46 protein-coding genes and 1 tRNA gene (1 of these 47 only partly in view) are annotated in these 57671 nt (G+C 60.9%); 28 read left to right on the forward strand and 19 right to left on the reverse strand.

The features are described 5' to 3' along the window. The 4 genes from N3J91_01755 to N3J91_01770 all read right to left on the reverse strand — a co-directional run. Window positions 1-725, reverse strand: partial view of a DUF1559 domain-containing protein gene (locus N3J91_01755; protein MCX8155171.1) — the 5' portion only. Its footprint begins 7 nt before the window's first position; 725 of the gene's 732 nt are visible here — the first part of the coding sequence; its start codon is at window positions 723-725; its stop codon lies off the left edge, out of view. A 78-nt stretch (window positions 726-803) separates the two neighbouring features. Continuing rightward, entirely contained in the window at window positions 804-1622 is an 819-nt protein-coding gene (locus N3J91_01760) for a DUF1559 domain-containing protein (protein MCX8155172.1), read from the reverse strand. Window positions 1623-1737: 115 nt separating this feature from the next. After that, the gene (locus N3J91_01765) at window positions 1738-2919 is read right to left on the reverse strand and encodes a 3-dehydroquinate synthase (GenBank protein ID MCX8155173.1); all 1182 of its coding nucleotides are present in this window, start codon (window positions 2917-2919) and stop codon (window positions 1738-1740) included. Further along, window positions 2916-3233, reverse strand: coding sequence for a DUF971 domain-containing protein (locus N3J91_01770; protein MCX8155174.1), 318 nt, complete (start codon window positions 3231-3233; stop codon window positions 2916-2918). The genes N3J91_01765 and N3J91_01770 overlap by 4 nt, the downstream gene beginning before the upstream one ends. Window positions 3234-3689: 456 nt before the next feature. Between N3J91_01770 and N3J91_01775 the strand changes: the two genes are divergently transcribed. The 3 genes from N3J91_01775 (at window position 3690) to N3J91_01785 (ending at window position 13097) form a co-directional block, all read left to right on the forward strand. Continuing rightward, complete coding sequence (locus N3J91_01775; protein MCX8155175.1) at window positions 3690-6587, forward strand: autotransporter-associated beta strand repeat-containing protein; 2898 nt, start codon at window positions 3690-3692, stop codon at window positions 6585-6587. A gap of 471 nt (window positions 6588-7058) precedes the next feature. Further along, window positions 7059-11603 (forward strand): immunoglobulin domain-containing protein, encoded by a 4545-nt coding sequence (locus N3J91_01780; protein MCX8155176.1) that lies wholly within the window; start codon window positions 7059-7061, stop codon window positions 11601-11603. A gap of 102 nt (window positions 11604-11705) precedes the next feature. Continuing rightward, entirely contained in the window at window positions 11706-13097 is a 1392-nt protein-coding gene (locus tag N3J91_01785) for a sugar porter family MFS transporter (protein MCX8155177.1), read from the forward strand. Between the two features lie 8 nt (window positions 13098-13105). On the opposite strand, the gene N3J91_01790 is transcribed toward N3J91_01785, so the two are convergent. Further along, window positions 13106-13729 carry a LysE family translocator gene (locus N3J91_01790; protein MCX8155178.1) on the reverse strand — a complete coding sequence of 208 codons (624 nt, stop codon included), beginning with the start codon at window positions 13727-13729 and terminating at the stop codon, window positions 13106-13108. A gap of 158 nt (window positions 13730-13887) precedes the next feature. Between N3J91_01790 and atpB the strand changes: the two genes are divergently transcribed. The 12 genes from atpB (at window position 13888) to N3J91_01850 (ending at window position 22993) form a co-directional block, all read left to right on the forward strand. Then, window positions 13888-14790, forward strand: a complete 903-nt coding sequence (gene atpB, locus N3J91_01795; GenBank protein MCX8155179.1) for a F0F1 ATP synthase subunit A — start codon at window positions 13888-13890, stop codon at window positions 14788-14790. Between the two features lie 83 nt (window positions 14791-14873). Further along, on the forward strand, window positions 14874-15122 hold the full coding sequence (locus N3J91_01800) for an ATP synthase F0 subunit C (protein MCX8155180.1): 249 nt from the start codon (window positions 14874-14876) through the stop codon (window positions 15120-15122). A 59-nt stretch (window positions 15123-15181) separates the two neighbouring features. Beyond that, window positions 15182-15727, forward strand: a complete 546-nt coding sequence (gene atpF, locus N3J91_01805; protein MCX8155181.1) for a F0F1 ATP synthase subunit B — start codon at window positions 15182-15184, stop codon at window positions 15725-15727. Window positions 15728-15767: 40 nt separating this feature from the next. After that, complete coding sequence (locus tag N3J91_01810) at window positions 15768-16166, forward strand: F0F1 ATP synthase subunit delta (protein MCX8155182.1); 399 nt, start codon at window positions 15768-15770, stop codon at window positions 16164-16166. Between the two features lie 21 nt (window positions 16167-16187). Further along, the gene (gene atpA, locus N3J91_01815; GenBank protein MCX8155183.1) at window positions 16188-17717 is read left to right on the forward strand and encodes a F0F1 ATP synthase subunit alpha; all 1530 of its coding nucleotides are present in this window, start codon (window positions 16188-16190) and stop codon (window positions 17715-17717) included. Window positions 17718-17734: 17 nt separating this feature from the next. After that, window positions 17735-18616 carry an ATP synthase F1 subunit gamma gene (gene atpG / locus N3J91_01820; protein MCX8155184.1) on the forward strand — a complete coding sequence of 294 codons (882 nt, stop codon included), beginning with the start codon at window positions 17735-17737 and terminating at the stop codon, window positions 18614-18616. Window positions 18617-18654: 38 nt separating this feature from the next. Continuing rightward, complete coding sequence (gene atpD / locus N3J91_01825) at window positions 18655-20055, forward strand: F0F1 ATP synthase subunit beta (GenBank protein ID MCX8155185.1); 1401 nt, start codon at window positions 18655-18657, stop codon at window positions 20053-20055. A 33-nt stretch (window positions 20056-20088) separates the two neighbouring features. After that, complete coding sequence (locus tag N3J91_01830) at window positions 20089-20502, forward strand: F0F1 ATP synthase subunit epsilon (protein ID MCX8155186.1); 414 nt, start codon at window positions 20089-20091, stop codon at window positions 20500-20502. Between the two features lie 129 nt (window positions 20503-20631). Continuing rightward, a tRNA-Arg gene (locus N3J91_01835) sits at window positions 20632-20708 on the forward strand. Between the two features lie 49 nt (window positions 20709-20757). Beyond that, window positions 20758-21222 (forward strand): response regulator, encoded by a 465-nt coding sequence (locus N3J91_01840; protein ID MCX8155187.1) that lies wholly within the window; start codon window positions 20758-20760, stop codon window positions 21220-21222. A 3-nt stretch (window positions 21223-21225) separates the two neighbouring features. Then, window positions 21226-21798, forward strand: coding sequence for a hypothetical protein (locus N3J91_01845; GenBank protein MCX8155188.1), 573 nt, complete (start codon window positions 21226-21228; stop codon window positions 21796-21798). 127 nt (window positions 21799-21925) lie between these two features. Beyond that, window positions 21926-22993 carry a GAF domain-containing protein gene (locus N3J91_01850; GenBank protein ID MCX8155189.1) on the forward strand — a complete coding sequence of 356 codons (1068 nt, stop codon included), beginning with the start codon at window positions 21926-21928 and terminating at the stop codon, window positions 22991-22993. Window positions 22994-23050: 57 nt separating this feature from the next. Here the strand turns inward: N3J91_01850 and N3J91_01855 are convergent, their stop codons facing one another. The 3 genes from N3J91_01855 to N3J91_01865 form a co-directional block, all read right to left on the reverse strand. After that, window positions 23051-23329, reverse strand: a complete 279-nt coding sequence (locus N3J91_01855) for a glycogen-binding domain-containing protein (protein ID MCX8155190.1) — start codon at window positions 23327-23329, stop codon at window positions 23051-23053. Window positions 23330-23449: 120 nt separating this feature from the next. Next, window positions 23450-24175, reverse strand: coding sequence for an NUDIX hydrolase (locus tag N3J91_01860; protein ID MCX8155191.1), 726 nt, complete (start codon window positions 24173-24175; stop codon window positions 23450-23452). A 6-nt stretch (window positions 24176-24181) separates the two neighbouring features. Next, window positions 24182-25684: a nicotinate phosphoribosyltransferase gene (locus tag N3J91_01865; GenBank protein ID MCX8155192.1), complete on the reverse strand. Its 1503-nt coding sequence runs from the start codon at window positions 25682-25684 to the stop codon at window positions 24182-24184. Window positions 25685-25884: 200 nt separating this feature from the next. Between N3J91_01865 and N3J91_01870 the strand changes: the two genes are divergently transcribed. Beyond that, complete coding sequence (locus N3J91_01870) at window positions 25885-26169, forward strand: hypothetical protein (protein MCX8155193.1); 285 nt, start codon at window positions 25885-25887, stop codon at window positions 26167-26169. On the opposite strand, the gene N3J91_01875 is transcribed toward N3J91_01870, so the two are convergent. Continuing rightward, a complete protein-coding gene (locus N3J91_01875; protein MCX8155194.1) occupies window positions 26120-27091 on the reverse strand; it encodes a sugar phosphate isomerase/epimerase in 972 nt (323 codons plus the stop codon). The two genes, N3J91_01870 and N3J91_01875, sit on opposite strands and share 50 nt — an antisense overlap. A 44-nt stretch (window positions 27092-27135) precedes the next feature. After that, entirely contained in the window at window positions 27136-28464 is a 1329-nt protein-coding gene (locus N3J91_01880; GenBank protein MCX8155195.1) for a Gfo/Idh/MocA family oxidoreductase, read from the reverse strand. 160 nt (window positions 28465-28624) lie between these two features. On the opposite strand from N3J91_01880, the gene N3J91_01885 reads away from it, so the two are divergent. After that, window positions 28625-29638, forward strand: coding sequence for an aldo/keto reductase (locus N3J91_01885; protein ID MCX8155196.1), 1014 nt, complete (start codon window positions 28625-28627; stop codon window positions 29636-29638). A gap of 96 nt (window positions 29639-29734) precedes the next feature. Here the strand turns inward: N3J91_01885 and N3J91_01890 are convergent, their stop codons facing one another. Next, complete coding sequence (locus N3J91_01890; GenBank protein MCX8155197.1) at window positions 29735-30289, reverse strand: hypothetical protein; 555 nt, start codon at window positions 30287-30289, stop codon at window positions 29735-29737. Window positions 30290-30404: 115 nt separating this feature from the next. Here N3J91_01890 and gcvP point away from each other — a divergent pair, with 115 nt between their 5' ends. The 6 genes from gcvP to N3J91_01920 all read left to right on the forward strand — a co-directional run bounded on the left by gcvP (window position 30405) and on the right by N3J91_01920 (window position 39438). After that, entirely contained in the window at window positions 30405-33323 is a 2919-nt protein-coding gene (gcvP, locus tag N3J91_01895) for an aminomethyl-transferring glycine dehydrogenase (protein ID MCX8155198.1), read from the forward strand. 194 nt (window positions 33324-33517) lie between these two features. Further along, the gene (locus tag N3J91_01900) at window positions 33518-34786 is read left to right on the forward strand and encodes an outer membrane beta-barrel protein (protein ID MCX8155199.1); all 1269 of its coding nucleotides are present in this window, start codon (window positions 33518-33520) and stop codon (window positions 34784-34786) included. Between the two features lie 91 nt (window positions 34787-34877). Beyond that, window positions 34878-37070 (forward strand): polysaccharide biosynthesis tyrosine autokinase, encoded by a 2193-nt coding sequence (locus N3J91_01905; GenBank protein ID MCX8155200.1) that lies wholly within the window; start codon window positions 34878-34880, stop codon window positions 37068-37070. 16 nt (window positions 37071-37086) lie between these two features. Continuing rightward, on the forward strand, window positions 37087-37704 hold the full coding sequence (locus N3J91_01910) for a polysaccharide export protein (protein MCX8155201.1): 618 nt from the start codon (window positions 37087-37089) through the stop codon (window positions 37702-37704). 6 nt (window positions 37705-37710) lie between these two features. Further along, window positions 37711-38097, forward strand: coding sequence for an FHA domain-containing protein (locus N3J91_01915; GenBank protein MCX8155202.1), 387 nt, complete (start codon window positions 37711-37713; stop codon window positions 38095-38097). Window positions 38098-38196: 99 nt separating this feature from the next. Beyond that, window positions 38197-39438, forward strand: a complete 1242-nt coding sequence (locus N3J91_01920) for an argininosuccinate synthase (protein ID MCX8155203.1) — start codon at window positions 38197-38199, stop codon at window positions 39436-39438. 93 nt (window positions 39439-39531) lie between these two features. On the opposite strand, the gene N3J91_01925 is transcribed toward N3J91_01920, so the two are convergent. Then, the gene (locus N3J91_01925) at window positions 39532-40974 is read right to left on the reverse strand and encodes a cytosine permease (protein ID MCX8155204.1); all 1443 of its coding nucleotides are present in this window, start codon (window positions 40972-40974) and stop codon (window positions 39532-39534) included. Window positions 40975-41087: 113 nt separating this feature from the next. Here N3J91_01925 and N3J91_01930 point away from each other — a divergent pair, with 113 nt between their 5' ends. The 3 genes from N3J91_01930 (at window position 41088) to tsf (ending at window position 44572) form a co-directional block, all read left to right on the forward strand. Next, window positions 41088-42458 carry a 3-deoxy-D-manno-octulosonic acid transferase gene (locus tag N3J91_01930; protein ID MCX8155205.1) on the forward strand — a complete coding sequence of 457 codons (1371 nt, stop codon included), beginning with the start codon at window positions 41088-41090 and terminating at the stop codon, window positions 42456-42458. Between the two features lie 433 nt (window positions 42459-42891). Further along, on the forward strand, window positions 42892-43692 hold the full coding sequence (gene rpsB / locus N3J91_01935; protein MCX8155206.1) for a 30S ribosomal protein S2: 801 nt from the start codon (window positions 42892-42894) through the stop codon (window positions 43690-43692). A 40-nt stretch (window positions 43693-43732) separates the two neighbouring features. Next, the gene (gene tsf / locus N3J91_01940; protein MCX8155207.1) at window positions 43733-44572 is read left to right on the forward strand and encodes a translation elongation factor Ts; all 840 of its coding nucleotides are present in this window, start codon (window positions 43733-43735) and stop codon (window positions 44570-44572) included. An 88-nt stretch (window positions 44573-44660) separates the two neighbouring features. Here the strand turns inward: tsf and N3J91_01945 are convergent, their stop codons facing one another. The 6 genes from N3J91_01945 to N3J91_01970 form a co-directional block, all read right to left on the reverse strand. Then, complete coding sequence (locus tag N3J91_01945) at window positions 44661-45215, reverse strand: 3-isopropylmalate dehydratase (protein ID MCX8155208.1); 555 nt, start codon at window positions 45213-45215, stop codon at window positions 44661-44663. 133 nt (window positions 45216-45348) lie between these two features. Next, on the reverse strand, window positions 45349-46143 hold the full coding sequence (locus tag N3J91_01950) for a slipin family protein (protein ID MCX8155209.1): 795 nt from the start codon (window positions 46141-46143) through the stop codon (window positions 45349-45351). After that, window positions 46140-47435, reverse strand: coding sequence for a nodulation protein NfeD (locus N3J91_01955; protein MCX8155210.1), 1296 nt, complete (start codon window positions 47433-47435; stop codon window positions 46140-46142). Before N3J91_01955 ends, N3J91_01950 begins: the two co-directional genes overlap by 4 nt. Window positions 47436-47618: 183 nt before the next feature. Continuing rightward, entirely contained in the window at window positions 47619-48695 is a 1077-nt protein-coding gene (gene argC / locus N3J91_01960) for an N-acetyl-gamma-glutamyl-phosphate reductase (GenBank protein ID MCX8155211.1), read from the reverse strand. A 147-nt stretch (window positions 48696-48842) separates the two neighbouring features. Further along, on the reverse strand, window positions 48843-49415 hold the full coding sequence (locus tag N3J91_01965) for a pseudouridine synthase (protein MCX8155212.1): 573 nt from the start codon (window positions 49413-49415) through the stop codon (window positions 48843-48845). 2 nt (window positions 49416-49417) lie between these two features. Next, entirely contained in the window at window positions 49418-54562 is a 5145-nt protein-coding gene (locus N3J91_01970; GenBank protein MCX8155213.1) for a S8 family serine peptidase, read from the reverse strand. 115 nt (window positions 54563-54677) lie between these two features. Here N3J91_01970 and N3J91_01975 point away from each other — a divergent pair, with 115 nt between their 5' ends. After that, window positions 54678-55973, forward strand: a complete 1296-nt coding sequence (locus N3J91_01975) for an MFS transporter (GenBank protein MCX8155214.1) — start codon at window positions 54678-54680, stop codon at window positions 55971-55973. Between the two features lie 15 nt (window positions 55974-55988). Further along, the gene (locus tag N3J91_01980) at window positions 55989-56912 is read left to right on the forward strand and encodes a dihydrodipicolinate synthase family protein (protein ID MCX8155215.1); all 924 of its coding nucleotides are present in this window, start codon (window positions 55989-55991) and stop codon (window positions 56910-56912) included. Between the two features lie 26 nt (window positions 56913-56938). Here N3J91_01980 and N3J91_01985 read toward each other — a convergent pair whose 3' ends face one another. Continuing rightward, a complete protein-coding gene (locus tag N3J91_01985; GenBank protein MCX8155216.1) occupies window positions 56939-57607 on the reverse strand; it encodes a hypothetical protein in 669 nt (222 codons plus the stop codon). Between the last annotated feature and the right edge of the window lie 64 nt (window positions 57608-57671).

Consider the following 57671-nt stretch of genomic DNA (forward strand, 5'->3'; position numbering starts at 1 on the left):
AGGGAGACGTTCACGGCATTGGTGCGCCATTCGGGCATGACGGCCCACAGGTTCAGCGGGGAGAGGGCTTTGCCATATCGGATAAAGCGAGAGCTGCCATCGCACATGGCATAGACGGAGCCGGTGCCGCCCCTGGTGGCACCGGGTTTGCCGTGGCGGCCTTGTTCGATTTCGTCCAGGTCGTTGCCAGCGCGTTGGGTGAAATCCATGTAAACATGGGTGGACTGAGTTTCTTTTTCCCCCAGAAGAATGGTGTCGGAGGGGTCCCTGACCACGCCTTCGGGCATGCCGGGATTCCAGGAGCGGCGCATGTAAGCCTGGAAATCGGCGGCGTTGGTGAACACGGTCAGGAAATAATCATTCCAGCCGTTCATCACGTAACTGCGCGGCTCCAGGTCAATGGGAAACTTGGGATCGGCATTCCAGGTGCGCGGTTGGGGATCATCGGAGGGGCAATGCAGCAATTTGGGGTTTTGGTAATATGGGTGCAGGCCGGTCATCCAGCAGGGGTTGAGGGTGCGGGGATAAAACCGCTGCTCATTATCGTCGGAATATAGTTGATGAGCCAGGGCCAGTTGTTTGTTGTTATTTATGCAAAACGTGCGGCGCGCGGCCTCTTTGGCACTGGCGAGGGCGGGCAGGAGCATGGCCGCCAGCAGGGCAATGATCGCAATGACCACCAGCAGCTCAATCAGTGTGAAGGCTTGGTTATGTCGCCGTTTCATGGGTGCCAACAGGATTGTCCGTGATGGTTGGACGCGCAAAAGCCATTGTCTCATCAATCGGTTGCCGTCCAGGGACGTTTAACGCACAGTGACATCCACGGCGTTGGTGCGCCACAGCTCGGTGACGCCCCACATGTTGATGGGGCTGACGGCCTTGCCAAATTTAATGAAGCGGGCGCTGCCGTCAGCGAAGCCGTGATTCGAGCCGGCGCCGGCCTTGGTGGCGCCGGGTTTGCCGTGCCGGCCATGCTCGACTTCTTCCATGTCATTGCCGACGCCCTGGGAAAAGTCCATGTACACGTGGGGCGAGCGGGTCTCCTTTTCGCCAAAGATGATGGTGGTGGAGGGGTCTTTGAGGGCGGTGGCGGGCATGCCCACCCATTTGCCGGGGAACATATAGGCCTGCCAGTCTGCGGCATTGGTAAACACGTTCATGAAATAGTCGTTGTAGGCGTTCATCAGGTAGCTTCGCGGGGCGGCATCCACGGGGTACAACGTGCCCCCGCCAAAACCGGACCAGCGGGCCGGTTCCGGATCGTCGCTGGGGCAATGCAAGATCTTGGCCTGGTTGTAATAGGGGAGCAGGCCGGTCATCCAACAGGGGTTGATGGTGCGGGGATAAAAGCGGTCGTCGTTCTCGTCCACATACAACTGGTGGGCCAGGACCAGTTGTTTGAGGTTGTTGTTGCAGAAGGTGCGTTTGGCGGCTTCCTTGGCGCTGGCCAGGGTGGGCAGCAGCATGGCTGCCAGCAGCGCGATGATGGCGATGACCACCAGCAGCTCAATCAAAGTGAAGGCGCGGGGAAGGTGTCCGGCAGGAAAACCCCAAACTCGTCGCTTTCCCGGAGGATCAGCTTCCAGCCGGGATACCACGGCGTGGCCGTTCTGTTGCGGCATCAAAATCATAGACGCTCTGCAGCGCGGGTTGGTTGCAACGAAATCTGCCCACTGCTCTATAATACCCCTGTTTAGAATCATTGACCAGCAAAAGGGCATTGCCGGATGGCCCCGGTTATGATTCTGCAGGGGATAGGTTCTTCAATTCTGCGATGGCCCGTTGCACCCAATCGGCCTCCAGGTTGTCGGTTTCAAAGCTGTGGCCGATCTCCCGCAGCAGGGTGAGGCGCAATTCACCGCCCAAGTGCTCGCGAAACTCCTGCAAACCTTCCCAAAGCGCCCACTGACCAGTGGAGGTGTGCTGCTCCATGAGCTGCGAATAGAGGGCAAATCCCAACTGGCCGAGCAGATTCAAGATGCGTCCGGCGGAGGTGGCGTCCAACCACCCGGCATGCCGGGCGCAGAGCACATCCACCGCCATGCCCATGGCCACAGCCTCGCCGTGTCGCAGTGTCCAGCCGGAGAGCGCCTCCAATTTATGCGCCGCCCAATGCCCGAAATCGAGGGGGCGGGCGGAGCCAAATTCAAAGGGGTCACCCCCCCGGGCGATGTGGATGACGTGCAATTCCGCGCAGCGATGGATGGTGCGTTGCACAGCCTCGGGCGCGAAGGCCAGCAGCGCCGGGGCATCGTGTTCCAATTGGGCAAAAAAAGAGGCATCTTTCAGGCAGGCTACTTTAACTGCCTCCACCCAGCCGGCGCGGCGGTCGCGTTCGGCCAGGGTGGCAAGGAGGGCGAAATCATTGATCACGGCAAAAGGCGGGGCAAACGTGCCGATAAAGTTCTTTTTCCCGAAGGCGTTGATGCCGTTTTTCACCCCAACACCAGAATCGGCCTGGGCCAGCACGGTGCTGGGCAGCCGGATGAGGCGAATCCCCCGATGTGCCAAGGCGGCCGCCAGCCCCACCAGGTCCAGTAACGCCCCGCCACCGGCTACCATCACAAAGTTTTGCCGGTCCAAGTGATGTTTTTCGAATGCCTGAAGCAGTTTTTGGAGATAAGCAGGGTCATTCTTGACTTCCTCTCCCCCGGGATGCACCCAAGGCGGACTGACCAGTTGCATACGGTCCTGATGACGCGCAAACCAGGCCGGAATGGCGGCCAGCCAGTCTGGCTGTGCTTGGGCCAATCCGGCGTCCACCACCATGAAAACCCGGGGGCGCCGGGTGCCTGCCGAATGTAACACATTAGCCAACAGTGGGTTATGAAGATGAAATAGATGATGGGTAAAGAACACCCGGTGCTGCCAGGTCACCGTAACGGGCTGTTCAATGGGGGGCAGGGGGGCCAGGTTCATGCTTGCTCCTGGCTTTGGACTGTGGCCAGGCGGCGGAGGTAGTCGAAGGAATAAATCCCGGCCTGGTGGCCGTCGGCCCAGAGAAGGTTCACCGCGTAATTGCCCACCGGCAACAGTCGGGTCAATTGGCAGGCCGCAGGGGTGAGCGGTTTGTCCGGGGCTTTATAGACCTTGCCCATGATGTCCATCTCCCCTTTGCAGCCGGCGCACGGGCAATGCCGGCGGAGGAATTCCAAGCCCAAGAAATCCTCCCTGCCATCGTCCCATTTGATGGCGAGTTCCTGCCCGATGACCTGCAAATCCAGCGGTCGCATGGGGATACGATAACCTTGAGGTTGGGGAGTAATCAAGGTGATGAGCAGGGGGAATGAGGCCGGTTTGGCCCGGCTGGGATTCCATGGCCGGAAAGTAATACAAAAGCAGGGAGCCGCGGCTTAAAGAAAGTCGTTGTCAAACCTTTGGTTATGTGCCATTTTATCAAAGCTGAGAATGGCACTGCCTTTGCTGTTCTCTGTCGGTGATTGATGTGTAGTTATCGCAAGTTATTGTCCAACAAGCTATTTGGGTGGATGGTGGTGGCATGGATGGCCATGCCGGGATTGCTTTTTGGGCAAACAACTTATACATGGACGGGCAGCACCTCAACAAATTGGGGGATTACAAATAATTGGAGCCCTGCAAGTGTCCCGAATGCTGCTACGCATTTCGTGGTTTTTAACGCCGCTGGCACCACCCGCTGGGTGGTTGATTTGGGCAATAATGATCGTAGCGTGTTAGGATTGAGCTTTCTCAATGCAGCGGGAAGTGAGTCGTTTAATATCAACAGCGCCAGCGGCAACCGTTTGAACATCTATTCTGCTGGCATAACCAACCTGGACACGGATATTCAGTTCATCAATGCCCAAGTTCGCCTGGCGGCCAATCAAACGTGGTATTCCGAAACGGGAGGGGGGTTGACTCTTAGCAATGTATTGGACTTGCAGAACTTTAGACTCACACTTACCGGCGGAGGGACCTTGAGCTTTAATGGGATCGTACAGGACAACGGAGGGATTACCAACAATGCTAGTGGTCTGACCATTTTTAATGCAGCGAATTCGTTTAGCGGGGGATTGACCATCAACAGTGGCACGGTGCGGTTTGGGAACAATGCGGGAGCAGGCTCCGGCACATTAAGGCTGAACGGGGGCTCCATTCAAGCAGGAGGCGGGGCAAGGACTTTGGCAAACGAGGTTTCGGTGGGGGGTAATTTTGGCGTGGGCGGTACGAATGATTTAACCCTTTCCGGCTCAATGTCCCTGGTTTCCACCGCTCGAGTGGTGACGGTGACCAATGCAGGTTTAACCACCTTCTCCGGTTTGGTCTCGGGAAACGGCCTGGTGAAGTCCGGGTCGGGCACGTTGTTATTGAGCAACAACGGCAACACGTTCGATGGTCTGCGCGTCCAAGCGGGGACGCTCAGCTTGCGGCCGGGGGGTAATCTCAGTTTGCCGAACAGTGGCAGCAGCGTGGCCGGAAGCGGGGACGTGATTATTGACGGGGGCACGCTGTTATTGAATCCCGTTGGGGATGTCATCACCATGAATCGCGAGATTACTTGGACGACCAACGGGGGTATCTTGGACATTGCACGGCCGGCGCGAGGGGTGAATGCGTGGGGAGGTTTTAATGTGAACGCCGCCTCCAACACTCCGGCCATTATTCGTTACAATACTCTGGCCAACACCGTCGGCAACCAGGCGTGGGATGCAGGGCAGGATTTTCTCATTCCCAATGGCAGTCTTTATGGGACGGGCACTGTGGTGTTCGCCCTGGATAATGGAGCGACTTTTCAACTGCGCGACACGAATTTCCTGGGTACGCTCATCATTCGCGGCCCGGCCAATGGCAATTCCAGCGGCAACAGTCTTGCCACCAATCTGGCCCGGCTTTCCTTGAGCGGCGCCGTCTCACCTTCAGATTTTACCAATTTCTTCTTTTATGGTGGATTGATTTTGGAGGGGGCGGTGCAAGTCACCGAGTATTACGATCAACGGCGCATCTCCTCTGATATTTTGATTCGGACCAATGCGCGCGTCAATTTCCAGGGCCGGAGCACCACAAGTGCTGTGCAGGAGGACTACCTGATTCTGGGGGGAAGCGTGCTTAATGCCAACACCTTGACGATCCAGAGCAACGCCGTTGCCACCATTGACATTCGTTTTCGCAGTGACGAGTCGATCAACACGTCGGGCGTGATTCTGGATGCCCGCACGGTGATTGAAGCCGGGGGCACGCTCATGTTCGCTCATTCACGTCAAAACGATGGTTTGTCGGGTATGACCGGCGAGCATCTGGTGCGCGGAAATATTGAGGGACGCGGACGCGGCACGGGGGCGTGTTGCGGCACGGAGGGAGAGTCCATTGTGGATTTGCGGATTGGCCTTGGCAGTCCCAGCCCGAATCTATTGATTGGCGGCTTCACCAACGGCGTGATTTTTGCGCCTTCGGTGGCGCTGGTGGTCAACAGCCCTGATCCCAATTGCTGCAACGGCCTGCGCATCCAGGGGCCGGGGGCTTTCGTGACCAACCTGGTGACCCCCGCCCGCCTGCAAAACTTGCAGGGTACCAACGGGACGCTCACGATTGCCTTCAGTGACAGCGCGGCGCAGACCTTTGCGCCGGGGCCGTCCGCCCCCAGCCCCATCAAGTTGGGCTTTGATCGGACGACCAACACCGTGAACCCGGTCTATACCATTGGCCAGACGGCCAATGACATGGCCAACTTCAGCGGCCTGGTGATCAAGGGCGGCACGGTGCAACTGGGCGCTGATCAGTCTTTCGTGGGCACCGCCGCCATTCGCACGACTCTGGATGTCTGTGGAGGCACGCTGGTGTTGGGCAGCGGCACGACCCCGCGCACCTTGACGATTGAAGGCAACGCCTTGTTGCAGGGAGGCACCCTGAACGGCGGCAGCGGCACGACCAAAGGCACGCTGGTGGTGGGCGGGGATTTGATTTCCAACGGCAGCACGCTGGTCAATACCCCCAACATCACCATGAACCCCGCGGTCAGCGAGACCACGTATGTTTCGGGCACGACTCCCTTGAGCGGCATGGGGGCTTTTGTGAAGAACGGGCCGGGGACAACCGTGCTGGTGAATGAAATCAATCCTACGCGGGTGGTCATCAACAACGGCACGTTGCTCCTGGGCGCGAATGAGCGGATTGGGAATTCGGTCCCGATGACCCTCGCGGGCGGCACCTTTGCCACCGGGGGGTACAACGAGACGCTGGGCAAGCTGACGCTGGATGCCAACTCGACGATTGATTTGGGGGCAGGCAACAGCATTTTGACCTTCGCCAACAGCACCTCCGAGGCGTGGAACGCTTCAGCCATTTTGAGCATTGTCAACTGGACCGGCAACCTCGCTGGTGGCGGCATCGATCGAGTTATTTTTGGCCCTGGTGGTTTGACTGCTGGGCAGCTCTCTCAGGTGCGGTTTGTCAATCCCTTTGGTCTGACGCCTGGCATCTACAACGCCATCATGCTGAGCAGTGGCGAAATTGTGCCGGTGCCAGAGCCGGCCACCGTGGTGGCCGTGGTGTTGCTGGCCGGTTTGATCGGCTGGCGGGAGCGTGCCCGGTGGCTGGTATGGTGGCGCCGGGCGCTGGCCGGCTTGCGGTGATGCTATTCGACGGGGGCTGTTTCACGCCCGTGAGCCGTTGCAGATGCGCCAGGGTGCGCAAACCGAATTCTTTTAATCTCCCCTTTAGCGAGTCAATTTCCTGTGGAGCCAGGCCTGATTGTCATAAGTTTGACTTCTGTTAGTTGCTTATTATTAACGGTTTTTAACCAAAAATTTTCCATTTTTCGGTTGCGCGCAGGTTGATTTTCGTTCAATGTAACAGGGAACCCAATACATAGGACATCTGCCATGGGTGAACAGGCCGTGCAAGTTATCTCTGTGAGTTGGAGAGAAGGGCCGGAAAATGCACTCTTGGTGGAGTCAAACCGTGCAGAAAGGAAAAGTACGTTTATGCAAAAACAAATGCAATTCTTCAAGGATGCAGAAAGTTTTGAGCGGCAATCAATCACATTCTTGTGGCACGGTATAAAAACATGGACTGGAGGGCTGGCCTTGGTTTTGGCTGCCTCGATGGCTCACGGCCAATGGGTGGCCATCAATGACGTGTTCAATGGGCCTCTGACCCACCCCAACGTGACCACGTATGGCACGGTGGCCTCAGGGGTTTCCATCACCGGGAGCGGTTTTTTGAAAAACTTGAACACCGGAGAAAACCTGACCGCACGGTTGGAAATTTACAATGAGAACGTGGTGCCGGCGGGCACCATGGGCACCCCCAACCAAGACACGCCAGCCATGAACATGTTTGGGCCGTATGTGGATTGGAGCACGGCTTCCGGCGGGCAGAACGCGGTTTATTTGGACTCGACCTCGGATGTCATTTACTATCGTTTCACCGGCCTGAATCCGAATGCCCGCTATTCTTTTCACGGCACGGCGGTGCGCAACAATTCAAGCTACACCACCCGGTGGACGCGGGTGACCTTGCAAGGGGCGGAGTCGTTTGACGTGGCGCATCTGACTGGTCCGTCCAGCCCGGGCATTTTAACCGCTCAGTATCCGGGTTCCGGGCTGGGCCCCAATGAGGCGGCGTTCAACGCGGGTTATAACACGGTGGCGGGTGATGTGGTGGGGTGGACGAACATCGATCCGGGCGCCGATGGGGAAATCATCATCGTTTGCCGGGTCTATACAGGCGCCATTCCCAGCGGTACCGCTGCCACGATTTCGTATGGTTTCAACGCTTTGCGGCTGGAAGAGCTGATGACCGGGCCGATCGAGATCGTGCGTCAGCCGGAAACCAACCTGGTGGTGGAGGCCTTCAGTCCTTGGACGCTGGCGGTGGAGACCACTGGCGGCGGGCCGCAGTATCAGTGGTATCGTGGCGTGCCCGGCAGTGCGGTGGCCATCGAGGGCGCCACGCGGCGGACCTATGGCAGCGCCAGCGCCAGCTTGAGCGATAGTGGCAATTATTTTGTGGTGATCCGCAATCAGTTTAATGCCATGACCAGCACCGTCTCGACCGTCACGGTGTTTGTGAATCCCATTCAAATCACCCAGCAACCCACCAATCGGCTGTCGGTGCTGGAATTGCGGCCCGTTAATCTCAGTGTGGAAGTCACCGGCACGCGTCCGCAATTTCAATGGTACAAAAATGGGCAGGCCATTCCGGATGCCACCAATCGCCTATTCACCATTCCGGTGGCCACGGCGGCTGACAGTGGCAACTATCACGTGGTGGTGACCAACATACTTTACGGCGCGACGAGCACGGTGGCGCAAGTGATTGTTTCCTCGGACGCCACACCACCGCAGGTGGTGCGGATCGTGCCCAACACGTTTCATGATAAAATCATCGTCGAGTTTGACGAGGCCGTGGACCCCGCCATTGCCGGCAATCCAGCCAATTACAGCGTAGATCCTTATGTGGATATTTACTCCGCCGTCATGACCAACCAGCGCACGGCGGTCTTGCTCACCGCGCCCTTGCCCCCCAACTCGACTTTGAACTTGCAGGTTTTTGTGCAAGATTTGGTGGGCAATGTGCTGCTGGACACCTTCCCCTTCCAGACCTGGGCCCCGAATCTGGCGGGTGGGGTAATGTTTGATGTCTATTATACCGGCGGCGGGACGGCGATTACCAACCTCCTGCTGAATCCCCGTTTCCCCCATGCGCCCGACAGCAGCTACGTGTTGACGAATTTTGACACCACCATCTTCTGGCCGGATGCCAGCAACGGTCAATCCCACCGGGAAAACTACGGGGCGCGGTTGCGGGGGTACTTCATCCCCGTGGTCTCGGGTAATTATCACTTCTTCATCCGGAGCGATGATGCCTCCGAGTTGTACGTGAATCCCAACGGGCCCTCGGAAAGCGGCAAGGTGCGAGTGGCTTACGAAACGGGCTGTTGCAACGCCTTCCAGGAGCCCGGCACGGCAATCCAGACTTCCACCAACACCTTCCCGCTGATTGCCGGCCGCCCGTATTACGTGGAGGCCGTGTACAAGGAGGGTACGGGCGGCGACTGGTGTCAGGTGGCGGCGCGACGAGTGGGTGATCCCACGCCAGCTAGTCAATTGGTGCCCATTCTGGAAACCGGTGTGCCTTATCTCCCGCCCGGGCTCTATGGGCAAAACAGCTTCCTGGCCGAGCCGCAGGACATCACCATTGAGTCGCCGGCCACGTTCACATTGTCAGCACTGGCGACCAACAGTTTGAATGCGCCCTTCTCCTATCGGTGGCAACGCAATGACGGGGCCGGCTTTGTGGACATCCCCGATGCTCGGGGGCGCAGCATTTCCTTCACCAACGTGACGGTGGCCCAGAGTGGCGCGCAATTCCGGGTGATTGTGGCGGCGGGCGACACCGCGATTACCAGCCGTGTGGCGACGGTCACCATTACCCCGGACGCCACTGGCCCGCTAGCCCTCAATGCGCGGCGGGAGGCGAACCTGACGACCATTGTCATCAACTTCTCCGAGCCGCTGGACCCGGTGAACGCCACGGCCGTGAACAACTACCAGGTGTGCGATGTCTTCCTGCCCAGCCGGTGCGTGAACATCATCGGGGCCACGTTGACGAACAACAACACCACGGTGATTCTGGACACCGAAATGCCCGATTTGGCCGGGACGTATCAGTTGCGCATGAGCGGCATCACGGACGTTCACGGCAACCTTATCCGGCCGCCGACCACGTTGTCTCTGCGCATCGTGACTTCCTACCAGCAAGGTCTTTATGGCTATAGCGGCACGCAGGACACGCAACTGCGTCAGGCCAATCCGGATGACAACTACAACACCGCCACCTCCTTGCTGGTGGATGCTTCAGATGGCGGTGGGGTGGTGCAGGTGCTGCTGGCCTTCCGCAACCTCTTTGGCACCGGCCCTGGCCAGATCCCGCCGGGAGTCACCATCCGTTCTGCGACGTTGCGCCTGTTCTCCATTGACAACAATGCCGAAACCCCGGGGCCGGTGTACCTGCACCTGATGTTGATTCCTTGGGATGCAGCCAACGTAACGTGGAACTCCCTCAACGCCGGCGTGGCCACTAATGGGGTGGAGGCCTCCTCGGCCAACTATGGCACCATCATCCCGAACTTCCCTAATCCCGGCGGCACTACCTGGCAATTCCGGGATGTGGACGTGCTCAGCTCAGTGCAGGCCTGGGCTTCAGGCCAGGTGGAAAACCACGGGTGGGTACTGATCAACGTCAACACGGATGGCTATCGCTTCAGCTCCGCGGAATATAGCGAGGTGCAATATCGTCCGCTGCTGCTCGTGGAATATGAGCCGGCAACGCAAGTTCAACCCGTGCAGATTGTGTCCCAGCCGGCGCCGTTGACCACGGTAAACGAGGGGGCGACAGTGAATCTCGCGGTGTCGGCCAGCGGTACGCGGCCGCAGTATCAATGGTATAAGGACGGCACCCGGCTGGATGGTGCCACCAACGCGACGCTGACCTTGGCGCAGGTTAATGAAACCTTCTCCGGCCGGTACTTCTGCGTCATCAGCAACCTGGCGCCAAGCATTGTGCAAAGCGCGGATGCGCTGGTCGTGGTCAATCCGGACACCAACCGGCCGGTGGTGGTGAGCGCGCTGGCGACCACCAACCTGTCGGAAATCCGGGTGGTATTCTCCAAGCCCATGAATGCGGCCAGTCTGGCGCAGGCCGGCCGTTTTGTGGTGGCGCCGGCTTATGGCGGTACGCCGCTGAACGTCCTGGGTGTGGCTCTGGCCACCAACGGCTTGACCGCCACCCTTACCACCGAGCCGCGCAACGCCTTCGCGTACTACACGCTCACGGTGCGGGATGTGACGGATACGGCCTATCGGCAAAACGTTTTGGCGCCCAATCCTACGTGGTTGATCCTGGGTTCGCAGATCAGCCTTATCGCTCCGATCAGCCCGTGGAAGTACTTTGAGCAGGGCGATGCCGGGGCGGGGTGGACCACGCCGGCCTTCAATGACAGCGGCTGGTCTAATGGCGTGGCCTTGTTTGTCGGCAAGACCGGCACGCCGGGGCAGGGGGACCTCCCGATTGCCACCACGCTGACCATGGGCCAGACCACTTATTACTTCCGTGGCCGGTTCCAGATGCCCGCGCTGGCGCAACTGTCAGGCTTGCAGTCCTTCCAGGTGCTGGTGCGGCCCATCATTGACGATGGCGCAGTGTTTCACCTGAACGGGCAGGAGGCCCTGCGCGTGGGGATGACCAATGCCGGCCCCATCTTCTATGAGACGTTTGCCACCCGGACCCAGGGCAACGATTACCGGTGGGAAGGGCCTTATGCCTTGCCGGTGAGCCACCTGGTTTTTGGCGGCGAGAACGTCATAGCGGTGGAAGTCCATCAGGTGAGCGCCACCAGCAGCGACGTGGCGTTTGCGGCCGAGCTGCTCATCAACGTGCCGCCGGTCGAGCTGCGCCTGCAGCCGGCGGTGGTCAGCGGCGATACCTTCCAAATCAACTGGCCGCCGTTGGCGGGCTTCCGGCTGTACCAGGCGGATCGGGTGCAGGGTCCCTACACGCCGGTGCCGGGTGATCCGGTGGGCACTTACTCGGTGTCCACGCGGGCGGCTCAGGGCAAGTTCTTCCAGGTGCGGAGGGAACCCTAAGCCGTAAGTCAAGACTCACGCAGCGCCCGCCCCTTCAAGGGGCGGGCTTTTTTTGTCATTGCGTTGGCGGGAGGCTCCGGCTTCAATGCGGGCCGTAATCTTATGGCGCCCACCACATCCGTATCGCATTCCCGCGGGTATGTACTGCTTGTTTGTTGCGTTGCCGCATTGTCCGGGTTGTTGTTCGGTTACGACACCGGCGTGATTGGTGGCGCCATTGGCTTCATGCGGGTGAAGTTTGCCCTGGACCCCGTGCAGGAGGGCTGGACGGCTGCCAGCATTCTGGTGGGCTGCATGGTGGGGGTGCTCCTGGCGGGGCCGGTGGCCGATCGGCTGGGCCGCAAGCGCTTGTTGGTGGCCTCGGGGTTGTTGTTTGGCCTGTCTTCCGTGGGGACGGCCCTGCCGCAGAGTTTGTCGGTGTTCATTGCCTTTCGTTTGCTGGCGGGCGTGGCGGTGGGCGCGGCCTCCATGGCGGCCCCCATGTACATTGCGGAGATTGCGCCAGCGGACTGGCGCGGGCGGCTGATCTCGCTGAATCAACTGGCCATCGTGACCGGCATTTTTGTGGTCTATTTCGCCAACTGGTTCATTGCCAGCCTGGGGGATGCCGCCTGGAATCAGGAGTATGGCTGGCGCTGGATGTTTGCCTCCTGTCTGCTGCCGTCGGTGTTGTTCCTGGTGTTGTTGCTTTGGGTGCCGGAAAGCCCGCGCTGGCTGGTCAAGCAAAACCGGCCCGAGGAGGCGCGGGCCACTTTGGAGCGCGTCAACGGCCGGGCGGCTGCCGCCGTGGAATTGGAGGCCATTCATGCCGCCCTGCAAGAAGAGGAGCCGGGCCTGGGGCAGTTGCTCAAACCGGGGCTGCGGCGGGCGCTGGTGATCGGCATTGTGCTGGCCTTTTTGCAGCAATTCACCGGCATCAATGCGTTCATTTATTTTGGCGCGGAAATCTTCAAAAGCATGGGCAGCTCCACGCAGACCGCCTTGATTCAGCATGTCCTGCTGGGCGGGGTAAATTTTCTTTTCACCCTGGTGGCCATTGCGACGGTGGACCGGCTGGGGCGCAAACCGCTGATGGTGGCCGGCTGTGTGGGCATGGGCCTGTGTTTGTTCGGCCTTTATTTTGCCTCGGGCACGGGCGGCGGCAATCAGGGACTTTTGAAGGTGATTCTCATCCTGGGTTACATTGCCTGTTTTGCCCTGAGTCTGGGGCCGGTGACGTGGGTGATTCTGGCGGAAATCTTCCCCACCCGCGTCCGGGGCCGGGCGTTGGGACTGGCGACATTCTGCCTCTGGCTGGGGGACTATCTGGTGACCCAGACCTACCCCATGATGGCGGACAACGACTGGCTCAAGGCGCATTTCCGGCAGGCCTTTCCGTTTTTATTGTACGGCGCCTTTTGTGTGGTGGAGGTGCTGTTTGTCTTATGGTGGGTGCCGGAAACCAAGGGCAAGACCCTCGAACAAATTGAGGCCGGTTGGCGACACCAGCAGTGAGCCTACTTTCAGGAACCGGTGCCGCCCAGATACTTCCACGCCTCCCAAAAAAGGGAGAGAGCAAAGGCTGCCAGCGCCAGGCCCAGCGTTTGCAAAATAAGCCGATAGGCGCGCCCCCGCAGGAAGGCCCGGCCTTTGCCGGCGATGACGGCCATGAGGGCTTTGATGCCGCAGAGGAGCACATAAAAAATGCCAAAGAACACGGCCACGGCGTCCCAGCCCACCTGGCGGGCTTTGAGCAGGGTGGCCGCGCCCACTGTGAACCAGAACAGCCACGGATTGGGGCTCAAAAAGTTGGTGATCAATCCCTTTTGCCAGGAACGCGGCGATTCTTGAGACGTGGTGTCCTCCGGCAGCATGGGGCGCAAGTTTTGCCAGGCCAGGCGCAGCACAAACACCCCTCCGGCCAGGGAAATAAGGCCCAGCAGGGGGCGGAGCTGGGCGGCCTGGCTGGCAAACCAGAGGGAAAGAACAATCACGGGCAGGTCGGTAATCAGCGGCACCAGCGACGTTTTAAGCCCCTCTTTGACACCGTGCCGGAGAGATTGCATCAATACCAGGGTCATCAGCGGCCCAGGGGCAAAGCCGGCGGACAATCCCAGCACCAGACTGGAGGCGATGATTTCCGACATCTGCGGCATTTAGCCCGCCCCGGCGGGCCGTGTCAATTCCGCTAAAAAAACACTTGTGGAATTGGCCAGCATAGGACAATTTCTGCGGTCTCTGGACGATTGCGAAAAGCCGCCTCGTCCGCGTTGGTGGCGCGGGGCGGACAGGTAATTTGGGAATCATGCGTTGGTTAATATATTGCGTGATGCTAACCGGGCTGGCGCTGGCCGGCAGCGCCCACGCCACCGGCACCGCGGTGTCCCCGGCGCCCTGGCTGTTGGCCGCCCAAGGGCTGCCGGAGGCCGCACCGGACATCTTCTCCCTGGGGCCGCTTAAGGTGTCCAACTCGATGGTGGTCACGTGGATTGTGGCCCTTACGGTGATTCTTTTTGCGCGGGTGGCCACGCGCCGCATGGAGTTGGTGCCGTCCGGCAAGCAGAACTTTGTGGAGTGGCTGGTGGAAAGCCTGCATGATTTTCTGGAAAGCATCATCGGGCCGGAGCTGGTGAAAAAGACCTTCTGGTTCTTTGCCACGATCTTCATCTTCATTTTGTTCAGCAACTGGTTTGGGTTGATTCCGGGGGTGGGCACCATCGGCTGGTATGATCCGGAACATCCGGGGCACATTGCCCGGCCGTTGTTCCGCGGGGTGAATGCGGATTTGAACATGACCGCCGCGATGGCGATGATTTTCTTTGTCATGTGGACCGTTTGGGCTTTTCAAGCCAACGGGGCCAAAGGTTTTCTGCTGCATCTTTTCGGGCCCAAGGGCGACACCACCGGCGCTTTGAAGGTACTGATGATTCTGGTGTTCCTCCTGGTGGGGGTGCTGGAGGTGGTCTCCATTCTTTTCCGGCCGGTATCCCTGAGTTTTCGTCTGTATGGCAACATTTTTGCCGGGGAAAACATGCTGGAAAGCATGGCCCGGTTGGTGCCGGCGTTGAGCTGGCTCATTCCAATTCCCTTTTATTTTCTCGAGGTCCTGGTGGGCCTGGTGCAGGCGCTGGTGTTCATGTTGTTGACCGCCGTCTTCACCCTGTTGATTTGCACCCACGAAGAAGGACACGAGAAAGGACATCATTGAGGCGCTGAGGCGCCACGGACACTTTCGGCGGCTGGACCGTGCCGGGAGCGCGGGGGCCGCCGGAAACAACGAAAGGACAACCTATGTTGACGCCAATCCTTGCGGCGGCCGAACCGGTGGCCGAAGCCGTAAAAACGGCGGGCATGACGGGCAACCTGCACATTGGGCTGGCCTGCCTGGGCGCAGCCCTGGGCGTGGGCTTCATTGGCATGAAAGCCTCGGAAGCCGTGGGGCGCAATCCGGGCGCTTCCACCAAAATCCTGGTGCAGGCCATTCTGAGCACCGCCTTTGCCGAAGGGATCGTGTTTTTCGCGATCTTCCTGGCGAAATAATCCAGCGGCGCCGGGGGCCTGGCCCCTGGCGCCCGCCCCTTTTTTCGCAACCACCTTGTATGAACAGCATGCTCTTGTTGGCCGCGGGCACCTTGCAGGACACCGCCCGTGAAACGGCCCTGACCTTCGGGCTGGACTGGCCGCACTTCATCGCGCAATGCATCAGTTTTGCCATAGTGGCCTTCCTCCTGCACCGTTTCGCTTACAAGCCGGTGCTCAAGATGTTGGAGGAGCGCAAGCAACGCATTGCCGAGAGCCTGGCCAACGCCGAGAAAATCAAGGAAGAGCTGGCCAAAACCGAGCAGGCGCGGCAGGAGATCCTGGCCCAGGCCAATGCCCAGGCCAACCGGGCCATCGAGGAAGCCCGCGCGGCGGCGGCCAAAGTGCTGGAGACCGAAACTCAGAAGGCCATCGCCGCCGCCAATCAAATCATCGCCAAGGCCAACGAGGCCAACGCCGCGGAAATGGCCCGCCTGCGGGCCGAGTTGAAGCGCGAAATCGGGCGGCTGGCGGTGCAGGCGGCCATGCAGGTCACCGGCAAGATTCTCACCCCGGAGGATCAGAAACGCCTGGTGGAGGAAACCAACCGCGAGCTGGCGGCCTAGGACTGCTGCCGGCCCCAACATCGGCAACTGAGGTGAACACGTGAAAGTGACCAAACAGGCTCGGCGCGAAGCCAAAAAGCTTTTTGCCCTGTGCAAGGTCAACGGGGTTCTGGACGAAGCCCGGGCGCGGCAGGTGGTGGCCGAGGTGACTGCGCGCCGACCCCGCGGATACCTGGGCATATTACATCATTTCCAGCGGCTGTTGCGGCTGGAGATCCAGCGTCGCACCGCCCGGGTCGAAAGCGCCGTACCGCTGCCAGCGCCGTTGCGGCAGGGGGTCCAGAGCGGGTTGACCCGGCGTCATGGACCGGGACTGCGGTTTGAATTTGTGGAAAATCCCGCGCTGCTGGGGGGCCTGCGCGTGCAGGTGGGGAGCGAGGTTTGGGACGGCAGTGTACACAGCCGCCTGGCGGAACTGGAAGAGCGGCTGACCAGTTAAGGAGCATTTACAGATCAGGCTATGAGCAACATTCTGCAGGAAATTGAAGCCCAGATTACGGGCATCAAAAGCACGGTGTCCCGCCGCAATGTGGGCATTGTGCGCGAAATCGGCGATGGCGTGGCCAAGATCGAAGGCCTGGACGACGCCATGTTAAACGAGATGTTGGATTTCGGCGACGGGGTCACCGGGCTGGCGCTGAACTTGGAGGAGACCGAGGTGGGCGCCATCATTCTGGGCGATTACCTCAAGGTCAAGGAGGGCCAGGAGGTGCGCACCACGGGCAAGCTGCTGCAGGTGCCGGTGGGCATGGGCCTGCTGGGCCGGGTGGTTAATGCCCTGGGCGAGCCGATGGATGGCAAGGGCCCCATTAAAGCCTCCGGGGCCTACCCGGTGGAAAAGATCGCCCCGGGCATCATTAAACGCCGTTCCGTCAACCAGCCGGTGCAGACGGGCATCATGGCGGTGGACGCCATGATTCCCATTGGCCGCGGCCAGCGCGAATTGATCATTGGCGACCGTTCGACGGGCAAGACCACGATTTGCATTGACACCATCATCAACAATGCCCGCCTCAACCGCGAGGCCGAGCAACGCGGCGACAAGACGTACCGGCCGTTGTACAGCATCTACGTGGCCATCGGGCAGAAGCAGTCCAACATCGCCCGGGTCATCAGCGTGCTCGAGCAATACCAGGCCATGCCTTACACCATTGTGGTGGTGGCTTCGGCCTCGGACAGTGCCACCATGCAATACCTCGCCCCCTTTGCGGGCGCGGCCATGGGCGAATGGTTCATGGACAACGGCATGGACGCCCTGATCATTTATGATGATTTGTCCAAGCATGCCGTGGCCTACCGTCAGGTGTCCCTGGTGCTCCGCCGGCCCTCCGGGCGCGAGGCGTATCCGGGCGACGTGTTCTATCTGCACAGCCGCCTGCTGGAGCGAGCGGCGCGATTAAACGAGAAGAGTGGCAACGGATCGCTGACCGCGCTGCCCATCATTGAAACCCAGGCTGGCGACGTATCGGCCTACATTCCCACCAACGTGATTTCCATCACCGACGGCCAGATTTTCCTGGAGACCGATTTGTTCTACCAGGGCGTGCGTCCGGCCATCTCGGTGGGCATCTCGGTGTCGCGGGTCGGCTCGGCGGCGCAGGTCAAGGCCATGAAACAGGTGGCCGGCCGCATCAAAGGCGAGCTGGCGCAATTCCGCGAGCTGGCGGCGTTTGCCCAGTTTGGCAGCGACCTGGACGCCAAAACGCTGGCCCAACTGGAGCGTGGCAAACGGATTGTCGAGGTGTTCAAACAGCAGCAGTTCAACCCGATCCCGGTGGAGATTCAGGTGGCGGTGCTGTGGACGGTCCAGAACGGTTTCATGGACGATGTGCCGGTGGATAGAATCAAGGATTTCCAGGCGAAGTTGACGGATTTCCTGGTCAATCGCAAGGCGGACCTCATGGCGCAGTTGGAACGGGAGAAGGCCCTGAGCGATCTGCTGGTCAACCAGCTCAAGGCGGCGGTGACGGAGTTCAAGCAGACCTATTAATAACCTGAACCTGCCCCATGCCCAGCACGCGCGACATACGCCGCCGCATCAAGTCGGTCAAAAGCACGGCCCAGATCACCAAGGCCATGCAGATGGTGGCGGCGGCCAAGATGCGCAAAGCGCAGCAGGCGGCCCTCGCCGGGCGGCCGTATGCGGCTTTGCTCAACCGGGTCATGGCCGAGGTTTCCCACCACGCCGGGGACTACCAGCATCCCTTGATGCAGACGCGGCCGGTGGAGAAGCGGGCGGTGATCCTCATCACCAGCGACAAGGGCCTGTGCGGCGCGCTGAACAGCAACCTGCTGCGCGAGAGCCTCAAATTTGATCCGGCCACCACCGTTTTCATCACCGCCGGGCGCAAGGGCTCGCAATTTGTCGCCCGCACCCGGCGGCAACTGGCGGCCGAGTTCAGCTACAAGGACACGCCGCAATTCAGCGAGGCGCGCGCCATTTGCAAGTTTGCCTGTGACCTGTTCACCGAGGAGGAGGTGGATGAGGTGCAGGTGTTGTACACCAATTTCATCTCCACCCTCAACCAACGCCCGGAGGTGCGCACCCTGCTGCCGGTGGGCCGGCTGGAGGCGGTATCGGCCGATTTTGCGGGCGAAAACACCGCCGGGGCTCCGCTGCCGGCCGGCAGCTCCGAGTTTTTATTTGAGCCTTCGGCGGAGCAGGTGTTTCAGGCATTGCTGCCGCATTACCTGAATTTCCAGCTCTATCAATACCTGTTGGAAGCCAAAGCCAGCGAGCACAGCGCGCGAATGGTGGCCATGAAGAACGCCACGGACAACGCCAACCAGCTCATCCGCACGCTCACGCTGCAGTACAACAAAATGCGCCAGGCGGGCATCACCAAGGAGTTGTTGGAGATTGCCTCTGCCACCATGGCGCTCGAATAACCTTGATGGCGACGCCACGCAACCTGATTTAGAACCGCATGAACAAAGGCAGAATCGTACAAATCATCGGCCCGGTGGTGGACGTGGAGTTCCCCGACCAGTTGCCCGGCATCTACCATGCCCTGACGGTGGAGTTCACTGTGTGGGGCCAGCCGCAGAAACTGACCCTTGAAGTCCAGCAGCATCTGGGCGGCAAATGGGTGCGGACGGTGGCCATGGGCAGCACCGAGGGATTGAAACGCAACCTGGAAGTGGTGGATACCGGCGGCCCCATCTCCATGCCGGTGGGCGACGAGGTCATGGGACGTGTGTTCAACGTGGTGGGCGAGCCGGTGGACGAGCGCGGTCCGGTGCATGCCCGGAAGCGGTACCCCATTCACCGGCCGGCTCCCTCGCTGACCGAGCAATCCACCAGTCCGCAAATCCTGACCACGGGCATCAAGGTGATTGATTTGATCTGCCCCTTCCTCAAAGGCGGCAAGGTGGGTGCGTTTGGCGGCGCGGGCGTGGGCAAGACCGTGGTCATCATGGAGCTGATCAACAACATCGCCAAAATGCACGGCGGTGTGTCGGTGTTTGCCGGCGTGGGCGAGCGCACCCGCGAGGGCAATGACTTGTATCACGAAATGTCCGAAGCTGGCGTGATCAATCAGCAGGATCTGGCCAAGTCCAAAATCGCCCTGGTGTACGGCCAGATGAATGAGCCGCCGGGGGCGCGTTTGCGCGTGGCCCTCAGCGGTCTGGCCATTACGGAATATTTCCGCGACGAAAAGAACCAGGACGTGCTGCTGTTCGTGGACAACATTTTCCGCTTCTCCCAGGCCGGCTCCGAGGTATCCGCCCTGCTGGGCCGCACCCCCAGCGCCGTGGGTTATCAACCCACGCTGGCGGCGGAAATGGGCGACTTGCAGGAGCGCATCACCTCCACCAAGAAAGGCTCCATCACCTCCTTCCAGGCGGTGTATGTGCCGGCGGACGACCTGACCGATCCCGCCCCGGCCACCACCTTTGCGCACCTTGATGCCACGGTGGTGCTGGAGCGCTCCATTGCCGAGCTGGGCATTTACCCCGCCGTGGACCCGCTGGCTTCCACCTCACGCGCGCTGGCGCCGGAAATTGTGGGGCAGGAGCATTACGACGTGGCCCGCGGCGTGCAACGGGTGCTGCAGCGCTACAAGGATTTGCAGGACATCATCGCCATCCTGGGCATGGACGAGCTGTCGCCGGAGGACAAGCTCACCGTGTTCCGCGCCCGCAAAATCCAGCGGTTCTTGAGCCAGCCGTTCAACGTGGCCAGTGTGTTCACCGGCCGGGAGGGCAAAACCGTGCCGGTGGCCGAAACGGTGCGCGGTTTCAAGGAAATCCTGGAAGGCAAGCATGATGATGTGCCCGAAGGCAATTTCTACATGAAGGGCGGCATTGACGAAGTGCGCGAATAACCGGACGCCCCGTGCGGGCGCAACGATTCCACCATGGCCTCACAATTGAAACTGGAAATCGTCACCCCGGAGGGGGTCACCACCTCCGAAATGGTGGATTACGTGACCCTCCCCGGCGTGGAGGGGGAAATGGGCGTGTACCCCATGCACGTGCCTCTGATGACCCAGATTGTGGCGGGCGAAATTGTGGTGCGCAAAGGGGCGGAAGAATACCTGCTGGCGGTGGGGGATGGCTTTGTGGAAATCACCGCCGACCATGTTTCCGTCCTCACCGACATGGCCATCAAGGCCAATGACATTGACGAAGCCAAGGCGGAGGAGGCCCGCCGCCGTGCCGAGGCGCGCCTGCAGGAAAAATTGACCCAGGAGGAGCTGGCCGCAGCCCAGGCTGCCCTGGCCCGATCGGCGGCGCTCCTGCAAGTCAAGAAACACTCCAAGCGCAGTTAGGGGGCTTCAACAGACGGCTGCGGGGGATTCGGCTGCGGCGACGCAGCCCTTGCTTGGGGGGTGGGCGGGCTTGCTTTCTTCCTTGCGTTGCGGCGCATGTCCGGTTTAGGTTTGGCCGCAGCGGCGGTTGCGCGAGTAGCTCAACTGGATAGAGTGACGGCCTCCGGAGCCGTAGGTTGTGGGTTCGACTCCCGCCTCGCGCACCAGCCTGCCACCCAAACATCACCCGTTGGCCGGGGTGGACGGAATCAGACTATGGCGCAAAAAAAATGGTTTGCCCCCCTTGAGGAGAAGACCCACGACATTGGGGAACTGGACCTGCCGAAGAAGTGTCTCCTGCTGGATGATGATGAGGAGTTTGTGCATGTTATCACCGAATACCTGCAGTCGCAGAACTGGCAGGTGCATGCGGTGAAATCCGGGGTGGAAGGGCTGAAAAAGATCATGGCCGATGACTTCGATTTGGTCATCTGCGACATGGTTATGCCCCATCTGCCGGGAGACATGTTTTATCTGGCGGTGGAGCGCACCAAGCCCCGCCTCTGCCGGCGGTTTATTTTTATCACCGGCCACAAGGGAGACCCCAAGATTGACGCTTTCATCCGGCGCGTGGGCGGCTTGATGCTGTGGAAGCCGTTTCAAATGCACGAGCTGCAGATGGCCATTCAATCCGTCCTGCGCAAGGCCGCCCGCCAGGAGGCGGCGGAGAGCAGCAATTAGTCTGTGCCCGCCATGCTCCTGGCCGTGATCAATGTGGGGGTCAGCCTGATGGTCGGCGCACTTTGGCTGGCGGTCTGGCTGGGTTGGGCCGGTTGGGCCACCCGCCGGGCTGCTCCGCCGCGGGGAAGCGAGTGGCGCCGGGCCAGGGGCTTTTTCACCGGCGGTTGCGTGGCCCTCGCCATTCACGCCTTCATTGCCTTTGATAACTTCCACAACTGGAGCCACGAGATGGCAAAAGTTGCCATGGAATTGCGCACCGCCGAGTATTTGCCCTGGCAAACCGGCGCGGCCATTTACCTGACCTATCTTTATCTGGCTCTTTGGGCTGTTGAAACTCTCTGGAGCTGGGCTGCCTTTGAGGCGTGGCAGCAACGTCCGCGCTGGTTGGATTGGTCTATTCAAGCCTATCTTCACCTCTACGGGGTGGTGCTTATTCTGCTCCTGGGCGGCGCCGCGGCGCATCATCTGCCACCCCTGCTGCCGGGGATGCTGGCGGTGGGCGTGGTGGCTTTCCTGACCTGGATATGGCGGCGGGCCAGTAGGCCGGCGTCAGCGCCGGGCGCTGGTGGAGTTTGAGGCCGGCCATGCAAGGGGCGGCCCGGCGGCCTTTCAAGACGCGGTGCATGTATTGACGGCCCCGGGCAAATGGGGCAAAGTAACGTCACAGGACAGCGCGCCAGTCATCCATAAACCCATTTCATTTATGACCACCGCCGAAACCGGACCGGAAACGGCCAAGGAACTTGAGGCAGCCCCCGAGGCCACGCTGTTGTTGGTGGCGCATCAGTTTGCCCACCGGGAGGAACTGACCCGGATGCTGGTGACGGCGGGATATCGCGTGTTGTTTCCCCCATCGCTGGGCGAGGCGCAGGCGCGCATCACCAGTGGAGACGCGCTCGTCCTGGGGGTGCATGCGCCGGGCGAGGCCGAGTTTGCGGCCTTGTGCGCTCTGCGGGACAGCGAGACGGCATGGCATGTGCCGGTGATTGTGATCAGCGAAAGTGCGGATGCCTCCGCCCTTAATAGTTGTCTGCAACTTGGGGCCGCCGAGGCGCTGGCCTGGCCGGTGGATGAAGCGCGGCTGAAAGCCCGCTTAAAGGGATGTCTGGCCATCAAACAGCACTGGCAGTTGCTGGCGCTGAATCTGGATCTCACCGCCCGCGCCAAGCAGGAGGCCGAGCGCCTGGCGGCCAGTCTGATTGATTTGGGCGTGGGCATGGTCAAAGAGAAGGACCCCTTGCAGGTGATGGAAATGATTCTTAAAGAGGCGATGCGCATCACCGATTGCGAGGGCGGCACCATTTACATGCGGGGGCTGGATCAAACGCTGCGTTTTCTGCTGGTGCGCAATGACATGTTGGACATCAACATGGGGGGCAGCACGGGCAAGCCCATCACCTTCCCACCGCTCAAGTTGTATGGAGAGGATGGCAAACCCAACCATCAATACGTGGCCAATCACGCGGCGTTGACCGGGCAGACGGTCAACATTGAGGACGCCTACTCGGCGGGCCGGTTTGATTTTTCGGGCACTCGGCGTTTTGACGCCAATACGGGCTATCGGAGCAAGTCATTTCTAACGGTGCCTTTGAAAAATGAACGGCAGCAGGTGATTGGGGTGCTGCAACTCATCAATGCCCGCGATCCCAAAACTGGAGCCATTGTGCGTTTTGATGCCGCCGTGCAGCCCACCATTGAAGCCTTTGCCGTGGTGGCGGCGGCGGTGTTGGCCGCCTACCGCACGGCCCAACTAGGAAGCAGTTCCATCTAGTTGCGTGGCTGGGAAGCGTGCTCTGGCGGGGCGGGACCGCGAGGAGGCGTGGCCCGGTTACGTGACCACCCGAACGCTGTTTACCCCGCCGTAAGGGTCCGGGGCGCATTCGGTGGCTGCCGGGTCTGGCAGCCATTGTCCATCCACCACAAACTTGTACTCGTAACGCCCCGGCGCCAGATTCACACAAAGTTTCCAGCAGCCATCCTTGCCCTTTTTCATGGGCTTGGGATTCAGCTCCCAACTGGTGAAATCACCGGCCAGGGCGACATGCCCCGCGGTGGGCGCTTCGTAGGTGAAACAGACCCGCTTGCGTGCTGGTTTTGTTGCTGCCATAAGCCCAGGTACCATTAGGGTTAAACCATCCAGCCGTATTGAACATGCGCTTCCTTGCGTGGGTGGTCAAGCGGTTTTGGCGCAATTTTCGGCCCCTCAGCGCCAAAAGCCGGTGGGGCATCACCGGATTAGCTTAAACCCCTCCCGCTGAAGTTTTTTCCATTGGATATGGGAAAGGCGGTAAAGTCTCGCCGGCCGGCGTTGGGAGGAGCGGTCCTCCTTGCCGGTGGGGACAAATAAGCCGGTGGGCAGCAGATGGCGGCGGAAATTTCGTTTATCCAGCGGACGACCAGCCAAAAGTTCGCAAAGATGCTGGACCTGAGACACTTTGAAGAGCGGCGGGAGCAGCGCCAGCGGGGTCAAACCGAGGCGGGCCTGGTCATGCAGCCAGGCCAGGGCTGCCGCCAAAATCTTGGCATGGTCAAACGCCAGGGCGGGGGGATGCAGGGCATCGAACCAAGCGGCCTCGGCGGCGTCGCTGCCGGCCTCGATCGCTTGGGCAGATGCTCCGGTCAGGTGAATAAACACCACACTGATAACGCGTTCTCTTGGGTCGCGGCCGGGTTGTCCAAACGCGCCCAATTGATGCAGCGCCTGCGGCTGCACTGTCAGGCCGGTTTCTTCCTTCAGTTCCCGGCAAGCGCTGGCTTCCAACGATTCCTCCATGTCCACGAACCCGCCCGGAAAAGCCCAGTGACCGGCATAAGGCGGATTGGCCCGACGAACCAGAAGGATTTGTAGCGCCTGGCCGTTGAAGCCAAAAACGACCGTGTCCACGGTGACAGCGGGATGGGGATGGGCGTAGTGGTAGCGTCGGGCGGGTGAACCGGTTTTGCTGGTGCTCATGGGCCATCAAGGAGACTGGGCCAATCCGCGGGCCTGCAGGATCAGCTTCGTTTTCAATTCATGCAGGGATTCCTCCAATCCCACCGGGTATTGGTGGGGATAGACAAAACGCTTGATGCCGGCATGAAAGCGGCGCAATTGCGTGGCGGCGTATTCGCGAATCTCGGGCAGGGGCGGCGGGGTGTACACGCGCCGGCCCTCGCGGAAGACGGGGATGAGCAGGTCCTGGGTGGCCAGTGTCGGCGGCATGATTTTGCGACGGGTGGGATCGGTGGGGTCCACGATCACCGCAGGCGATTTCACGCCCAGCTCGATGTCAAAAATCATGTCCCCCACATATTCGCGGCCGTTGTCAAAACGGCGGACTTGCTGGATGCCCGGGGTGGAAATTTTGAGGCTTTGCTCGCTGAGTTTGATGACATGCCGCCAGGGGCCGCCCGGGTCCCGAATCATGGCCAGCTTGTACACGCCACCCAGGGCGGGCTGGTCATAAGCGGTGACCAATTTGGTGCCCACTCCCCACATGTTGATGGCCGCGCCCTGGTCCTTGAGACTCTCGATGATATGCTCGTCCAAATCGTTGCTCGCCAAGATGGCCGTCTCGGTGAAGCCTGCCGCGTCGAGAATCTTGCGGGCCTCCTGGCTGAGGTACGCCAGATCGCCGGAGTCCAGACGAATGCCGGCGAGTTTCCAGCCTTTTGCCTGCAACTTCCGGCCCACCGCCACGGCATGGCGGACTCCCTCCAGGGTGTGATAGGTGTCCACTAAAAAGACGGCGTTGTTGGGCAGAGCCTCCGCGTAGGCCTCGAAGGCCTCAATTTCGCTGCTGAAGGACATCACCCAACTATGCGCATGGGTGCCGCGAACGGGGATGCCCAGCAGACGACCGGCCAGGACATTGGACGTGGCATGACAGCCGCCAACATGCGCCGCCCAACTGGCCGATAGGGCCCCGTCCATGCCCTGGGCGCGCCGCAGGCCAAATTCGAGCACCGGCTCGCCGCGGGTGGCGCTGACAATTCGCGCGGCCTTGGTGGCAATGAGCGTCTGAAAATTGAACAGATTGAGCAGCGGGGTTTCCAGGATTTGCGCCTGGATGATCGGCCCGCGCACGCGCACCAGCGGCTCGAACGGGAAAACGGTGGTGCCCTCGGGCACGGCGTCCAGGTCACAGGTGAATTCCATCCGGCTCAGGTATTCCAGAAACTCGGGACGAAACAGGGGACGATCGTCATGGCCGCGCAGCGTGGCGAGGTAGGCGAGATCCTCCGCGTTGAAATGAAAATGCTCCAGAAAATCCAATGCCCACGTCAGCCCGGCAGCCACGCCATAGCCGCCGTTGAACGGGTTTTTGCGAAAGTACAGGACAAACACCGCCTCCTGTCCGGTGCGCCCAGCATGCCAATAGGCTTGTGCCATGGTCAACTGGTATAAGTCGGTGGCCAGGCTGAGATTTAAGCGATAGAGGCGGGAGAGGTAGCCTCCGGAGGACGGAGGGACATCGGTCAAATTATGCGCGGTCGGGATGGTCAATTGAGTGTTAAATTAACACATTTCAGGGGTGGGTCAAGGAGAACGGAGTTAAAGGGTTGAGGCTGCATCATTCATCATTCAGCCCAACCGTCCGGGTCAGTCATGAGAAAACGCTCCAGTAAAACCAGCCGGAGGCTGGACAACAGATGTCCCACCCCCTGTGTCAGGATGGGGCCATGAAAAAAATTTGGTGGCAATGGCAGCGTCAGGAAGCGGTGAACGTGCTGGCCCGATTTGGGCAGGCGGAGCTGGTGGTCACGAGCGGCGGCCGCATGGAATTGCGGGGAGGCAGTGCGGCGGACGTGGCGGAGGCCCGGGAATGGATTTCCCTTTTCATGCACGAAGCCGTGCCGGTGCGGGTGCCGGGGCCGTCCGTGAGCTCAACATCCGATCCGGTGGCGGGCCGTCGGATCAGCCTTCCAGACCGAAGGCCTTTTGCATCTGTTGGCGCACCTGGGTAAGGCGGGGCACCGTGCCGCCGCCCACTTCACAGGTGGCCCAGCCGTGGAAGTGAATGTCGGCAAGGGCTTTGCGCACCTCGGCCCAGGGTAAATCGTCCTCCGGCCCGGTGATGTCGGTGAACTTGTTCTTAGCGCGGCTGAAGCCCTTGACATCCAGTTTGACGCAGCGATGGCCAAACGCGCGGATCCACTCCGCCGGCTGGCCATATTTCCAATGGTTGCCGACGTCGTAGTACATCCCCACCCAGGGGCTGCGGAAGCTGTCCACAAAGCGAATGAACCGCTCGGGTGTCTGCTCCGGGCCGCGGTCGTGGTCGTACATCATCCGATTCCAGACGTTTTCCACGAGAATATGCTGTCCCAGGGCGGCGGCCAGGGGGAGGACGGCCAGGATCTCCTGGCGGCAACGCTCCTCGATTTCCTCGGCCGGGCCGTCTTCGCCTCGGCCCACCACGATCAGCACGCCGCTGCCCCCGGCGGCATGGCTGACACGCAGGCAATGCTCGAGATTGGCGCGTGCCTGGGCACGGTCCTCGGCCTTGGGACTGGTCAGGCGTTTGTTCCAATGATCGTGATTGATGGCATTGTGCACAAACACGCCCGATTCCAGCACGGCGGTGCGGACCTGCTCCGGCGTGTAGCCGGCCGCTTCGTCAAAGTCCACCCCGTCAAAGCCGGCCTCCGCCGCCATGCGCAACCGCTCCACCACCGTTAATTTGCGTCCGCCCGCCTCCTTGGCAATCATGCTGAGCTTGGTGGCCAGCAGGAGTTTTTTGCCGGTGGGCGGCCGCACCACGGCAGGGGGCGTAGGGGCGGCGGCGTTGTCTGCCGCCATCGCTCCGGCAACGGCCCCCAGGGCGGTGGTGGCGAGGGTGGCTCCGAGGAATTCCCGGCGGTTGTGGCGGGGCAGGGCAGTTTTCATGGTGGCTTATGTCAGGGCTTGAGCGGTTGGCGGAAGATGGCCCATCAAACCATCTTCCAGGGCGCACGATATTCGCGGCTGAGCAGCTTGCTTGCTTCGGGGTCGCCCACGATTTGCTCTTTCTTGGGATCCCAGCGAATCTTGCGTTTGACGAGCATGGCAATCAGTCCGAGATGCCCGGGAATGGCGGAGTGATGCGCCACCTCCACGGGGGTGACGGTGGGTTTGCGGGACTTCACGCAATCCAGAAAGTTGCGGTAGTGCGGGCTTTTGCCGGTGGTAAAGGGTAGTTGGATTTTACGCTGGGCCTCCGGCAGGGAGCGGCTCTCGCCCCACGCGGGGTTGGAAGACTCAAAGGCATTGCCGCGATTGACCCAGACCCAGCCTTCGGTGCCAATCCATTTGGTGCCGCCGCGGATGTCCTTGTGTCCGCCAGCAATGATCATGGTGATGCCGCCGGGGTACTTGCACTCGACGCGATAGCGGGTGCAGGTGTTCCAAATAGCATCGGCGGGCGGGAATTCTCCCTCCCCCTCCACCTCCAGGGGCCCGATGGTGTCATCATTCCCGAGTCCCCAGTGGGCAATGTCGCAATGATGCCCAATCCAGTCCAGCAACTGGCCGCCGCCGATATTGTAATTCCACCGCCAGTTTTTATGCACGCGCGCCTCGATGTACGGCTCCATGCGCGAGGGGCCAATCCACATATTGTAGTCCAGCTCCGGCGGCGGATCGGTGATGGCGGTCTTGGTCCGCGTGCCGGCAAAGTCGGTGTGTCCGCTGGGCAGCCCCACCTCCACGCGCGTTATCTGCCCAATCAGGCCATTGCGCACGATTTCCGCGGCATAATGGAAATTTTTTTCCGAGCGCTGCCAGGAGCCGGTCTGCCAGATGCGCTTGTTGGAGCGCACCGCTTTGACGATGGCCTGTTGCTCGGCGATGGTGCGCGCCAAGGGTTTCTCCCCGTAGATGTCCTTCTTCTGGCGGGCAGCCTCCACGGCGGTGAGCATGTGCCAGTTGTCGGGCACGGCGAGCATGACGGCGTCAATATCCTTGCGGGCGATCAGCTCGCGGTAATCTTTGTACGCCTTGCAATCTTCATTGTTGTAGCGTTTGTTGACGGCCTGCCGGGCCTGCTCCAGATGGCGCTGGTCCACATCGCATACGGCCACCACCTGGCAATCTTCGTGATTCATGAAGTTGGAAGTGTTGCCCGGCCCCTGCATGCCCCATCCCACCACCCCCAGGGTGATGCGATTGGAGGGCGCATTGGCTCCCAATAAACGGGAGGGGACAATGAGCGGGGCCACGCCGGCAACGGCGGTGGCAGCCAGAAAACGGCGGCGATTCCAAGGGCTTGAATGATGTGTCATACAAGAAACATGACGCGGCTTTTTGCCGGAAGATTCAAGCAAAAAGCAGCGGATGGGCAAGCGGGCCAGCACAGGCGGGGGCTTAGGAAAAGGCTGGCGTGCGCAGAGGAGCGCGGCATAATGCCGACACAAACAGCAACCAACAACAACGGAGCCAGTTATGAAATATCGTCCTTTAGGCAAGAGCGGTTTGAATGCGGCCATTGTCGGCGTGGGCACCTGGGTGATGGGCGGGGGGGAGGTGTTTGGGCAGGATACCGATGACCGTGAGTCCATTCGCACCCTGCAGGCGGCAATTGACCGGGGGCTGAATCTGATTGACACCGCGCCGGCGTATGGCTGGGGGCGCAGCGAGCGGGTGGTGGGCCAGGCCATCAAGGGCCGCCGCGACAAGGTGATCGTTGCCACCAAGGTGGGCTTGTGGACGGATGATGACCGGGGCTCGTATTTTGCGCCGTTTTATGGCCGCACCCTGCGCCGGAGTCTGCGCCCGGATACCATGCAGATTGAGATCGAGCGCAGCCTGAAGAATCTGGAGGTGGACTGCATTGATTTGTACCAGGTTCACTGGCCCTCGGTGCCGCCGGATTACACGCCGGTAGAGGTCACCATGGAATTTTTGTTGAAGCTGCGTGATCAGGGGAAAATCCGGCACATTGGTGTGTGCAATGTGACGCTGGATGAGCTGAAGTCGTACTGTGCCTGCGGACCGATTGCCACGGACCAATTCCGTTACAGCATGATCTGGCGCGACGCGGAAAAAGACATCCTGCCGTATTGCGCCCAGAACCAGATTGGCACCTTGACCTACATGTCCTTGGAGCAGGGACTGCTCACCGGCAAGGTGACCATGGAAACCCAGTTTCCCAACACGGATTTCCGCAACAATCAGTTTTGGAATCCGTGGTTCCTGCCGGTCAACCGGCGCAAGGTGCTGGACATGCTCGGCGGCTGGAAGGACCTCCAGGAGAAATACCAATGCACGGTGGCCCAGCTCGTCGTGGCCTGGACAGCCGCGCAGCCGGGCGTGACGCATGTCCTGTGCGGCATTCGCAATGAGAAGCAATTGGCCGATAACGCCCGCGCCGGCGAGATTGAGCTGGCCCCGGAAGATGTCGCCAGAATCCGGCGGGACGTGGAGGCCTTGGGGCAACCGCAAGGTAAGGCTTACTAATCGAGCCTGCCGGGGAGGGGAGGGTTGTATTTGCAGCCAGCCCCTTCCGTCAGAACATGCTGACGGGCTGAAAACAAGGCGGGTGAACCGCCTGAATCAGGCCCAGGTGCGGGGACGGGGTGTGCGGATAATTTCCGTCAAGGTCGAGCTGACGGCGGTGGCCTGGCTGCTCAATCGCTCGCGGTATTGGCCGGTTTCGTCAAAGGCGGGCTTGCCGGCCTCCAACCAGTCCACATGGGACCGTTGCGCCAGACTTTTGAGATAGGACATCATCTCCACCGCCACAGGGTGGGCCTGATTTTGGCGGTCAATCACCGCCGTCATGGCACAGGTTAGACCGTGGCTGCCTGCCGCCCATGACTCAAGCCACTGCTTCACCGTCTCCGGCAACGGCGAGCGCCCATGCGCGGCGACGATGACGATGTCCGGCGGTTGCAGTTGTCCCAGCACCGCCTGCAGCCCAAACGCGGCAAACTCCATGGTGGTGGTGTGTGCCTCGGCCGCCACTGGCAACAGGGGCAGCATACGAGCAATGACCGTCCGCGCCTGCGCGCCGCATGCGGCATCCTCACAAACCACGAGGATGTTGAGATGAATGGCATCGCCCCAAACGTTGTCCGGGCCTGACTGTTGCAGTCTGGGGGTGTTCATAAAGGAACCTACGCCCCGGCCCGGGCGTTTGCAAATGGTTTCAAAAAAAATTTGGCCGGGCGGACGGATTTCTTGGGGCTTGCATGAATGGCATGGTGGATTAAGTTGCCCCTCTATGTCTGAAGGACACGTCGTTGCGCAGGGCGGCCCTGGGGCCAAGGCCGCTTCTGAGGAAGGGTTGCAGCATCCGGATCAATTTTGCTGCCGCCACATTGGCCCCCAGACGGCCAGAGAGCTGGAGGAGATGTTGGCGGTGTGCGGTAAGCCTTCATTGGAGGCCCTGATGGAGGCTGTGGTGCCGCCAGCCATACGCCGAAAAGAACCGCTGGCCCTGCCCCCGGCACGTACCGAGGCCGGGGCCTTGGCGGACTTGCGCAAACTGGCCCAGAAAAACCGCGTTTTCCGCTCCTACCTGGGCATGGGCTACCACGATTGCCTCACGCCGGCGGTGATACAGCGCAATATTCTGGAAAACCCCGGCTGGTACACCCAGTACACCCCCTACCAGGCTGAGATTTCCCAGGGGCGTCTGGAGATGTTGCTCAATTTTCAAACCATGGTGTGCGATTTGACCGCCATGGAGATTGCCAATGCCTCCCTGCTGGATGAAGCCACGGCCGCAGCGGAAGCCCTCATGATGTGCGCCCGGTTGCGGGAGGACCGGCGGCGGTTCCTGGCGGCGCGGCATTGCCATCCGCAGACCCTGGAAGTGGTACAGACACGTTTGGAAGCCTTGGGGGCGCATCTGGAAGTGGGAGATCCCGCCACCTTCCAGTTCACCGCCGACGTGGCCGGGGTGCTTGTGCAATACCCGGACACTTACGGAACGATTGAGGACTACACGGCCCTGGTGGAACAGGCCCATGCGGCCGGGGCGATGGTGGTGATGGCCGTGGACTTGTTGAGCCTCACGCTCTTACGACCGCCGGGGGAGATGGGCGCAGACATTGTGGTGGGTAATGCTCAGCGGTTTGGCGTGCCGCTGGGCTTTGGCGGGCCCCATGCCGCCTTTCTGGCCACACGGGATGCGTATAAACGCCAGATGCCCGGCCGGCTGGTGGGGGTCAGCAAGGACTCGCGCGGACGGCCCGCCCTCCGGCTGGCTTTGGGCACCCGGGAGCAGCATATTCGCCGAGAAAAGGCCACCTCCAACATTTGCACGGCCCAGGCGCTGCTGGCCAACATGGCGGCAGCCTATGCCATCTATCACGGCCCGGAGGGGCTGACGCGAATTGCCCGGCATGTGCACCGGCTGGCCCGTGTGCTGGCGGCGGGAGTTGCCCGGCTGGGACATGAGCCAGCCCCCGGACCTTGGTTTGACACCCTCAAAATCCGGTTAAACGGCTGCACGGCGAACGAGGTGCGCGGCTGGGCCGAGGCCCGGCAGGTTAATTTGCGGTATGCAGGGCCGGATACGGTGGTGGTGGCCTTGGACGAAACGGTCTGCGAGGAAGACTTGGAGGTCTTGCTGGCCATCTTCAATCGCGGTCGGGCGTCCGGTTTCAAAGTGCGCGAGCTGGCGGGGAACATCCCAGCCGAAGCCCCGCCGGACTGGCCGGCGAGCTTGCGCCGCCAGAGCGCGTTTCTAAAGCATCCCGTCTTTCACGCCTACCATTCGGAAACGGAAATGCTGCGCTATCTAAGGCGGTTGGAGGCGCGGGACTTGTCGCTGTGCCAAAGCATGATTCCGCTGGGAAGCTGCACCATGAAGCTTAACCCCGCCGCGGCCATGCAGCCGGTGAGCTGGCCCGAATTTGCGCGGTTGCACCCCTTTGCCCCGCCGGAGCAGGCGCAGGGGTATTTGGAAATGTTTGCCCAACTGGAGGCGTGGCTGGCGGAGGTGACCGGTTTGCCGGCGGTTTCCCTGCAACCCAACGCCGGCTCGCAAGGGGAGTACGCTGGATTGCTGGTCATTCGCCAGCATCACCGTAACCGCGGCCAGGGCCAGCGGGACATCTGCCTGATCCCCATGTCGGCGCATGGCACCACCCCCGCCAGCGCCGTCATGGCCGGGTTCAAGGTGGTGCCGGTGCTCTGCGATCGGGAGGGCAATGTGGATTTGCAGGATTTGCGCGCCAAGGCCGCCCAACATGCCGGCCAACTGGCCTGTGTTATGGTAACCTATCCCTCCACGCATGGGGTGTTTGAGGAGGGCATTGTCGAGCTGTGCCGCATCATCCATGAACAGGGCGGCCTGGTGTACATGGACGGCGCCAACCTGAACGCCCAGGTGGGTTGGTGTCGGCCGGGGGACATGGGGGCGGATGTCTGCCATATCAATTTGCACAAGACTTTTGCCATCCCCCACGGCGGCGGCGGGCCGGGCATGGGGCCGATTGCCGTGCGCGCGGAGCTGGCGGAGTTTCTGCCGGGGCATGGCCTGGCTGGCGTTCACAAACTGAGAAAAGGCGGCGCTGTCTCGGCGGCCCCCTGGGGCAGTGCCTCGATCCTCACCATTTCCTGGATGTACATGGCCATGATGGGGGCGGAAGGTTTGCAGCGAGCCACGGCCTACGCCGTTCTGAATGCCAACTACATTTCCCGGCGGCTGGCGCCGTATTTCCCGACGTTGTACCGCGGGCGCAACGGGTACGTGGCGCACGAGTGCATTCTGGACTTGCGCGCCTTCAAGGCGGTGACGGCGGAGGATGTGGCCAAGCGCCTGATGGACTACGGCTTCCACGCCCCCACCCTGTCCTGGCCGGTGCCTGGCACGTTGATGGTGGAGCCGACGGAAAGCGAATCCAAGCGCGAGCTGGACCGGTTTTGCGAGGCCATGATCGCCATTCATGCCGAGATGCAGGCGGTGGAGACCGGGCAGATGGATCGGGCCAACAATCCGCTCAAAAACGCTCCCCACACCGCAGACATGCTTGCCGGTGAGTGGGCGCGGCCGTACTCGCGCGAGCAGGCTGCTTTTCCCACGACGGCCTTGAAGGAGCACAAGTTCTGGCCGGCCGTGGGGCGGGTGGACAATGTGTGGGGGGATCGCAACCCTGTCTGCACGTGTGCCGGCATGGAAGAATACCAGTAATTTTTTGAACGGATGCCGGCGGAAATTGTCTAATCGGCATTGGACGCCAGACGTGGTGTTTGACCTAAAAAAAATGCGGAAAAAAACAATAAACCCGTTGACAAGGGCTTGCAGGGCTGGCTATAAGAAACCCAAGTATCGCATGAGTTGGCTTTGGGGAGCCCCAAGTCATCGCAGGTAAAACAAACAAAGCTATGAAAAAACTTTTTGCAACCGCCGGGATGGCCGCCCTGGGCGCTGCCAGCATGAACGCCGCGACTCCGCCAACGCTCCTGCCGCAAGAGCAAGCGAAGCCATGGAGCGTCTCGGCCTCGGTGCGTGGTTTTTACGATGACAACTATGCGACTTTGCGCAGCGGCCTGCGGCGCGATTCCTTTGGTTTGGAAGTCAGCCCGTCGGTCCGTGGTCATATCATCAAGGAGATGACCCAACTGTACGCCTCGTACAAATTTGGCCTGCGGTACTATGAGGATCGCATCAATAACGAGCTGGATTACAGCCATCTGGCCAACCTGATGCTCAATCACGATTTCAGCGAGCGCTTCCGGCTCACGCTCTATGATGATTTCGTGGTGGCCCAGGAGCCGACGCTGCTCAATCCCTCCCAGCCGGTGCAGACCCTGCGGGTGCGGGGCAGCAACCTGCGCAACACCGCCGGGGCCGATTTCCGGGCGCGGGTGACGGAGAGCGTCGCCATTGAGCCGGGGTATTCGTTCACGGTGTATGACTATCGGGAGAAAGGTAACGGCAGTTACTCGGCCATTCTGGACCGGCACGAACACCTGGCCAAGGTGGGGGTGCGCTGGATCAACATGCTGGAGCGCACCGATGGTTTGCTGGGCTACCAGTACATGTACACTGGCCACACCAGCAAGGATACCTTGGACCCGACGGGGTTGTTTTATCTGTCGCCCAAACTGCGTGACACACGGTCGCATTATTACTTTGCGGGTGTGGATTACAGCGCGTCGGAGCGGTTGTCGCTGAGCGCCCGCGCGGGGGCGATGACGGTGACGTATCGCAACAACCAGAGCAACCGCACGAGTCCCTATTTTGATTTGTCTGCCAGCTATCGGCTGGCGGAGGCCAGCAGCCTCCAGGTGGGTTACAAACTGCAGCGGATGACCACTGACATGATTGGTTACACCGGCCTGGCGCCGCTCAATCTGACGGTGGATCAATTGGCGCACTTCTTCTATGCGCGGGTCAGCCACACCATCAGCCGGCTGACGCTGAACGCGGGGGCCCAGTACCAATATGGCACCTTCCGCGGCGGTCTGGTCAACAGCCAGGATGAAGGTTACCTGAGCGTGGACCTGGGGGCCAGCTACAAGATTAATGAGTTCCTGGCCGCCGAAGCGGGCTACTCCTTTGACTGGCTGAAGGACTACGGCTGGCCGACCGGCACGGAGCGCGATTTCCATCGCAACTTTGTGTTTATCGGTCTGAAGGCCACTTACTAAACCGGCAGCCGCGAGGAGCCATCCCGAGGACAAAGACTGTAACGACAACGTGGGAGGAGGCTGGACCCAAAACATCTAGCCTCCTTTTTTTATGATGGACAGTACGAAAAGTTTTGGGACGCCACCGGCGGAAACCAAGCTGCATTTCCTGGACTACTGGCGCATCATCCGGGTGCGCAAGACGGTGATCCTGACGGTGTTTATGCTGGTGGTGCTGACCACCACCCTGGTCACGCAATTCCTGCCGCCCACCTATGAAAGCGTGGCGCGCATCGAAGTGGAAAAGGACATCCCTGATGTGGAGGGTTTCCGCGAGCGTCCCATCGTCTCCACGTTTGATCCGTACTGGATGCAAACCCAGTTTGAGATCATCAAATCGTCCACCGTGCTGGATGCCGTCATTAACAAGTTGCGGCTCAATGAACGGTTTGCTGACCGGGATGGCATGCAGGTGCCTTACCGCATGGACGAAACACGCCTGCTCTTGCGGAGGATGGTGGACCTCAACCTTTACCGCAATACCACCATAATTGAAATTCGCGTCGAAAGCCAGAAGCCGGAAGAGGCCGCTGAGATCGCCAATGCCATTGCCGAGGCTTATCGGGACTACCGTCAGCGCACCCGTTTGACGCTGGTGGAGAAAGGCATCCAGACCCTCCAGGATGAGATGAAGGCCAAGGAACTGGAATACTCGGCCCGGGAGTCCAACGTGGTTCATCTGCGTAAAAATCTGGAAATTAATGACATTGATCCCTACAGCGGGCGGGTTTATGGCACCTTGGACTCCGAGACCATCCGGCGGCTGGATGCAGTCCACGTGGACGCCCAGGCCCGATACGTGGAGCTGAATGCCCAATACGAAAAACTGGCCAAAATGAGCCGCACGGAGTTGAAGCGGGCGCTGGTCACCGTGCAGCCCGACAGCATCCTGATGAATTTGCTGGAGGATTTGAACAAGACCGAGCAGCAACTGGCGCTGACGGCTGAGGATTACGGCGAGGCGCACCCCGAATTCAAGCGGCTGGTGAATCTGCTCAATACCCAGGAGCGATTGGTGGATGAGCGGCTCACCGGCATCTTGGAGGGCCTCAAGGCTGTCGTCGAGAAAAGCAAGGCGGGCGTCGAAGAGCTGGCGCACCGGCTGGACGAGGCCAAGAAACGTGACCGCGAGGCGGGCGCCAAGCTGATGGAATACTATTCCGCCAAAGAGGAGCTGGAGCGGGCGCGCAACGTCAAGAATGCCCTGGACATGCGCATTCAGGCGGCCATTTTGGACAACCAGAAAATCCAGTATTCCGTGGTCAAACCGGTGGACCAGGCGGAGCCCATTTTGCGGCCGGTCCGGCCCAAGAAACTCCTGAACATCAGCCTGGGCGTGGTGGCTGGCCTGATTTTGGGCATCGGACTGGCCTTCTTTGTGGAGTACTTGGATACCAGCGTCAAGACCATTGACGATGTGGAGCGGGCCTTGCAGGCACCGGTGCTGGGGGTCATCCCGCAAAACGTGGGCAATCTGTTGGAGGAGGGGCCGGAAAGCCCACATGCAGAAGCCTATCGAGTATTACGAACCAATCTATTGTTCTCACGCAAGGACGAGCGCTGGAATACCCTGACCGTGGTCAGCGCCGGCGCTGGCGAGGGCAAGTCCACCACCTTGTTCAACCTGGCGGTGGTGTTTGCGCAGAACGGCAACCGCGTGCTTATTGTGGACTCCGACCTGCGACGTCCGAGTCTGCACAAGCGGCTGGGGGTCTCCAATAGCATCGGGTTGACCAACTTTTTGCTCAAACAAAACAACCTGGCGGAGGTGATTCAGACCACCAGCCTGCCGACGCTGGATTTCATGCCCAGCGGCAAGCTGCCCAGCAGCGCCATGGGCATTCTTAATTCGCCCGCCATGAAGGAGATGATTGCCGAATTGAAGCGGCGCTATGACTTTGTGTTCTTTGACTCACCGCCCATCATGGGCATCAGTGATGCTTCCATCCTGGCCAGCGAGGTGGACATGACGCTGCAGATCATTCAGTACCGCCGCTATCCGCAACCCATGACCATCCGCGCCAAGCAGATGATTGAAAAGGTGGGTGGCAACTTGATGGGCATTGTGCTGAACAACATCAATATGTCGTCCGACTCTTACTACTACTACTACAGCGGTTACTTCGAAGAGTCGTATTACAAGGACAGCGACGACAAATCCTCCAGCCGGCGCAGCAAGAGCAAACGGGGTGGCAGCGAAGCCAGCCAGGCCTCCGCCGAGGTGGAGATCAAGCAGAAGTATTAACCGGCCCAATGTTTTGATGCGTATGGTGTGTCATCTCTTTTACCGCCAGCTCTGCCGCCTTGGGGTTTATGGCGCGTGGCTTTTCCTGGGGCTGGCCTGTCTGGCCCTCAGCAGCCCGGCCGCCGAAGCTACCAATGTGGCTGCCTCGAGCCAGATTCTGCAGGTGGGTGATGTGGTGAAAATCTCCCTGGAGCACCCGGAATGGCGGGGCAAACCGCCGTTTGAGCAGCGGATCAAGGAGGATGGCACCATCACCCTGCCGTACATCAACAGCATTCAGGCGGCCCGCAAATCGCCGTCCCAATTGGAGAAGGACATCCGCAACGCTTATCTGGAGCAGAAATATTACAAACATTTGAGCGTGATCGTGATGTCCACGGAGAACCGTTTCTTTTTTGTGTACGGCATCGTCAAAATGCCCGGCCGTTATCCCTATGTGGGTGATTTGACCGTCACCCGGGCCATCGCCACGGCGGGTGGTTTTACCGAGTTCAGCAAAAAAGACAACGTCACCGTAACCCGGCAGGATGGCACCATCGAGCGGGTGGATTGCGAGAAGGCGGAGAAAAACCCGGGACTCGATTTGCCGGTGTATCCGGGGGATACCATTATTGTGCAGCGGCGGTGGCTCTAGGGGCGCATGTTTCAATTACAGATTCTTTCCGGCAGGGCGGCGGGCACGGTGCAAACGGCCCGCCGTTTGCCTTTCAGCGTGGGACGTCGCGCCGGGGCCGACTTCTGTGCGGAGGAACCCGGCGTGTGGGATGAGCATTTGCGCTTTGAGCTGGAAGGGGGCGAAGGAATTCGGGTAAACGCCCTGGGGGAGGCGCCGTTGGTGGTGAACGGCACACCGATGCGGCGTGCGCTGCTGCGCAACGGCGATGTGTTGGAACTGGGCGGCTTGAAGCTGCGTTTCTGGCTGGCGCCAGCGCCCTTGCGCTCGCTCAAAATGCGGGAATGGCTGACGTGGGGGGTACTGCTGGTATTGGGAGTGCTGCAGGTGATGTTGCTGATCTGGCTGCGCTGAGCCGGCGCCATCCCTTGGCTGGCTCCCGGAATTGCGCCGGGGCGGCCTGCGGAAAGTTTGACTTCCCGCCGGGGTTGCCGTTGAATCGGGCACGCAAAGTTGAACATTATGAAAATCGTGCTGGCATATTCGGGCGGCCTCGACACCTCGGTGCTGCTCTCCTGGATCAAGGAAAAGTACAACGCGGAAATGATCGCCTTCTGCGCCAACATCGGCCAGGAGGAGGAACTCAAGGGCTTGGAGAAAAAAGCCAAAAAGACCGGCGCCTCCAAGGTTTATATTGATGACTTGCAGGAGGAATTCGCGCGGGATTTTATTTTTCCGATGATCCAGGCCGGGGCCATCTATGAGGGCCAATATTACATGGGCACGAGCATTGCCCGGCCGCTGATCGCCAAGCGGATGATTGAGATTGCCCGCAAGGAAAAGGCCGATGCCATTGCCCATGGCGCCACCGGCAAGGGCAATGACCAGGTGCGATTTGAGCTGACGGCGGCCGCCCTGGCGCCGGATATTCAGGTCATTGCCCCGTGGCGGGACGCCGCTTTTCGGGCGCAGTTTCCGGGGCGGGCCGAGATGATTCAATACTGCGAGGCCAAGGGCATTCCCGTCCAGGCCACAGCCAAGAAGCCCTACTCAATGGATCGCAACCTGCTGCATATTTCCTTCGAGGCTGGTCTGCTTGAGGATCCCTGGACGGACATGTTTGCGCCGGAACACAAAGACATGTTCAAGCTGTCGGTGGCGCCGGAAGATGCCCCCGATCGGCCCGAGTATGTGGAGTTGGAGTTCAAGCAGGGCAATTGCGTGGCGGTCAATGGCGAAAAGCTCTCTCCCCTGGGCGTGATGAAGAAGCTCAACAAGCTGGGAGGCAAGCATGGTGTAGGCCGCGTGGACATGGTGGAAAACCGGTATGTGGGCATGAAGTCGCGTGGCGTGTACGAGACACCGGGCGGCGCCATTCTGCATTTTGCCCATCGCCAGATCGAGTCGCTGACGATGGACCGGGAGGTCATGCATTTACGGGATTCCTTGATCCCGCGTTACGCCGAGCTGGTTTATTACGGCTACTGGTTCAGTCCCGAGCGCTATGCCCTGCAGGCGCTGGTGACCGAGAGCCAGCGCAACGTGACGGGCACGGTGCGTGTCAAGCTCTACAAGGGCAACATCATGGTGGCCGGCCGCAAATCCCCGGTCAGCCTTTACAATCCGCACATCGCCACGATGGAGGCGGATCCCACCCGGGATTATGATCAAGGCGATGCCACCGGCTTCATCAAATTGAATGCCCTCCGGTTGAAAGTCGCGGCCAAAGTGCACGGCCCCCTGAACAAACGCTGAGGCGACCTTTGGTCTCCCGCTTCACTTGGCGTGGAAATAAAAAAACCGTCCCTCCCGCAACGGAGGGACGGTTTGTTTTTGGGGAAGCCGGGGTCAAGCAGATTGTTTTTCCGCGGCCGGCAGGGGCACCACCTGCGATTGCAGGCCGGCCTTGGCGCAGACGAAATAAACCACCGCGCCCACGATGAATGCGGCCACCGGCGCCGCCGGCACATTGACCTTGAGGAAGGGGAGGATGCCCACCACGAAGCCCAGGGCCCAGGAAATCCAGCCTGCCGGATTGAAGCCCGCACGCGGGCCGGTCCAGCGCTTGCCGTTGATCAAATAGTCCACCAGCATGGCGCCGCAAATCGGACCGAAGGAGGCACCGATGATTTGGAACACCTGCACAGCTTTGCCCGCGATGCCAAACACGGCCAGCAGGATGCTTACGGCGGCGCCAATACCCACAGACACAAAGGGGTTAACCTTGGGCAGGGTGGTCTTGAAGCTGTTGGCCGCAATGAAGGAGGAGAAGCAGGCCGGCGGGAATGCCGCAATGGCCAGCCCCAGTTTGAACCAGCGGGCCGTGTCTTGGGAGAAGATAACGCCAATCATGTTGAAGGCGTTTAAGCCCGCTTTATCGGTCACGGCTTTTTTCATCAATTCAGGGTTGCCATAGACGCCCGCCACGATGAGCAACGCGGCGCCCGCCGTGAAGATGATGGCCAGGGCAATGCCCACCAAACCGCCCCATTGCACGTCTTTGCAGTCGCGGCTGTTGGTGCCGAAGTCCACCCCCGCCGCGCCCGCGGTGGCAAAAAAGCCCACCACCACCGTCAGCATCAACGCCAGCACGCCAAAAGCGTCCAGCATGGCGGCTTTGCCGGTCAGGGCTTCGGCCGCCGCGGCCGGGGCGGTGAGCACCTCCGGTTTGAAGTCGCCCACGCTGCCGAGCGTTTTCACCAGCATCAGGATTAGGATGGCCAGGGGAATCAACGGCAGGTAGGTGGCCACTTTGGCGACGTACTGAATGCCCTTCAACCCGACAAAGGCCGCCAAAGCGCCCCAGACCACCATCACGATCTTGACCCACATGGGGATGGTGGCGAAATCACCCGGATTGATTTTGGCATCAAAGAAACCGCCAATGGCGCAGGAGGAGAAATAGACGTTGACACCCAACCAGCCAAACTGCAGCACGCCCATGAGGAAGCCCGGCATGATAAACCCGCCGTTGGCGCCGAAGGTGGAGGTGCCCACGATGTAGAGCGGCAGGCCGGTCTTCTGGCCAAAGAGGCCCGGCACCAAATAAAACAGGAAATGGCAGACCAGGGCCGAGATGACGAGGCTGATCAGAGCCCAACCCACCCCTTGCGCCAGGGTGCTTTGCGCAATGTTATCGCTCCCGGAGGCGCTGGCCCAGAACACAAACCACAAGAAAATGCCCGCATAGGTGGGGGCGGTGTTCTTGTACCACGGCGCCCGGTTGGCGGCCGGGTTGGGCGTGGCACTGGTGATATAGGTTGGTAGTGTGTTTGCGGTGTTGTTGCTCATGGCGTTGCTTTATGCCGATTTCTAATAAATCGCTCAAGCAGAAAAATTCAGGGTAATCCCAATCGCGCGGGATGCCGGCTTTTGGACTTGAGTTGCGGGGAGTTTTCAGTTTCATGGAGCCAGTGTGGCATTGGATTTATAACCTGTTGTTTACACTGGGCTTCATCCTTAGTGCGCCCTGGTATTTTTTCAAATTGTGGAGGCGGGGAAATTGGAGGCGGGGATTTGGCCAGCGGTTTGCCCGGTACGGCGGCCACGTGCGCCACGCTGTGACCAATCGCCAGGTTCTGTGGTTGCACGCGGTGAGCGTGGGGGAGGTCAACCTTTGTACGCAACTGATTCGCGCCCTGGAGCCGCGTCTGCCCAACGTCAAAATCGTGGTCTCCACCACCACCACCACCGGCATGGGCGAGCTGGAGAAACGGCTGCCCTCCCACATCCTCAAGGTCTATTACCCCATTGACTTTCCCAAATACGTGCGCAAGGCCATCGCCGTGCTGCATCCGGTGGCGGTGGTGTTGGTGGAAGCGGAAATCTGGCCCAATTTCCTGACCCGCCTCCGGCGTCTGAACATCCCGGTTTTCCTCGTCAACGCCCGGCTCTCCGCCCGCTCCTACCGTGGGTATCGCCTGCTGAGCGGCATCTTCCGGCCGCTGTTTGCGGGGTTCGCCGGCGTGGGCTGCCAGAATGAAGCCGACGCCGAGAAATTGCGCCGCCTGGGATGCCGTCCCGAAGCGGTGCATGTGGTGGGCAACTTGAAGTTTGATGCCGCCCAGTTGGAGGAGCGCAAGGTGCTGGACGTTCCCGCCATGCTGCGGCAGTTGGGCGTGCCCCCCCGCGCCAAAATCTGGGTGGCGGGCAGCACGCATCCCGGCGAGGAAAAACTCGTGACCGGGGTGTATCTGCGCCTGCGGCAACGGTTCCCTGAGCTGTTCCTGATTGTGGTGCCCCGGCATTTTGAGCGGGCGAAGGAGGCGATGGAGGACATGGTGGCGGCGGGGGCGCGGGTATTTTTTCGCAACCAGATCACCGCCAGCACTCAGTTGGCGCCGGGTGCGGTGGATTGCCTGCTGGTAAACACCACAGGCGAGCTGCGCCATTTCTATGCGCATGCCGACGTGGTGTTTGTGGGTAAAAGCCTCGCCGCCGAGGGCGGACAAAATCCGCTGGAGCCGGCGGCGCTGGCACGGCCGGTGATATTTGGCCCCAACATGCAGAACTTTGAAGCTGTGGCGCGACTGCTGGTCAGCCGGGGCGGCGCGCTGCAGGTCGCCAACGCGGAAGAACTGGAAGCCGCAGTGGCCGGCCTGCTCAGCGACGAGACGCGACGTCAGGAGGTGGGGCGGCAGGCCTATCGCGTGGTGCAGGAAAATCTGGGCGCGGTGGAGCGCACTGTCGAAATGATTTTGGCGCAACTGCGCTCCCGCGAGGACATTTACATCGCCGGTCCGCCCGTGGTATCGGCAGAGACCAGCAAAACGTAGAAGGCGTTTGGTTGTTTGGGACGGCTGCCGGTACAGACACCACCAGCCACCTGGATGTTTGGGTGCAAATATCCAAGCAAAAATGGCCGCTTTTGACAAGGAGAATATCGCCATATCCACGGCTTAATCCGCTGTCCAGGGGTTCACATCAGCCCCCTTTAGTTGGCCGGGGAATACATGGTAAGCCAGCAGCCCCGGAGCTGGTCATGGAATGGACGTTTCCGGCTTGCCATCCCGTAAAAATTTCCTGTTGCCGGGTGACGGGGATTTGCTATGTTTCCGGCTCTTTGCGGGCGACCGCAAAGGGTTAACGGCCTTAATGCGCACCGTGCCCGCTGGGGCGCGGCGGCCACAACAACAACAGTTATCAATCCCGGGTTCCGCGGGATGGTCGGCGGCGAGCCGCCGGCTGGCAACCAAAAGGAACAACTGAATGACGAGCGAAGCCAAGATCATGGTCGGGGTCAAAGAACTGCTGGAGGCGGGGGGGCATTTCGGGCACCAGACCCGCCGGTGGAATCCCAAGATGCGTCCGTTTATTTTTGACGCGCGCAATGGCATCCACATTATCGATTTGAGCAAGACGCTGGCCCAGTTGGAGACGGCATGCGACTTTTTGTATGACACGGTGCGCAAGGGCGGTTCGGTGCTGTTTGTGGGCACCAAGAAACAGGCGCAGGAGGCGGTGAAGGAAGCGGCCAAGGCCTGCGGGCAGTTTTTTGTCACCGAACGCTGGCTGGGCGGCACGTTGACGAATTTTGCGACCATCAGCAACTCCATCAAGCGGATGAAGCAGATTGAAAAGATGGATGCCGATGGCACGCTGGCCGGCTACGGCAAGCAGGAGCAGTCGAAAATCCGGCGCGAGCACAGCCGGTTGTTCAAGTACCTGGATGGCATTCGCGACATGCACCGTCTGCCGGCGGCCCTGTTTGTGGTGGACGTGCGCCGCGAGCACAACGCCGTGGCGGAGGCGGTGCGGATGAAGATTCCCATTGTGGCGATTGTGGATACCAATTGCGATCCCGATCCGATTACTTATCCCATTGCCGGCAACGACGATGCCATCCGCTCGGTGCGGTTGATCCTGAACACCGTGGTGGCCACCATCGCCAAGGCGCGGACGGAACTTGAGGCCGGCCGCTCCCGGCAGAAGCCAGCAGAGGAAGTGCCGGCCTCGGCGGCGTCGGCGCCGGCGCCGGTCACAGCGGCTTCCGCGGCGACGGCCTCCTGAGTTTTTCGCTTAAACCTATTCAAACGGGAGTTTGTGTCTTATGGCTGAGATTACTGCTGCCCTGGTCGCTCAATTGCGGGCGATGACCAACGTGGGCATGATGGATTGCAAGAAGGCGCTGTTGGAAACCAACGGTGATTTGAAGGCGGCGGTGGAATACCTCCGCAAGAAGGGCATTGCCGGCGCGGCCAAGATGGAAGGCCGCGAGGCGCGCGAGGGGGTGATCGCGCAATACATCGCCCCGGGTGCCCGGGTGGGCGTGCTCATCGAGGTCAATTGCATTACCGACTTCGTCGCGCGCAACGAAAGCTTCATCAAGTTTGCCGAGGAATGCGCCCGAAAACTGGCGGCGGATCCCAACGTGGACCTGGAGCCGGACCGGCTGGCCATTTTCAATGCGATTCGTGAGAAAATCGCCATTGCCCGGCATGCGCGCATTGAGGTTAGCGGCCACGGCATGGTGGCGGCCTACATCCACACCGGCGGCAAGCTGGGCGTGCTGGTGGAGGTGGGGGCGGAAAAGGAAGCCACGGTGGGCACGGAGCAGTTCCGCGAACTGGTGAAGGACATCACCCTGCAGATCGCGGCCGGGCATCCGTATGTGGTGTCGCGGGAGCAGGCGCCGGCCGACGTGGTGGCCAAGGAGCGCGAAATTGCCGCCGAGCAGGCCAAGGGGAAACCCCCGCAAGCCATCGAGAAGATTGTGGCGGGCAAGCTCGAGAAGTTCTATCAGGGCTATTGCCTGGTGGATCAGGGCTTCGTCAAGCGCAACGGCGAAATCAGCGTGGGCAAGTACATCGAAGAAGTGGCGAAAAAGCTCGATGACCGCATCACTGTACGCCGTTTCGTTCGCTTCCAGGTGGGTGAGACCACGGCCTAAACCCGGCCTGGTACAGGATTGACAGCAGACAGGCGCTTCCGTGAGGAAGCGCCTGTTTTATTAAGAGATGTAGGACTTGGGGGGTGTTTCAACCCCGGCTGGGGATCATGCCGGTTTTGCGGGCATAATTGAACAACCCGCCAGCATCCACCACCGGACGCACATCCCCCAGCGGTTTGAGTTTGAACACCTTGCCGGTGGCTTCGACGGTGACTGTGCCGGCGTCCAAATCCACAGTGACCACTTCGCCGGTCTTCAGGACGTCACAAAGGCGCTCCACGCTTTCGCAGGGATACAGCTCGCCGGTGGCCACGCAGTTGCGGAAAAAGATGCGCGCAAAACTTTCGGCCACCACCGCGCGGCACCCGGCGGAGCCCAGGGCAATGGGGGCATGCTCCCGCGAGCTGCCGCAGCCAAAATTGCGTCCAGCAATGACGATGGGGTATTCACTGTCGAGCTGGCCCTCCTTCACGTAACGGATGGGGTACTGCGACTCCGGCAGTCCCCACAAGGCGTAGCTGCCCAGTTTTTCGTACTCGGCCGGAATGGTGGGCACGAGGTTCAAAAACTGCGCGGGGATGATTTGATCGGTGTCAATATTGTCCCGCACCACATAGACCGGACCTTTGATAACACTTTGCATGTCGGAAAAGATGCCGCCGGGCGGGGGATTTTTCAACCGGAATTGCGGCCGGGGCGATGTTCTGGTTCCGCACTGGACCGTGGCCGGCGGTTATCATCAGCAAGCAGCCCGTTTCTGCCTGCAAACCAGCGTTTTATCCTTCCCGCCGCGGGGGTTCCTCCATTTTTTTGATAAAGGCGGAAAACAGATCAATAGGCAGGGGCAGGAAGGTGGTGGTGTTGTGCTCGCTGGAGATTTCGCGCATGGTTTGCAGGAAACGCAGTTGCAGGGCCACCGGCTCCTTGCTGATCATGGCCGCCGCCTGCACGAGCTTTTCCGCGGCCTGAAACTCGCCCTCGGCGTTGATAATCTTGGCCCGGCGTTCGCGCTCCGTTTCGGCCTGCTTGGCCATGGCGCGCTTCATGCCGTCCGGCAGCACCACGTCGCGCACCTCCACCGAGGTCACCTTGACGCCCCAGGTGTCCGTCTGGCGGTCCAGGATTTCCTGCAAAGTCTGGTTGATCTTTTCGCGGTGGGCGAGGAGTTCATCCAGCTCGGCCTGACCAAGCACGCTGCGGAGGGTGGTTTGGGCCATGAGTGCCGTGGCGCGCAGGTAGTGCTCCACCTTGACGACTGCGGCTTCCGGGTCCACCACGCGGAAATACACGACGGCATCCACGGTGACCGGCACGTTGTCCCGCGTCATGACTTCCTGGCGGGGCACATCAATGGTGACTACGCGCAAATCCACTTTGACCATGCGGTCCACCACGGGAATGAGGAGGATCAGTCCCGGCCCCTTGGCGCCGAGCAGTTTGCCCAGCCGAAAGATCACGCCGCGCTCATACTCACGCAACACGCGAATCATCGAGGGCAGCACCAGCGAGGCGAGCACCACGATGGGAATGAGCCAGCCGAGAGCGCTCATCAGTTTTTCCAGCAGGTTCATGGTTTGGTCTCCGGGTTTGTGGGTTTGGGTTTTACTTTCAAGGTCAGTCCTTCCACCGCCTCGATTTCCACCTCCTGCCCGGGGGCGAGATCCACCGGGCTGAGGGCGTTCCAGTATTCACCTTCCACAAAAACTTTGGCCGCCCCGGGGCCCGTGGCGGCAATGACTTTGGCCGTCTGGCCGATCATGCCCTCCTTTCCGGTCTTGGTGCGGAGGAATTGGGCTTTCAAGCCGGCACCCACCACAAAGACAAAAAATGCGGTGGTGAGCACGGTGGCCGGAATAATCATCCCCAGCGAGAGCCGCCAGAACGGCTCCGTGCGATCAAAGAGCATCAAGGCCCCCAGAAAAAAGCTGATAACCCCGCCGACGGTAAGCACGCCGTGGGTGGTGGCGTAAATGTCGGCAATAAACAGTCCTACCGCCAGCAGCAGCAAGGCCACCCCGGCCACGTTCACCGGCAGGACGGCGGCCAGATAGAGCGCCAGGATTAACGAGATGGCCCCCACCACGCCCGGCAGAATGGCGCCCGGATTGCTCAACTCGCCCAAGATACCATACACCGCCATGAGCATCAGGATGAACATAATCTCCGGCCGCCACAGCATCTGGAAGACGCGCTCCCGCATGATCATCGGAATGGGTTGCACTTGGGCTTCCCTGGTTTTCAGGGCGCGTCCCTGGGCCGGCCGGCCGTCCATTTGTTGCAGCAGATCCGCAACGTCTTTCGCAATCAAATCAATCACCTTCTTTTCCAGTGCCTGCTCGGCAGTGAGGCTCGCGCTTTCCCGGACCGACGCCTTGGCCCATTCCACATTCCGCTGGCGGCGATGGGCAATGCTCTCAATGAAGCTGGTGGCGAAACTTTCCATTTTCTGCTTCATCACCTCGTCGGGTTTCTGCTCGCCTCCGCCGCCGCCCATGGCCACCGGATGCGCCGCGCCAATAGTGGTGTTGGGGGCCATGGCGGCAATATCCGCCGCCAGGGTGATGAAACAGCCGGCGCTGCCGGCGCTCGCCCCAGAAGGGGCCACATAAACCACGGTGGGCACGGGGGAATCGTAGAAGGACTGCACAATGTCCTTGGTGCTGTCCAACAAGCCGCCGGGGGTGTCCAGTTGGATAATCAGGCACTGGGCTTGGGCCTCCTGCGCTACACGGATGGCCCGGGCAATATAACTGGCCGTGGCCGGGCCAATAGCCCCTTTAATTTGGATGAGCGCGGCTCGTTCAGCGCCCCAGCCACTGCACGCCAGCCCCAACAGGCATCCCCAAATCAGCCTGCGTACCATGACACTAATTTAACCGCACCCGCCGGCGTGGGTCAATGAATTCAGAACAAAACCTCAGGGTTACCCCCCATTTTTAGGCCAGAATCGGCCAAACGGAATGGCAGGCACATTTTCCCACCGCCACAGGGGCCGATGGTCCATGGGCGGTATTGTGCCGGGTGCTGACGGGACCTCGGCGCGGCCTTAAAACAGCCCGGTGGTCTCAGGGAAACCACAGGCGATGTTCATGGCTTGCACGGCCTGGCCGCTGGCGCCTTTGACCAAATTATCCTCGGCACTGATGACCAGCAGCCGCCCCGTGCGCGGATCCACGCGCCAGGCAAGATCCAGGAAATTGGTGCCCACCACATTTTTGGTGTCGGGCAGGGCCTTGCCTTCCAGCCGGCGCACAAACGGCTCGTTGGCATAAGCTCGCGCATAACACTCGGCCACCCCCCGGCTTAGGGCCGCGGCGGCTTCTGCGCCCTGGGCCGGGGTGGCAGGGGTCAAATACAACGTCGTTAAAATGCCCCGGTTCACGGGGATTAAATGGGGGGTGAATTGAATCATCACCGGCTGTCCCGCCGCCCGGGAAAGCTCCTGTTCAATCTCCGAGAGATGCCGATGTTTGGGAATGCCGTAGGCGCGCATGCTTTCGTTGCACTCACAGAACAGGTAATCCAGCTCGGCCTTGCGTCCCGCACCGCTGACGCCGCTCAGGGAATTGGCAATGATGCCCTGCGGTAAAACCAGCCCGTCCCGCAGGAGGGGGATGAGCGGCAGCAAAATGCTGGTGGGATAGCAGCCGGGGCAGGCGAGCAGTTGGGCGCCCCGGATGGCTTCCCGATACACTTCGGGCAGCGCATAGACTGCCTGCTTTAATAATTCCGGGGCGGGATGGTCATGGCCGTAAAAATCCTGGTACACGGCGGCATCGCGCAGCCGGAAATCAGCGCTCAAGTCAATGACCCGCCGGCCCCTGGCCAGAAGGGGCTGCGCAAACTCCGCCGCCACACCGTGCGGCAGCGCCAGAAATATCACGTCGGCTTCGCGGGCCAGCCGTTCCACCTCCGGCTCCACAAAAGCCAGCCCGCGCGCCTCTGGCAGGGCGGCAAACCGGGGAAAAACCTGGGTCAGCGGTTGCCCGGCGTATTGCCGGGATGTCACGGCCGTCAGCTTAACCGCCGGATGCCGCAACAACAAACGCACCAGTTCTTCGCCGGAATAACCGGACGCGCCGACGATGGCCACCCGCACGGGGGAAGCCTGATTCGATGTCATCATCATGGCGGGCGATTATTGGCCTCGGCCCAAAATTATCCAGCCGAAAGGCGCGGGCTGCCGTGTCGGCTGCAACAGAAACCCATGACCGGCAAAGGGCCTGTGCCATCCCGTCATGGGAAATTCGCAGAGGGCATGAGGGCCACCTTATGCTTTGCGGGCGAGGACCTCGTCCCGCTCTGCCGGGGTCAGAATGCGCCATTGGCCGGGGGGCAGATCGCCCAGCCAAAAGCTTCCGATCCGCACCCGGATCAGGCGAAGGGTGGGGTGCCCGACCGCGGCAGTCATCCGGCGGACTTGGCGGTTTTTGCCCTCGGTAAGCTCCAGGGCAATCCAGCAATCAGGCACGTTTTTGCGAAAACGAATGGGCGGATTGCGTGGCGGAACATCCGGGGGCGGCTCCAGCCGCCACACCCGGCAGGGCCGGGTGCGATGGCCCTGAATCAGCACGCCTTGGGCCAGGGTGCGCAAGGCGGCCTCGGTGGGGATTCGCTCGACCTGCGCCCAATACTCGCGCGGATGGCTGCGGCTCGGAAGCAACAGCCGGGCATTCCACTCCGGCTCGTCGCTGAGCAGGAGCAGACCCTCGGAATCGGCGTCCAACCGCCCGATGGGATAAACCCGCGGCGGCAGATTAAAATCGGCCAGAGTCCGGTGGCCTGAACCATCCGGCGTAAACTGGGATAAAACGCCAAACGGTTTGTGCAGGGCGACGAGCATGGCTACGGCTGCACTTCAATGCGCAGCCAGAGAACCGGCGGATTGGTGGCGGGGGCCACCGGCACGGTGAGGAAGCTGCTGCTGGCACGCGTCCAGTCGCGGAGGATAAACCACCTGCTGGCGTTGGTCGTGCCATGCAGGCGATAACCCCGGCCCGGCACCGTGCTCCAACTGAATTGCAGGCTGCCATCCGGCTGGCGCGCCGGGGGGGTGAAGTAAAAGCGCGAGAGGGCATTGGTGGGATTGGTGCCCGCAATGAATTCGGCGTAGTCGGTCATGCCGTCGCCATCGCGATCCCCGGCGCCAGAATAGCCGGGGGCCGCCGCACCAAAAAACTCCTGCTCCCACAGATCGGAAATACCGTTTTGATTGACATCGGGGAAGGTGTATTGGCCGGTGAACACCAGCGTTTGGCCGCTTTCCAGCCGGGCATTGCGGTTGGTGGGCCTCACATAATACGGCACGTCGGAATACTGGATTTGATAGTCGCCGGGCAGGGCATTGGTGACCAGCGCGAAGGTCCCGGCGCCGCTGCGGTTGACCGGGCCGGTGAGGGCAAAGAGAGTCTGGGCGAGGTTGTTGGTAATGACAATGGTGCCGGGGACCACATTGCTGACGGTGAGGGAGACATCGTCCACCATCCAGCCGGCGCGGTTCTCTGCCTCCAGGGACAGCAGCAGGTAATGCCAGACCAGATACACGGTGCGGCCGGCGTAGGGGGAGAGGTCAATTTCCTCCGCCGTCCAGCCGCCGGAGGCGTCGTAAAACTCGGCCAACGTCACGGGATCGCTGAGGCGGTTGGTGAAGACGTACAGGATGCCGGTTTCCAAAATGTCCAGCTCGCTCTGGGCCACGAAATCATAGCTGTGCCAGAAGCGGAGCTTGAATTGATTGCCGCCAGTAAGATTGATGGCGGGGCTGATAAGGAAAGTTTCGGCCCAATCCAGCCGACGGCCGTTAAGATTGCTCCCCCACGCGTTGGGCGGCGAATGGGCCGAAGTCTCCCCCCAGGGATTGTTGGGCGGTCCCCAAAGCCATTCTGTCATGGAGTCATCGCTGCTGAAGACGCTCCAACCTCCATCCGTCACGTCAAAGGCTTCAGCAAACGGCACAGCGCGCGGGCGCAAGGTGCGGGCGGCGTAGTATTGTCCCTGATTGTCGTCCACGGCCACGTTGCCGGCGGCATCGCGGCTGACCACCTGGAAATAATAGGTTTTATCCGGCAACAGGCCGTTGAGCAGCAGCTCATGCGTGGTGGCGGTGGTGGCGCGGTACGCCGTGCGGGTCAGGGCCAGCGGCGATGGCGACTCGCCGTATTGCACCAGCGCCTCGGCAGGCTCCGAGGTGATCCACGATATGGTAATGTCTTCGTAATCCGGCTCGGCCAGCACATGGGCAATGACCGGCGGCACGGTGTCCACCAGCGCGAGCGAGCGCAAGGTGGCGTTGGCCGAGGCGTCGAGGTACTCAACCATCAGCGTGTCGCCGTGACGCGACGGCAGACGGCCGGGGGCGGGGGCGTTGGACGGCGCCACCAGACTGATAAAACCGCGGAAGAGGCCGCGGCGCACCGTCTCGGTCAACTGCACCACCAGGCCATTGGTGGCCGTAGTGGTGCGAGCGGTGACGGACAACGTACCTTGGCCGGCGAGGTCACTGTCGCCCACCTCGATGATGACCTGGCTGGGGACGGTATAATGGCTGCGATCCAACGCCAGCGCGCCCCGTCCCCCTTCGCCGGGGGCCAGGAAATCCACCAGATTGCGCACCAGGCTGGCGCGGTTGTTGGGGGCCGGGCCGCTCGCGGGCACGGCGTCCATGGGGAAGGACAAAAACACCACCCGGCCGGTCGAGTCCGTCCCCAGCGGAGGATAACGGATGCCGACAATTTCGCTGGTGCCTGCCGAGTAAAGAATGGGCACGGCATTGGTGGTGGGAATGATGACATCCGATACGTTGGGGGACTGGCCCAGCAACTCCAGAAAGGCGCTTTCGTAGTTGGTGTAGTCTAAATCCAGCAGCACGCCGCTGGTGGTCGAATCGAAGGGCACGCCTTGAATGGTATCCACGCCGGCATCTTCAATGAACGAGGCCACCTGGAGCACATTCGATTTGAAGGCCAGGCTGCTCTCGCTGGTGCCCAGGCGCGAGAGCAGCTCCATGGAGGCCAGCAACAGGCCGCCGCCGGATTGCACATAGGCGCGCAGGGTGTTCTGTTGTGCCGAAAGCAGCCCCTGATAACCATAAAGCCCGCCAAATAAACTGTCGCTCAGCCGCCACCAGACCACCTTGAAGGCCCTTAAATCATTGGTGGTGGGATAACCGCGGGAGGCTACGGACCAGACATCGTAGCTGATGCCACTGGCGTTGAGGGCGGTGGTGTAGGCCGAAAGCGGCACGCCCCGGCTGTCATCCATGGGAAAGGTCACGTAATCATCCACCAGCAGCAGGGTGGGGGCCGCCACGGCGATAAATTGAAAACCAGTGCCGTTGTTATTGTTGGTGCGGCGGTTGCCGGCTATGTCCTCGGCCACGAGATAGAAGAAATAGCGCTGGCCCGGGAGCAGATCCAACAGCTCCACCTCCTGCGTTAATCCCCGCCGCGGAGCGGCAATGAGGTTGGTGGCGCGAGCCAGGTTGGTGCCAAAAAATACCGCCCCACTGGCCGGTTCATCGGTGGTCCAACTGATGATCATGCGCCCCAGCCGGTTGGTGACCCCCGGCGCACTGATGACCGGCGGCACAAAGTCGGCTTGAGCGGTGGCGGTGCGGGTGACGTTGGCCGACGCATCAAAATAACGCGCTTCAATCCAGTCGCCATGACTCAGTTGCAGGCGTGTATCGCTGGCGGCCGGCCCGGTGGCGGTGGCCACGGCGCCGGTGAACAATCCGGTGGTGCCAGCGGAGGTGAGGGTGACCGGTTCCCCGTTGGTTTCAGTGGCGCTGTGGATGCGCACCAGGACGGAGGGCTGGCCGGCCAGATCGGAATCAAAAAGTGAGAGTTTGATGACATCGGGTGCCCGGTAAAAACTGCGGTCCATGAAAACGGCCCCCATGCCCGGAATGGGCAGGAGTCCGGAAATGACTAATGCGAAGTCCTGATCCACCGCCGGCGTGTCAGCCCGCGCGTCCATGGGCACGTTGCGGGCCTGCACGCGGACGGTGTACTGGCCGGGGACCGGTGACCGCAGTCTCACCCCCTCCACGTTGTTCAGGTTGTCATACGAAGGCGGGTTGGGGGCCGATTCACCCTCCCACATTTGATTGCCGTGATAGTGCGTGCCATCGGGGCCAATGACCACCAGATCCAGATCGTTGACCAGGGCCGGGATGGCGGCCGGCAGACCGGGGACATCGGTGTAGGTCAAGGTCACCTTCAACGGCTCCGCGCCGCTGCTCACGACAAACCGGTATTCCCAGGCCTGGCCGGTGCGCAAGGGCACGGTTTGATCCACCATTACGTGGCGCCGCTCTGTGCCGATGAGTTCCGTCAAATCCACCCGGCCCCAGCCTTCATCGGGGTTGGGGACCGGCCCGGTTTCAACCGTGTCGTCCATATCCCATGCACTATCAATGAGCGCCGCTTTGACCAGCGCAGGGGAGGGTGTCTGGTTGGTGTGCGTGAGGCGGTAATACTGCACGAACACCGCGGCGGCTCCCGATACGTGCGGCCCGGCCTGGCTGGTGCCGCCCATGTAGAAATAATACGAGGAGATCGGCGCCCAGGCGTTGTCCTCCGGGGCCAGGGAAGACTTCAGCGAGGCTATCCACGTGCCCGGGGCCACCACGTCCGGTTTGATGCGCCCGTCCTCGCAGGGGCCGCGGCTGGAGAAATCGGCCATTGTCTCGATCCCATCCTCAAACAGGAAAAAGCCGCTGCGGTCATTCTGGGAGGCGCCGGTGGCAATGACGTTTTTGCCCACGGCGGGGCTGCCGATGGTTTGCGCGCCGGGACCGGCGTTGCCGGCAGAGAATTCGAGGATGTAAGGCTGATCGCCAAAAGCCAGTTCGTCGGCATCGCGCACCAGGGCATCAAATTCCATGGCGCTGAGGTCATAGCGGCCGTGGGTGTCATCGCCCCAACTGTTGGAGCCGATTTCCGCACCCGCGCGGACGGCATCGCGGGTAAGTGTCGCGAAGCTGGGTGGCGCTTCATAGGCGCCGGCGCCGTCAAACATGCGCTGCGTCACGAGTCGCACCCCGGGCGCCACCCCCAGACCGTAAAGGTAGCCGTATTCATCCTTCTCGCCCGTGGCAGCGTTGCCCGCAATTATGCCGGCCACATGCGTGCCATGGCCGTGCTCATCCGCGGCATCCGTCAGCGTGCCGTAATAAAAGAAGGGGCCGATGCGCCCCGCAATGTCAGGGTGAATGGGTGTCGTCCGGCCGGTGTCGAGACCGGAATCCGCCACGCTGACCGTGACGCCGCTTCCATCAAAGCCCAGTTGATGGACCAAAGCCTGGGTGCCAATTTCACCATCTTCGCCGGCGACGATCTTGGTGGCGATTTCGTCATACAACCGGGGTTGTGGGGCGCGTTCAACCCATAGCACGGCGGGGGATTGGGCCAGGAGTTGGACCTGCCGGGGCGTGGCCTGGCCATGCCAGATCAGCGTGGCATGGGTGCGGGTGGCGCCCGCAAAACCCGGCCACAACCGGCGCAAAGCGGCCAGCTCGGCCAGGCTCGCCCGTGGCGCCAGCAATACCCGGATGTTTGCTTTGGCCTCGGCGGCGTTGGCCAAACCTGCAGGAAAAAGTCCCTGGAGCACTTTGTAATCCGGGCGGTATTCTCCCACCCAATGGACGTATGGCCGCGCGGTGAGGGTTGGCAGAGATACGTTGACCAGCCGGGCCACAAAGGCGTCCTCGGGTACGTGCCACAGCAGCTCTACGCCCAGGGCGGCCAGCTCCGCCCGCCATTCGGGCTGCAGCGGGCCGGTGAATTGCACGAGGTACAGGCCATTGACCGGCATGGCGGCCATCAGCCCCCCGCTGGCGGCCTTGGGTGGTGGGGTGATGCGCTCATTCCGCAGGCGGATTTCACGGCTGGCGGCCCATGCCCCATCAATCCACCCCAATACCATCAGTGCCACCAGTGCCCATTGGCCCCACCGGCGCCGGCTGGCGCCCATGCTGAGATGCTTCACAGGGCTACTTTAACCGAAAACCAGTGCCGCGACAACTGAGGGGCTGAGGCATCCCCATAAATCTCTGGCCTGCCTGCGGCCCAGCTTTTACATTGGGGGCTGCCCTTGCCGCACCATGTTTGTAACCGGCACAGCTCAGTCCACCGGCCTCTCTGGCTCGCAAGCCGCGTTGCCCCGCGGCGCGTGGCTGGTGGTGTTGCTGCTGGTGCCGGTGGCCTTGCTGAACTACATGGATCGTCAAATGCTCGCGGCCATGAAGTTCTCCGTGATGGCCGACATCCCGGACATCAACACCGAGGCCAACTGGGGCAAAATCCTTGCCTTTTTCAAATGGACGTACGCCTTGATGAGCCCGTTGGGCGGATATTTGGCGGATCGTTTCAGCCGGCGGCATGTCATTGTCTTCAGCCTGGCGGCGTGGTCGGCCATCACTTGGGCTACCGGCCACGTGCAAACCTATGGGGAGCTGATGGCCACGCGCGCCATCATGGGCATCAGTGAGGCCTTTTACATCCCGGCCGCCCTAGCCTTGATTGCGGACTATCATGCCGGCCCGACCCGCTCGCGGGCGGTGGGCCTGCATCAACTGGGCATTTACCTCGGCGTCATCCTTGGGGGCTTTAGTGGTTACGCGGCGGATCACCCGGCCTTGGGCTGGAGGTGGATGTTTGACCTGTGCGGCGTGGCCGGCGTACTCTATGCAGTGCCCTTGTGGCTCTTTTTGCGCCATGCCCCTGCCCGGGAAGGGGAACTGGAGCCGCCCCGCACCTCGCCCCTCATGGCCTTGCGCGAGCTGTTCAGCCACGCCAGCTTTCTCTTATTAGTGCTTTACTTTACCCTGCCGGCCATGGCGGCCTGGATCGTGCGCGATTGGATGCCGGCTGTATTGAAGGCCGAGTTTGGCATCGGACAGGGCCGGGCCGGCGTTTCCGCGACGCTTTACTGGATGGTGGCCTGCATCTTCGGCGCGCTGGCGGGCGGCTGGCTGGCGGATCGTTGGAGCCGGCGCAACATCCGCGGGCGCATCTATACCAGCGCCATCGGCACCGTGTGTGTGGCGGTGGCCCTATTTGGGGTGGGGTACTCCCCCCAGACGGGACAGCTCTGGGTGGCCATTGGCTTTTTGATGTTGTTTGGCTGGGGCTGGGGCTTTTTTGACGCCAACAACATGCCGATTCTTTGTCAAATTGCGCGCCCGCACCTGCGCGCCACCGGTTACGGCCTCATGAACATGGTCAGCATCAGTTGCGGCGGGGTGGCGGACTGGTTCTTTGGCATTTTGCGGGATCAACAGGTGCCGTTGCTGGCCATTTTGGGTATTTTCTCCGGCGTCGCTTTGCTTTCCACCACGCTGGTCCTGCTCATCCGTCCGCGCCAGCCGGAGGTCCAGGCCCCGGCTGCGAGACTTTAACCCCTCGTCCAAGCCATGAAACCCTTACAACTCCTGCATGGACTGGTGGCCGCACCGCATACCCCCTTTCGTGCAGACGGCTCGCTGAATCTGCCCGCGGTGGAGCGACAGGCAGAACATCTCCTGCGCCACGGGGTGCGCCTGGTTTTTATTTGCGGCACCACTGGCGAATGGGCCTCGCTCACGACGGCCGAGCGGCTGGCGCTGGTGGAGCGTTGGATGGCGGTTTCGCGCGGCACGGAGCTGAAGGTGGCGGTGCACGTGGGGGCCAATGCTCTCGAGGAAGCCCGCCTGCTGGCGGCGCACGCCCACCAGCAGGGCGCGCTGTGTATTGCCGCGGTGGCTCCTTCCTTTTTCAAACCAGGCACGGTAGCCGATCTGGTCGAGTGGTGCGCGGCCGTGGCCGCGGCGGCGCCGGAGATGCCATTTTACTATTACGACATCCCGGCGTTCACAGGCGTGCAACTGTCCATGCCGGAATTCTTGGAGCAGGCGGTGGAGCGGATACCCAATTTTGCCGGCTTGAAGTACACCGGGGGCGATTTAATGGCCTACCAGCGCTGCCTGCGGGTGGCAGACGGGGCGCTGGATGTGGCCTGGGGGCGGGATGAATGGTTGCTGGCGGCGCTGGCGCTGGGGGCAAAAGGCGCGGTGGGCAGCACTTATAATTTGGCCGCGCCGCTGTATCATCGGCTGTTGCGCGCCTTCGAGCAGGGAGATTGGGAAACGGCGCGGCTGGAGCAGTTCCGGGCGGTGCAACTTATCGAATTGCTGGCACGTCACGGCTTTCTAGCGGCGACGAAAGCCGTCCTGGGGATGCTAGGCGTGGACGTGGGGCAGGTCAGACTGCCTTTGCGCGCCTTGAGCGAAGCCCAAATCCAATCGCTGCGCCGGGAGTTGGAGGGCTTGGGCTTTTGGGATTGGTTAAGCCGGCCCTGATTGTCCTACGTCAAAGACACGCTGTTTCACAGAACCAACCTGCGCTGGCGTGGAAAGTAACCGACTTTGCGGTTGAGCAACATCTCAATCCCAATAATGCCCTGCACATTGGCCAGGTTGAGCGCCGTACCCAACAGTGTCGGCAACACTCCACAACGCAGCGTCGTCGTGACGGCCCCTAGGGACAACGGCACCTCGTAGGTTTCAGTGCTGAAATTGCCAATGCCGGGGTAAAAGTCAGTGAAGCTGCCCAGGGAGGGGAATTGGGTCAACATGGGACTCTGGAAATAGGACAACTGGGCCCCCGTGTCGAAAAACATCCGGAATTCGTTACCGCGCACTTGAGCTTTCACCACAGGCACGCCCATGAGCGGCTCCAGCGGGATGCTTTCTCCGGAATGTTCCAGGGTGTCGGTGGAGAGGGTGAGACGGCCTGACTCCACCTCAAGGAGGTGATCAAATTTGTCCAGCACATCCCCGCCCAACAGGCCGGCGCAGGGCACACCAATGGCTTCCAGGAGAGCCGCCGCGGCGAGACCGTGAAAGGAGGAGTTAATGTTAAACGGCTGCCCCGCCAATGCGATCGTAGTATTTTTGCCAAAGCTGAGCGGTGAGCCGGTGTCGAGGAGCCATAACTCGCCCTCAACTTCAACAAACAAATGGCCGTTGCGGTGCTTGAGTGGGTAAGAATGCATGTTTGATGGAGCAAAGATAAAATTGAAATGTTTTGCTTGTCAAGCGAAGGCCACAGGGAGGCGG

It is taken from the genome of Verrucomicrobiia bacterium, from assembly GCA_026414565.1.
Classification (GTDB): Bacteria; Verrucomicrobiota; Verrucomicrobiia; order Limisphaerales; family Fontisphaeraceae; genus Fontisphaera.

Excerpts from the sequence above, each read along its gene's own strand:
- N3J91_01985 (MCX8155216.1), bottom strand. The coding sequence starts at position 57,607 with ATGCATTCTTACCCACTCAAGCACCGCAACGGCCATTTGTTTGTTGAA.
- N3J91_01860 (MCX8155191.1), bottom strand. The coding sequence starts at position 24,175 with ATGAGCACCAGCAAAACCGGTTCACCCGCCCGACGCTACCACTACGCC.
- N3J91_01880 (MCX8155195.1), bottom strand. The coding sequence starts at position 28,464 with ATGACACATCATTCAAGCCCTTGGAATCGCCGCCGTTTTCTGGCTGCC.
- argC (MCX8155211.1), bottom strand. The coding sequence starts at position 48,695 with ATGACATCGAATCAGGCTTCCCCCGTGCGGGTGGCCATCGTCGGCGCG.
- N3J91_01800 (MCX8155180.1), top strand. The coding sequence starts at position 14,874 with ATGTTGACGCCAATCCTTGCGGCGGCCGAACCGGTGGCCGAAGCCGTA.
- N3J91_01930 (MCX8155205.1), top strand. The coding sequence starts at position 41,088 with ATGGAGCCAGTGTGGCATTGGATTTATAACCTGTTGTTTACACTGGGC.
- N3J91_01780 (MCX8155176.1), top strand. The coding sequence starts at position 7,059 with ATGGCTCACGGCCAATGGGTGGCCATCAATGACGTGTTCAATGGGCCT.
- N3J91_01945 (MCX8155208.1), bottom strand. The coding sequence starts at position 45,215 with ATGCAAAGTGTTATCAAAGGTCCGGTCTATGTGGTGCGGGACAATATT.
- tsf (MCX8155207.1), top strand. The coding sequence starts at position 43,733 with ATGGCTGAGATTACTGCTGCCCTGGTCGCTCAATTGCGGGCGATGACC.
- N3J91_01915 (MCX8155202.1), top strand. The coding sequence starts at position 37,711 with ATGTTTCAATTACAGATTCTTTCCGGCAGGGCGGCGGGCACGGTGCAA.
- atpF (MCX8155181.1), top strand. The coding sequence starts at position 15,182 with ATGAACAGCATGCTCTTGTTGGCCGCGGGCACCTTGCAGGACACCGCC.
- N3J91_01910 (MCX8155201.1), top strand. The coding sequence starts at position 37,087 with ATGCGTATGGTGTGTCATCTCTTTTACCGCCAGCTCTGCCGCCTTGGG.
- N3J91_01760 (MCX8155172.1), bottom strand. The coding sequence starts at position 1,622 with ATGCCGCAACAGAACGGCCACGCCGTGGTATCCCGGCTGGAAGCTGAT.
- N3J91_01975 (MCX8155214.1), top strand. The coding sequence starts at position 54,678 with ATGTTTGTAACCGGCACAGCTCAGTCCACCGGCCTCTCTGGCTCGCAA.
- N3J91_01890 (MCX8155197.1), bottom strand. The coding sequence starts at position 30,289 with ATGAACACCCCCAGACTGCAACAGTCAGGCCCGGACAACGTTTGGGGC.
- N3J91_01955 (MCX8155210.1), bottom strand. The coding sequence starts at position 47,435 with ATGGTACGCAGGCTGATTTGGGGATGCCTGTTGGGGCTGGCGTGCAGT.
- N3J91_01790 (MCX8155178.1), bottom strand. The coding sequence starts at position 13,729 with ATGTCGGAAATCATCGCCTCCAGTCTGGTGCTGGGATTGTCCGCCGGC.
- N3J91_01855 (MCX8155190.1), bottom strand. The coding sequence starts at position 23,329 with ATGGCAGCAACAAAACCAGCACGCAAGCGGGTCTGTTTCACCTACGAA.
- gcvP (MCX8155198.1), top strand. The coding sequence starts at position 30,405 with ATGTCTGAAGGACACGTCGTTGCGCAGGGCGGCCCTGGGGCCAAGGCC.
- atpA (MCX8155183.1), top strand. The coding sequence starts at position 16,188 with ATGAGCAACATTCTGCAGGAAATTGAAGCCCAGATTACGGGCATCAAA.
- N3J91_01885 (MCX8155196.1), top strand. The coding sequence starts at position 28,625 with ATGAAATATCGTCCTTTAGGCAAGAGCGGTTTGAATGCGGCCATTGTC.
- atpD (MCX8155185.1), top strand. The coding sequence starts at position 18,655 with ATGAACAAAGGCAGAATCGTACAAATCATCGGCCCGGTGGTGGACGTG.
- N3J91_01830 (MCX8155186.1), top strand. The coding sequence starts at position 20,089 with ATGGCCTCACAATTGAAACTGGAAATCGTCACCCCGGAGGGGGTCACC.
- atpG (MCX8155184.1), top strand. The coding sequence starts at position 17,735 with ATGCCCAGCACGCGCGACATACGCCGCCGCATCAAGTCGGTCAAAAGC.
- N3J91_01980 (MCX8155215.1), top strand. The coding sequence starts at position 55,989 with ATGAAACCCTTACAACTCCTGCATGGACTGGTGGCCGCACCGCATACC.
- N3J91_01875 (MCX8155194.1), bottom strand. The coding sequence starts at position 27,091 with ATGAAAACTGCCCTGCCCCGCCACAACCGCCGGGAATTCCTCGGAGCC.
- rpsB (MCX8155206.1), top strand. The coding sequence starts at position 42,892 with ATGACGAGCGAAGCCAAGATCATGGTCGGGGTCAAAGAACTGCTGGAG.
- N3J91_01900 (MCX8155199.1), top strand. The coding sequence starts at position 33,518 with ATGAAAAAACTTTTTGCAACCGCCGGGATGGCCGCCCTGGGCGCTGCC.
- atpB (MCX8155179.1), top strand. The coding sequence starts at position 13,888 with ATGCGTTGGTTAATATATTGCGTGATGCTAACCGGGCTGGCGCTGGCC.
- N3J91_01770 (MCX8155174.1), bottom strand. The coding sequence starts at position 3,233 with ATGCGACCGCTGGATTTGCAGGTCATCGGGCAGGAACTCGCCATCAAA.
- N3J91_01925 (MCX8155204.1), bottom strand. The coding sequence starts at position 40,974 with ATGAGCAACAACACCGCAAACACACTACCAACCTATATCACCAGTGCC.
- N3J91_01840 (MCX8155187.1), top strand. The coding sequence starts at position 20,758 with ATGGCGCAAAAAAAATGGTTTGCCCCCCTTGAGGAGAAGACCCACGAC.
- N3J91_01765 (MCX8155173.1), bottom strand. The coding sequence starts at position 2,919 with ATGAACCTGGCCCCCCTGCCCCCCATTGAACAGCCCGTTACGGTGACC.
- N3J91_01965 (MCX8155212.1), bottom strand. The coding sequence starts at position 49,415 with ATGCTCGTCGCCCTGCACAAACCGTTTGGCGTTTTATCCCAGTTTACG.
- N3J91_01950 (MCX8155209.1), bottom strand. The coding sequence starts at position 46,143 with ATGAACCTGCTGGAAAAACTGATGAGCGCTCTCGGCTGGCTCATTCCC.
- N3J91_01850 (MCX8155189.1), top strand. The coding sequence starts at position 21,926 with ATGACCACCGCCGAAACCGGACCGGAAACGGCCAAGGAACTTGAGGCA.
- N3J91_01870 (MCX8155193.1), top strand. The coding sequence starts at position 25,885 with ATGAAAAAAATTTGGTGGCAATGGCAGCGTCAGGAAGCGGTGAACGTG.
- N3J91_01905 (MCX8155200.1), top strand. The coding sequence starts at position 34,878 with ATGATGGACAGTACGAAAAGTTTTGGGACGCCACCGGCGGAAACCAAG.
- N3J91_01785 (MCX8155177.1), top strand. The coding sequence starts at position 11,706 with ATGGCGCCCACCACATCCGTATCGCATTCCCGCGGGTATGTACTGCTT.